The sequence below is a fragment of the Paenibacillus sp. FSL R10-2199 genome (assembly GCF_038000235.1).
In the GTDB taxonomy this organism is placed as follows: domain Bacteria; phylum Bacillota; class Bacilli; order Paenibacillales; family Paenibacillaceae; genus Paenibacillus_AQ; species Paenibacillus_AQ phytohabitans.
The window spans coordinates 6,339,433-6,397,103 of sequence record NZ_JBBOBO010000001.1 but is presented as its reverse complement, the minus strand read 5'-3'; the positions used below and the strand labels follow the sequence as shown (position 1 = coordinate 6,397,103).

The following is a 57,671-nucleotide window of genomic DNA, read 5'->3' as shown; positions in this document are numbered from 1 at the left end:
TCTGGCATGTCTCTCTGCCCGGAATCATCCCGGTTATCGTTATTTTACTGATTCTGGATATTGGGCAGTTCATGAACATCGGGTTCGAGAAGATATTGCTGATGCAGAATAATTTGAATCTTGAAGCAAGCGATGTAATTTCCACTTTTGTATACACTACCGGAATTCTAAAGGGCGAATACAGCTATACTGCGGCAATAGGGCTTTTCAACTCCCTGATTAACCTGACGCTGCTCCTGCTGGTGAACCGGTTTGCGCGCAAAACGTCGGATACGAGCCTGTGGTAATGGAGGAGGAGACGGGCAATGCCTAAGGATGTAATTATAAAAGCCCCAGCCGATGAGAAGCGGTTCGACGTTATCGTATACCTGCTCGCAGCAATAATCATTATTTTAGTGCTCTATCCATTACTATTTGTGGTCAGCGCTTCGTTCAGTGATCCCGCCAGGGTACTGAACGGGGAAGTATGGCTGCTGCCCAAAGGCGTGACACTGGAAGCCTACAGCAATATTTTGCACAACGATAAAATTTGGACCGGATACCGCAATACGCTGATCTACACAGTTGTTGGTACAAGTGTCAATATTATGATGACTCTGCTTGCCGCATACCCGCTGTCCAGACCGGATCTTCCCGGACGCAAGCTGCTGATGCTGATTGTGACCCTGACCATGTTCTTCAGCGGAGGATTGATCCCCAGTTATCTGCTGGTCAAAAATCTCGGGATGGTCGATACAATGTGGGCGCTCATTATTCCCGGGGCCATTTCTACGTACAATCTCATTGTTATGAGAACTTACTTTGAATCCAGTATCCCGTGGGAGCTGCAGGAGGCGGCGCACATCGACGGCTGCTCCAACTGGAGGCTGCTGATCACTATCATTCTGCCGTTGTCGAAGCCGATTATTGCCGTAATGGTTCTGTTCTATGCCGTGGGACACTGGAATTCATTCTTCAATGCGCTGATTTATATCCGCAGCGAGGACCGGTACCCGCTGCAGCTGGTGCTGCGCGAAATACTGATGATCAGCCAGGCTGCCTCTGTAGACGGGGGGAATGTCGGGCTGGAGGATAAAATCCTGCTCTCCGAGAGCATTAAATACGCGGTCATTATCGTATCCAGCCTGCCGGTGCTGCTGATGTATCCTTTTGTTCAGAAGCACTTCGTTAAAGGGGTAATGATTGGTTCAATAAAAGGTTAATCGGAAACGGAGGATTGAAATTGTCTAACCAAGCAACGATAACGATCGACTGCAGCCAGCCAAGCGGGCATACGGTCAACCCGTACCTGTTCGGACATTTCGTGGAGGATATCCGCGATCATATGGAAGCCATGCTGGCGTATCCGCTGAAGGATATGGATTTCGAAAGTGAGCCGGGGAGTACGGCAGGGGTGCCGGGAAGCTGGTATGCCTATACGAATGGACGGAATACCGGATATGCACTTGAAGCGTCTGCCCCTAAGCATTCGGGCCGCGCCCAGCGCATCCGGCTGCTGAGTGATGATGAGGCCTATGCCGGCATCGCCCAGAGGACCGCTCTCCAAGAAGGGCGGTATACGGTCAAGCTGGTGCTTAGAGCTTCCGTTGAACTGGACTACATTATTATAGAAGCGATAGACAGGATTACCCAGGCACGGCTGGGGCTTGAGCGTGTCGGACTGGCGGGCCATAATTGGCAGCAGTATGAAGCCAGGCTGTCTGTCAGCCGGGACAGCGCAGATGCAGAGTTTCGTGTGTATGTGCCGGCCGAACACCCCAGATGGAGGGATCATGTATCTACCGGCATGTTATGGATTGATCATGTCTCTCTGCTCCCGGAAGACCACATCGGCACCGTAAAACGTAAGGTGGTCGAAATGACGAAAGACCTGAACGCCGGGATGATGCGGCTGGCGGGCAACTATATCAGCGCCTATCATTTCGAGCACGGCGTCGGTCCGGTGCTGGAGCGTCCGGTCATGTTCAATGAGGCATGGGGAGGATGGACCAGCAAATATTTCGGTACGGATGAATTCATCCGGTTCTGCCGGGAGCTCGGCGTGGAACCGCTCATCTGTGTGAATGACGGCTCCGGCTCGCCGGAGGAGGCAGCGAGGTGGGTGGAATACTGCAATGGCGGGATCGAAACTCCCATGGGAGCGAAGCGCGCCGCCAACGGGTATGCGGAGCCCTATAATGTGAAGTATTGGGAGATTGGCAACGAGGTGTGGGGACCATGGCAGGTCGGAACAACTACGGCGGAGCAGTTCGCCAAGCGGACCGTGTCCTTCATTCAAGCCATGAAACAGGCAGATCCCTCCCTTGTTATTCTGGCCTGCGGACATACGGATCAGGAATGGAACCGGGCCGTACTGGATATCGCAGGTGAGCAGATCGATTATTTGACCCTGCATCTCTATCATGGCTACTACCGTTTTGCAATGGACCATGATACTCCGGATGAAGAACGCTATAAAGCCATAGCTTCATTCCCGGAATGGACCCGCTACAATATAGAACAGACGGCGGGACAGATCCGGTCCAATCCGAAGCATGGTCATGTGAAGCTGGCAATTACCGAATACAATACGATGTATTATCCCAACACGGTACGCAAAGGGCTGCCGGACGAGCACACGCTGGGCGCTGCGGTAGCCAATGCTGCCAATTTGAACGAGATGCTCCGTGCCAGTGAGATGGTACATATCGGCAGCTTCTCCGATCTGGTGAACGGATGGCTCGGCGGCTGTATCCGGGTGGGGGATTATTATGCCGATCAATACTGCGGCAAGCTGCCGGGCTGGAGCGGGCACCCGTTAACCGTCTATGGCACGCCAACCTATGAAGTCATGAAGCTCTATGCGGGCCGTGATATTTCCCGCCTGCTGCCCGTGGATACGGAGTGCGGCACTTTCTCCGTAAGCTCCGGCAAACCGGCGCCGATCAATCTGGACGCCCTGCCGGATCTGGATATCGCAGCGTTCACGAACGGGTCCGGCGATACTGTCACCGTGTTTGCCGTTAACCGGAGTCTGCAGGAAGTGAAGGCTTCCTTCACACTTCACGGATTCGAGGCTGACGGTACTGTAGTTGTATATGAAATAACGGGAGAATCTGAACGGGAGATCAATTCTGTCTTTGCGCCAAGCCGTATCTCCTGCAAGGTTAACGAGGTTTCCGCTGAAAGATGGGCGGAGGACTGTCTGCTGCGTCCGACATCGGTCTATGCACTGGAATTCAGAACCGGGTCTGACACACGGGACGGGGGAGCACCATGACAACCAAGGCGTATATCAAGGATTATCCCAGACCGCAGTTCGTCCGCAGGGAGTGGCAGTCTCTTAACGGTGAATGGGGCTTCCGGTTTGATGACCAGAATACCGGAGAAAGCGGGAGATGGCAGGAACAGTTGAACGCAACCCATACCATTACCGTTCCCTATACTTACGAGACGCAGGCAAGCGGAGTCGGTCTTCAGGAATTTCATCCCCGGGTGTGGTACAACAAATCCGTGTCCATTCCGGAGGCTGCTGCCGGGAGACGGGTGATCCTCCACTTTCAGGCGGTGGATTATCACGCCAAAGTATGGGTGAACGGCATCCTGGCAGGCAGTCATCAGGGAGGATATGCTGCTTTTTCCTTCGACATTACCCCCTATCTTGTATCCGGGAAGGATAATAACATTACGTTAAAGGCAGAAGACAGTAATGACTGTACCCAGCCCCGCGGGAAGCAGCGCTGGACGAAGGACAATTTTGAATGCTTTTATGTGCAGAGCACCGGAATCTGGCAGACCGTCTGGCTGGAATATGTGGAAGAGCAGAGGCTGGATTCTGTAAAAATCACTCCGGATATCGACCGCTCCAGCGTCTCGTTCGATGTTCAGGTACACGGACTGGAGACGGCGGCAGGAAAGATCCTTCTGGAGGCTGCAGTTACTTTAAAGGGAGTCCCGGTTAAGACCACAAGCCAGATTATAGACCGGCCCCGCCAGACGGTGGAAATCGATCTGCTGCATGAGGCAAGCGGTCCCTGGAAGCGGAGCTATTGGTCACCGGCACAGCCCAATCTGTATGATGTCGAGTTTATACTCTATGTGGACGGCAAAGTCGCGGACCGCGTGCATTCCTATTTCGGGATGCGGAAGGTATCGATCCGGAACGGCAAGGTGCTGCTTAATAATGCGCCAATCTATCAAAGGCTTATTCTGGATCAAGGCTACTGGACAGAGAGCCACCTGACACCGCCGAGCGAGGAAGCGATAGTTGCAGATATTGATTATATTCTGGCGCTGGGCTACAACAGCGTACGCAAGCATATGAAAATTGAAGATGCCCGTTTCCTGTACTGGTGCGATGTAAAGGGCCTGCTGGTATGGTCGGAAATGGCGGCAACATTCGAATTTCATGACCGCGCCGTTGAGAGATTTACGAATGAATGGCTGGAGATCGTCCAGCAGCAGTATAATCATCCAAGCATTATTACCTGGGTGCCGTTCAATGAGTCGTGGGGCGTCCCGAACATTCTGCACGACCAGAGGCAGCAGAAATTCACAGAAGGTATTTATCACTTAACCAAAGCGATTGACCCCTACCGCCCTGTGATTACGAATGACGGCTGGGAGCATACCGTGTCGGATATTCTGACCCTGCATGACTACGTTGAAATGGGTGAAGGCTTCTTAAGCAGATACGGTGACAATAAAGAAGCCATCGTGAATAAAGAGACCACCTGCAATCAATGGAAATATGCATTCGCGGAGGGATATGCGTACAGAGGCCAGCCCATCATTATATCGGAATTCGGCGGGATCGCCTTCCAGTCCGATAAGGGCTGGGGATACGGGCATCAGGTGGCATCGGAGGAAGAATTCCTGAACCGCTTCGCAAGCCTGACTCAGGCGATCAAGAGTGTGGATTATATCTGCGGATACTGCTACCCAGCTCACCGATGTGCAGCAGGAAATCAACGGTCTGCTGACAGAGGCACGCGAGCCGAAAATTCCGCTGGATAAGATTAAAGAGATCAATCTGAAGTAATCGAATGGAAAAGGACTGACCCGGAGCCAGGGAATGGCCGGGCCGGTCCTTTTTGCTGTCCGGCAGTAGACATATGGGCATTTGGGAAGAGATATCTGTAAACGGACCGACTCCAGGGAAGCCAAAGCTCAGGTTAGATAATGACAACAGCAGAGTCTGTAATGAATAACCGGGCGCCGCAAACCCAGCAGCAGCAAGGCTTCACACAGTGGTACTAAGATGACTATAGACGGCAATTCAAAGGCTCCTCTATATTGGTGGCAGAGCAAGCAGCTGCTGCCTGAACCTGCTGGACCGGAGAAGTATGTCTCTATCCAGCTGCGAAATGAATACGCTTTCGTTTAGATGTATACCGTTCTATTGAACCATTACCATCCTGAGGAGGCATGATTAATGAGATTCCCGACTAGCTTCAAATCTGCAATGATCTGGCCGGTCTGTGCCATTCTGTTGATTGCACTGCTGACCGGCGGAGCCAGTGCGAAGGCGGAGACATCGTCTGGAGCTGCCGTTTCCACTCCGTTGACGGCGGAGGAAATGGCCGGTCTTATGGGCAGGGGAACCAATCTGGGCAACACGTTTGAAGGGAACTGGAACAGCCAGAGTTACGATGAGGTGAAGGCGGCCGTGGACGCTTTTATTGCGGCGGGGTACACCAACATCCGGATTCCGGTCAACTGGGGCGGACGGGGTGATAAATATGCTTCGACTGCGGATGAAGCGGGGCATTTCTCCTTCAGCGCTCCGAATGTGGCGACAGTGAAGCGTCTGGTGGACTATGTCCTGAAGGATGTGAACGTTCAGCGGGCTTGCGCAGGCAAGCCGCCTGTCATTCTGATTGTGAATGCACATCACGAGGAATGGGCAATGAACGCGGTGCAGGGCGAGCCTGCCTTCGAAACGAACATGCAGCGGCTGGAGACCATCTGGACAGGAATCGCAGAGCTGTTCAAGGATGAACCGGACACGCTGGTGTTCGAATTGTTCAATGAACCGCATCTGAGCCTGAATACGGGGGCAGCTGCCAAAGCGAGCGTCATTGAGCTCAACAAGCGGGCGTATGCGGCGATCCGCGGTTATACCTTCGGCGGCATGCAGCCGCATGCCAAGCGGATTGTGATCTTCGGCGGGTACAACTACAACAGCGGCTGGGGGCTGTACGATACGTACCGCAATCCGCAGGACCTGCCGGGCGGGGGGACGGACCGCTATATTATGGGGACTTATCACTCGTATTTTCAGAATCTGGCGGATCATCTGAAGCGTGTGGACGATGTGAAGCGGGAATTCGCCGATGTGCATGACATTCCGGTGTATCTGGGCGAATTCGGGTACGAGCACCGGGGAGTCATTACGGACACACTTCTGGATTCGTACCGTCAAATTGCGAACAAGGCTATTGCTGGACAGTTTGCTTTCTCCGTATGGGATGACAATGGCTGGTATCAAATTTATAACCGGGCAACCGGGCAATTCAATGCACTGAAGGATCAGGTTCTAGATAAGCACTAAAGAAATAAACAAAAAGCAAAAGAAGCGGAGGGGAAATTTGGAACTGTAGGAGCGGTAGCGACCGCCTTTGTCACCGGATTTCTACCGCTAACAGCGGTTCAAAATTAAGAAATCTGGAGACAACAGCGGCCGGAAGTCCAAATGTTCACCGCAGTGACGATGAAGCTTCAAGTTCAAATCTTAAGTGCACTTATATAAACAAAAATAACTGATCCAAGGGTGCCGGAAATGGGGAAGGAACATGGGAAATCCATTAGCGGCTTCGAAGCCGTCAATGTCTGCTGTATTCCGCAGGCAGAAGCTGAAGCGTCTGGCCCGCAACCGCTGGCTGTATATCATGCTGCTGCCGGGACTGCTGTATTTTATCACTTTTAAATATGTACCGATGTATGGGATCCTGCTGGCCTTCAAGAACTATCAGCCCTTCCTGGGGTTTGTCGACAGCGAATGGGTGGGGATGAAGCATTTTGACCGCTTTTTCGGGGACCCGCTGTTCTGGAAGCTGCTGAAGAATACGTTCGTGCTGGCGGCCTACAATATTCTGTTCTTTTTTCCGCTGCCGATTGTGCTGGCACTGATGCTGAATGAATTAAGATCGCAGACGTACAAGAAGACAATTCAGACCCTGGTCTATATCCCCCACTTCATGTCCTGGGTGGTTATCGTCTCCATTGCCTACCTGTTCTTCACAACCGAGGGAGGGCTGGTCAATGAAGCGATTGCCTCTGTGGGCGGCGAGAAAATCCAGTTCCTGCTTAGTCCCGGCTGGTTCCGGACCTTCATCACCGGTGAAGTTATGTGGAAGGAAACGGGCTGGGGAACGATCATCTTCCTGGCCGCGCTGGCGGGTGTAGACACGCAGCTCTACGAGGCTGCCAAAATAGACGGAGCCGGGCGGATGCGCCAGCTATGGCATATTACACTTCCGGCGATCCGCTCGACCATTGTGATTCTGCTGATCCTGCGGCTGGGCAATTTCCTCGATACGGGGTTTGAACAGATTTTCCTGATGCTGAATCCGCTCAACCGGGAGGTTGGCGAAGTCTTCGATACCTATGTGTATACCACGGGGATCTCGCAGGGAGAGTACAGCTACAGTACTGCGGTCGGACTGTTCAAGTCAGTTGTCGGGCTGGTGCTGGTCTTCGGCTCCAACTTCCTGGCCAAACGGTTCGGTGAGGAAGGAATTCTCTAGGAAAAACAGCGAAAGGAGGTAGAATTGTGGTAAAAGAAACATCATGGCCGAGCCGCCTGTTTGATCTATTCAATATCATCGTGCTGGCAGTCATTGCGCTCATTACTATTGTTCCGTTCATTTATGTGGTTGCCGGTTCATTCGCAACGCAGCGGGAGCTGCTTGAAAAGGGGTTTATTCTCTTCCCTACAGAGTTTTCACTGGAGGCGTACAACTATATCTTCTCCACCAATACGCTGATGCGAAGCCTGGGAGTAACCATCTTCATCACAGTCGCAGGTACGCTGATCAACATTACACTGACCTGCCTGATGGCCTATCCGTTATCCCGCAGGGATATGGATTTCCGCTCTCCGATCCAGCTCATGGTCATCTTCACGATGCTGTTCAGCGGCGGGATGATCCCCACCTTCCTGGTGGTCAAAGAGCTGGGGATGCTGGATACGTACTGGTCGCTGCTGCTGCCGGGTGCCATCAGTGCCTTTAACCTGATTATTGTCCGCAGCTTCTTCCAGCAGCTTCCGCCGGATCTGGAGGAATCGGCCAAAATCGACGGTGCCAGCGATCCCGGCATTCTGGTGCGGATTGTCATACCTTTGTCCCTGCCGGTGCTGGCTACGTTCTCGCTGTTCTATGCCGTAGGCCACTGGAATACTTACTTCAGCTCCATTCTCTATATTAACGATTCAACCAAGTGGCCGATTCAGGTGCTGCTGCGGCAGATTGTCATGCTGTCCCAGGGCGGAAGTCTGGGAGATACGTCTTCGCTGGAGAGTAACTTTATCCCACCGGACCAGGCTGTCAAAATGGCGGTCATCGTAGTCTCCACGATTCCGATTCTGATCGTATACCCGTTCCTGCAGAAGCATTTCGCCAAAGGCGCTTTGCTGGGATCGGTGAAGGGCTGAGGTCTGAAGGTTCATGAAGGGCAGGAGTGCGGAGGGGGAGTTTGAAGCCGCCGGTGAGCTGGACAATAACAATACACGTTACCGGTCAGTCGCTGTGATACTGGCAGCACAGAAATTCAGTACACTTCGGAAATTTAGTACGCTTGATGCGTACCGGCTGATTTGAGTCCTCTTAGGAGGCAGCGTAGAGAGAAATGTTGTACGTTATACAACTTTGATTCACGGATAGCCAGGTGTTTGGGACGATTGTTGCACGAAATACAATAATATTCCGGCTAAGCCGCTTGGAAAAGGTGAAATCCTGTATTCTGTACAACAATTTTGGATTTTGACCGATTTGGTGAAGGAAATGTTGTATTATGTGCAAGATTTCCGGAGAGTTACCGGATCGCTACGGAAGCCTCATCAGTCTGCGGATTCCCACCGCGAAGAGCGGTGCAATTCAAGGAATCTGCAGACGGGCAGCGGCCGGAGGGCCAAACATTCCCCGTAGTCACGGCCCTGCACTTGAAATTGCTATCACACACCCAAATAAGGAGAACTTGAGAAAATAATAAAAGGCAGTAGTGCGGAGGGGAAGTTTGGAACTGTAGGAGCGGTAGCGTCCGCCTTTAGCTTTGGATTTCAACCGCAGCCAGCGGTAAAAATTCAGGAAATCCATACCTAACAGCGGCCGGAAGTCCAAACATTCCCCGCAGCCGCGACCAAGCCGAGTATTCCATTTCTCAAGTTCGATGCATTACACCACCCACCTCATATTAAGGAAGGAACATCAATCATGAAAACAACCAAAGGGGCAAAAGGCTTTAAAAGTCTGGCGCTGACGACATTCTCGGCAGCTCTGGTGCTGGGTGCATTAGCCGGCTGCGGCAGTAACAGCAATAAAGAAGAGAATGCCGTTCAAGGCGCAGACGGAACCGCATCACCTGCCGGGCCTTACAAAATGTCCATGATGCTGACCAGCTACAATCCGGAGCCGATGGACCCGGAAGGTGAAATCTACAAACAGCTGGAGGAACGGACGAATACTGATCTCAAAATCACCTGGGTCCCTTCGACCACCTATTCGGATAAACTCAGCGCCACCATCGCATCGGGCGAGCTGCCCAGCACCGTGCTTGTGCTCGACCAGAAGCTGCCCTACATTGTCAATTCGGTACGCTCCGGCATGTTCTGGGAGCTGGGTCCTTACCTGAAGGATTATCCCAACTTAAGCCGGATGAACGAAGTAGCCTTGAATGCTATTTCCATTGACGGAAAAGTGTACGGGATCTACCGCGAACGGGATCTGGCACGTGACGGCCTGATGCTGCGCAAGGACTGGCTGGAGAATCTCGGGCTGCAGGAGCCGAAGACGGTGGATGATTTCTATAAAGTGCTGCAGGCATTCGTGAAGGAGGATCCGGATCAGAACGGCAAAGCCGATACGATCGGCCTGGCCGAGCAGCAGGTGGCAGCGGGCTGGCGGGCTATGCTGACCTGGATGGGCGGTCCGGCGGACTGGGAGATCAAGGACGGGAAGGCGAGTCCGGCTCATCTGTCCCCTGCCTTTTTGGAAACGATGAAATTCTACAAAAAGCTGTATGATGAGAAGCTCATCAACCTGGATTTCGCTGTGGTGAAAGACGGCAAGCAGATGATTAACGCAGGCAAAGCAGGCTCGTGGATTGCGAATCTGAATGATGCCAACGGCATTGAAGAGAGTGTGAAGAAGGTTACGCCAGCCGGTACGATTACGATGGTCAACGCGCTGGAAGGTCCGGAAGGACTCCGCAGTCCCGGCGGTTCAGGCTCATACGGCATCTTCATGATTCCCAAGACTTCGGTGAAGACAGAGGAAGATCTCAAGGCCGTTCTGAACTTTTTTGACAAAGTGTCGGATGAGGATATGCAGAATATGCTGGTTAACGGGCTGGAGGGACGCCAGTTCACGCTGGATAACGGGAATTACGTCAAGACCACCGACTCCAAGCTGCTGGCTGAATACGGCATGGGCGATTCCTCCCAGCTGGCTGTCCTAAGGGATAAAGTGGTGACCTATGGTAATCCGCTGGTGCATTTACGTGATGAGATGTGGAAAAAGAATGCGGAAATCGCTGTGGTCAACCCGGTTCAGCCATTCATTTCCGATACCTACAGCGAACGGGGCTCGGAGCTTAGCAAAATAATTGATGATGCCCGGGTCCGCTTTATCATGGGGGATATGGACGAGAACGGGTGGAATCAGGCTGTCGCGAAATGGGAGAAGGACGGCGGCGCGAAGGTGATTGAAGAATATACGGCAGCCTACAACCAAGCGAATGCGCAATAAACGTGCCTGAGAATCCCCATATGCTAGAATAAAAGCAACATACGATTGCGGGGGTAGTGAGTCATGCGAATACGGATATCCAGCTATTTATTGAAACTAATCATTCTTACCTTGGTGATCGGTGCTTTTCCGGTGCTGATCTTAGGGTGGTATTCCTATCACTACTCCTCGCAGTCGGTGCTTCAGCAGGTTGAAGAACGTAACTCCCAGGTGCTCCGGCAGAGCCAGCTGCGGGTGGAGCAGACGCTTAAGATGATTGATTTCTCCACCACGCAGCTTCTGGGGCTGCCGACAGTGACCAATGCAATTGCGACTAAACTCGGCATTAAAGATATGGAAATGATCCATGAGCTGTATAAAAATCTCTCCTCGATCCAGACGTTCGAGCTGGGGATTAAGGATGTCTATTTGTTCAGTCTGGAACAGGACTGGCTGATTACCAATTCCGGCATGGATGCTTACAGCCAGCCGGGTCTGAAGGAGAAGCTGCGGCCGTTCGCCGGAATGCCTAACGGATCGGTGTGGATCAGCGGCAATTCAGCCAGCATCCAGGGGGCCGACGGCATGGTTGAACTGAACCACGCCGTCATTAATATCAAGAAATGGCCGATTAATTCGAGCAGACCCCGGGGCATGATCGCGGTGGTGCTGTCCTCCCAGCAGCTGAACGATCTGATCGCCAATGAGCCGGGCATGGGCAGCGTATTCATACTGGATGAGGATGGCCGGGCGATTAGCCATTCCAACCCTTCGCTGCTGGATAAGGATCTGTCAGCTGAAGCTTACATCGCTGCAATCCGGGACAAGGAAGATACCGCCGGAGTATTCAACGGCATAGCCGATGAGAGCAAGGCCTCCATCTCTTACCGGAAGTCAGCTTATAACGGCTGGACGTACGTATCGGTCGTTCCTACCCAGGCGGTTACCCGTCAGGCTACTGCCATTGGCAGGACCTCGATCCTGATCAGTCTCTGTGTGCTTGCTGCCACAGTGTTTACAGCTTTGATCGGCTCGCGCCGGATGTATAGTCCCGTGCGGCATATCTACTCGTCCTTGCTGCCTGATAAGGAGCAGAGACCCCGAAAGGATGAGTTCATCGCCATCTCCGACCGGATACAGGGCATTCTCTCGGATCAGACCAAGCTGCAGTTTGAGCTTGAAGGACAGCAGCAGCAGCTGGCGGAGTTTCTGGTCCGCAAAATGATGCTGGGTGAAGCGCGATCCCAGGGTATCCAGGAGCGGCTCATGGACTATGGTTACGGGCACACCAGCCAGTGGACAGTTATGCGGGTGCTGCTTGTACAGGTTGACCGGCTTGACAGCAGCCGGTTTACAGAGCAGGACCGGGATCTGCTGCTGTTTGCCATCAGCAATATCGCGCTGGAGGTGGTCCCGGAAGGAGACCGTCTTCCGCCGATTGTCATCCGGGAGTCCGTGGTGATCCTGACCGGCACAAGTACGCAGTCCGAAGAAGCCTTCAAGGAATCCGTGTATGCCAGGGCTGCTGAAGTACAGGCATCTGTTAAGCGTTATCTGGAGCTGCAGACCAGCATCGGCATTAGCCGCTCCTGTACAGCCTGGCCTGAAGTGGGCCGGGGGTATGAAGAAGGGGAGAATGCGCTGAAGTACCGGGCCCGTCTCGGAGAAGAGGTCATTCTGTTCATTGAAGATGTGCAGCCGGCAAGCCGTAAGGAAATTGTCTATCCTAAGAAAATTGCCGATGAGCTGTGCGAAGCGATTAAATCACATGACAGCGGCCGGGCAGAAGAACGCCTGTCCCAGGTGATGAATGCGCTCGCAAGCGAGGAATCCGACCATCAGGAATATCAGATGTCGCTGGTCCGGCTGCTGATGGATCTGATCCGCCTGCTGCAGGACGCAGGCATCTCCCACCACCTGCTGAGGGCAGGGGAGGATTCCCTGTTCGAGGAGCTGCTTGCCATGCATAGTCCCGGTGATATAGAAGCCTGGTTCGGAAAGGTCATTGTTTCGCCGGCTATCGGGCTGCTGAAAGAGCGGCAGGAGACGCAGTTCAACAGTATCTCGGAAGAGGTGAAGCAGCTGATTGCTGAAGCCTTCGACACAGATCTGACGCTGGAGAAATGCTCGGCCAGGCTGAATTATCATCCGCAGTATATCAGCCGTGTGTTCCGTCAGGAGACCGGGACCAGCTTCACCGATTATCTGGCGCAATACCGGCTTACCGTGGCCAAAAGATGGCTAAAGGATACCGATCTGACGATCACCGAGATCGCAATGAAACTGAAATACAATAATCCGGCGAACTTCATCCGTTATTTCCGCAAGATGGAAGGGATTACTCCGGGCCAGTACCGGACCAACCTGGTGGAATAGCAGCTTGTGTTGTGTAGGGCAGGGCAGCAGGAGCTTAAGGAGAACAGGAAAGGTGTGTAATTCATTTGAACAAAAGCGGTGCTTACGGGTATTTCCGGAATCAGGGGAGAGATTATGTCATTACCACTCCCCGGACACCGGCAAGATGGTTCAACTATTTGTTTAACGACACTTATTATATGGAGGTATCCCAGACGGGGCAGGGGGACAGTATTGCATTTCAGCCCCATAACCGGACGATCAGCAGAGGCTTCCGCTACTTTTATCTGAAGGATCAGGAAACGGGGAAAGCCTGGTCGCCGTTCTATCAGCCGCTGAAGACAGAGCCGGAGGCGTATGAGTGTATTCATAGCCTGGGGAGTACCGAGATCCGCTCCGTATCCCAGGAGATAACATCCTCTATTCATGTCTTTGTACCACGCACGGGCCAGCAGGAGATTTGGACAGTAACGCTCACGAATACGGGCGTTAAGCCGAGGAGCTTATCGCTGTTCACGGCGTTCTCGCTGGAGAACGGGGGCGTGATGGGCAGCAAATGCCGGTTCGATCAGGAATCGCAAATCCTGTCCTCCTATTCCTTCCCTTATCATGTCACGTATGAACAGAAGGCCGGATGCGATGACCATACCAACGTGGTGTACGTGTACTCAGATTATCCGGCGGATTCCTATGACTGCAGCCAGCGTGCATTCTTCGGGGGCGACGATATGTACGAGCTTCCGGCAGCCGTGCAGAAGGGGCACTGTTCGGGCCGGCAGGCAGAAGCGGAGAATCCGCTTGGAGCCCTCCAGCAGACCATGACTCTTCAGCCGGGTGAACAGGCAGTGCGTCATTTTGTAGCGGGCTGCGCCTCTTCCCTGGAAGAGATCCGCAGCAGCAAGGCGGAGCTGGCAGCCAAGGGGTATGCTGTTCTGCTCCAGGAAACTGAGGACTACTGGGAGGGGATCACCGGCATGTTCCGGGTGGAGACACCGGACGCGGATGTGAATGCATTCATGAATATCTGGCTCAAAAAACAGATCGTCATGCAGACCCGCACGAACCGCATGTCTAGCTATTGCCCGGTCCGCAATCAGCTTCAGGATGCCCTCGGCTATGCGCTGGTTGATCCTGCCGGGGCGGCAGAGTATATGATCTCTGTGCTTCAGGGCCAGGAGAGCAGCGGCTTCATCCAGCAGTGGATTATGACCGACGGCTCCCCGCCCAAGAATCTGTGCCTGCTGAAGCATACGGACGGCCCGGTCTGGCTGGTTATCTGCATGACGGCACTGCTGAACCAGTGCGGAGATCCGGAGCTGCTGCTGCGGCAGGTGGGCTTCAAGGGATCTTCTGATAGCGCTACCATCTATCGGCACCTGCTGCTGGCAGTGGATTATATGGCCGGTGAGACCGGAGCGCATGGACTGTGCCTGATGGGAGACGGGGACTGGAATGACCCGATTAACGGACCGGGGCGGCTGGGCCGCGGGGAATCAGCCTGGAATACCATGGCGCTGGTCTATGCCATTCAGGCGTTGCTCCCCTTCTGCGGGCGGCTTGGCGATAAGGAGAATACAGAGCATCTGAATACTCTCGCCGGGCAGCTGGCGGATGCCGTTAACCGCACCTGCTGGGATGGAGGCTGGTATGTGGCCGGATTCGATGATGACGGTATACCGTTCGGAACCGCGCAGGATGAAGAGGGCAAGCTGTTCCTGAACACCCAGACCTGGGCGATCATGAGCGGTATTGCCCGCGGGGAGCGGCTTGCGAAATGCCTAGCTGCGATTGACAGCTTAGATACACCGTTCGGACCCCGGCTGCTGGAGCCGCCGTTCAGCGGCTGGAATCCCAAATGGGGCCGGATCAGCCTTAAGCTGGCGGGCACTACCGAGAATGGCTCCGTCTATTGCCACGCGTCCATGTTCAAAGCGTTCGCCGACTGCATCGTAGGCCGGGGAAGCGAAGCCTGGCAGACGATCAGCCGGACGCTGCCGACGAACCCGGGCAATCCGCCCGGGCAGAACGGGCAGGTGCCGATTTTTGTGCCGAATTATTATTTCGGCCTGGCGGATTCCCCGAACTACGGCAAGTCCAGCCATCATGTCTCTACCGGAACGGTAGGCTGGATGCTCTGGACTACGCTTGAATATGCGCTCGGGATCAGAGCTACGGCTATTGGACTGGTTATCGACCCCTGCATTCCAGCGGAATGGCCGGAGTATACAGTGGAGCGGAAATACCGGTCCGCCTCGTACCGGATTCATGTGCTTAATCCCGCCCGGATTAGCCGGGGAACGGTGAAGGTAACGGTTGACGGAGAGGACTGGATGGATGCCGTGCTTCCTTATGAAGCAGGAAGAGAGTATCGGGTTACTGTTCGGCTTGAGCAGTGACGCCTGTTCTAGCATGGGCATGAGTCTGAGCATAAGTGAAAGTCAGAGATAATATATAGAAGATCGGAGTGGACAAACCATGCTGTTTCCAAAGGATACATTGACGCGCGAAATCAAGGATCTGTCCGGCATTTGGCGCTTTAAGGCAGATCCCGGCAACCGGGGGCGGGAAGAGAAGTGGCATAATCAGCCGCTTCAGGATACCATTCCTATGCCGGTTCCGGCCAGCTACAACGATATCACCCAGGATGCGGCGCTGCGCGACCACATCGGTGACGTGTGGTATGAGCAGACCTTCATCGTCCCCCGTTCCTGGTCCGGCGACCGGATGATGCTCTGGGTCGGCAGTGCCTGCCATCATGCGGTTGTCTGGGTCAACGGAGTGGAGGTGGCCTCCCACAAAGGAGGCTTCCTGCCTTTTGAAGCGGATATTACAGGGATTGCAGTGCCCGGGCGGGAGAACCGCGTAACGATCGTGGTCAACAATGTGCTTAACTGGCAGACACTGCCGCCGGGACGGATCAAGACCTTCGAGGATGAGAAGCATCCCGAGGGCTACCGGGTGCAGGAATATTTTCATGATTTCTTCAACTATGCGGGATTACACCGGCCTGTGAAGCTGTACCGGACTTCCGGATTGTTCATTCAGGATATCACGGTAACTACTGATGTGCAGGGGGAGTCAGGGCTTGTCAGATATTCGATGGATTGCTCGCAGCCGGAAGGAGAGGTAAGGGTCAGGCTGCTGGACGAGGACGGCAAGGAAGCTGCCGCCGGGAAGGGAAGCTCAGGCATCTTGCAGGTGGAGAGCGCCAGACTGTGGAAGCCGCTGGACGCGTATCTCTATACACTTCACGTAGAGCTCCTTCATCCTGACGGACAACTTGCTGACCATTATCAGCTCCAGACTGGCATACGCACGGTTAAGGTGGAAGGGACCCGGTTCCTGATCAACGGTGAGCCGTTCTATTTCAAGGGCTTCGGGAAGCATGAGGATAGTGATATCAGGGGCAAGGGGCTGGATCACGCGGTCAATGTGAAGGACTTCAATCTGCTCAAGTGGATTAATGCCAATTCCTTCCGCACCTCCCACTATCCGTATGCCGAAGAGCTGCTGGAGCTGGCAGACCGTGAAGGCATCGTGGTGATCGGCGAGGTGCCGGCTGTAGGCTTCACTTTCTTCAATTATAACGACAAGGTGTATACACCGGATCAGGCTAATGAGGAGACGCTGGCTCATCATCATGATGTTCTCCGCGATCTGATTGCCCGCGACAAGAACCATCCATCCGTAGTCATGTGGAGTCTTGCCAACGAAGCGGCCACCTTCCAGGACGAAGCGGTGCCGTATTTCCGCCAGCTGGCTGATACCGCCCGCAGGCTGGACCCGCAGCGTCCGATTACGATTGTCCAATGGCCGCTGCCGGATAAGTGCAAGGTGGCGCAGTTTTTTGACGTCATCTGTGTGAACCGTTACTACTCCTGGTACCAGGACCCGGGTGCCCTGGAGCTGGTGGAGCATCAGGTGGAATGGGAGCTGATGAACTGGTACCGGAATTTCGGCAAGCCGGTCATCATGACGGAATATGGCGCCGATGCCATCGCCGGATTTCATCAGGACCCTCCGGTGATGTTCACCGAGGAGTATCAGGAAGAGCTGCTCACCCGTTACCACAATGTGTTTGACCGGCTGAATTTCGTGATCGGGGAGCATGTCTGGGCTTTTGCCGATTTTGCCACCAAGCAGGGCATCACTAGAATTAACGGCAACAAAAAAGGCGTGTTCACCCGCCAGCGCCAGCCCAAAGCCGCCGCCCGTATGCTGCGCAGCCGCTGGGGGGAGATGGGGGGATATCCGGAGAAGCTGTAGGACTTATCTCAGCGGCTCGCCATGGCTGATATGCCAGTGCAGATGCTTCGAATCCTGATAGTCTCCAAGGTTCGTGCTCACTCTGCAAGCCCCATACTCCCCGGTTACCTGGGCGGCCACCTGCTTAATTACTCCGATAAGCTCAAGCAGCAGGTCATTATCACTGTCTTGAAGAGTTATAAGCGAGGAGATATGCCGCTTAGGGATAGCCACAATGTGGACAGGATAAAAGGGCCGGGTGTGGTGGTAGGCTAGCACATTGTCCGTTTCGAATACTTTTTGCACAACTGTTTTGCCGCTTAATACTTCATCACAGTAGAAATCTTCAGTCATATGTATCCTCCTTGGCAATGAGTGTCCTCTTGTATTTTACTGGAAATCTCTTAGAATTATATGTGTGAAATCATAGCACTTGCTGAGAGCCGGTTCATTACTATTTTGCCAAAAGGAGATTGTTCATGAAGCTGCTGCTGGAGGATTATGAGGTTATACGGCGATGGATGTACCGCAATGCCCGCCCGCTGGACCTGGCGAGATGGAATTTTCACTTTGAAAAGGGCGGAATACCGCCTGTGCTGGAAGCATTATCAGCCTATCAGAATGAAGACGGGGGCTTCGGACATGCCCTGGAAGCGGATGCCTGGAATCCGGATTCCACACCGGTCATGGCGGCAACGGCTGTGGAGAGACTGCTGGAATTGGAATTTGAAAATGGTGGCCATCCGGTGGTGCAGGGCATTCTGAAGTATCTGGACAGCGGCGCGGACATGGAAGACCGGACCTGGAGGAATGTGGTAGCCTCTAACAATGATTACCCGCATGCTCCTTGGTGGCACACGGATTCGAACAGTACCGCACGGAGTATCTATAATCCGACAGCCATATTGGCCGGATTCATCCTGAAGTATGCTGTCAGGAACAGTGCACTGTATGAACGGGGGATGGGCATCGCCCGTGAATTGACTGATTTATTCCTGCAAGATCCCGCGCTTGAGATGCATCCGCTGAGATGTGTTGCCACGCTGTTGGAATGTATCGCCTGGGCGGAGCTGCAGGAGCAGTTCCCCTACGTTTCCTTGAAGGAAGCGGTCAAGGTGCAGACCATTCAGCTCATCAGCCGCGATGAGGGGCAATGGAACGGATACAGCTGCAGACCGTCCTTTTTCCTGAAGTCGCCGCAAAGTCCGGGTTATGCAGAGCTTGCCGGGCTGATGCACCAGGAGCTGGATCATATCGTGGAGACCGGAAATCCCGAAGGGGTCTGGAACCTGACCTGGACCTGGGCCGGTTATGAGCGGGAGTTTGCCATCAGCGAGAACTGGTGGAAAGCACATATTGTTATAGAGAATATGCTGCTGCTGCGGGAGTTTGGACGGATAGCTGAGCATTAAGGGACCGAAAGAGCAGCTGATCCTGACGAAACTTCCGGAGGCTTTTTCCGCTTAAACAGCGGAGAGGACGGACTGATGGTGAAAAAGCGGAGCGTTCGCCTATGTGCTCACGTTGATCCTGCTTAAAAACAGAGGGCTGTCCCGAGCATCCGTTTTTATGGATTATGGGACAGACTCTTTGGTATGTGCAGCCTTCCCAATGAATCAGGAGCTGCTGCCGGCCGTGCGGAACTCCTGCTGATAAATGGTCTGGACATTCTTCAGAATAGTGCTGCTGTGCTCTGTGAATTTAAGCGGGGTCACCTGATTCTTGATCAGGAACACACCGGGCTTGCGGCTGTGCTCGCCGAGTGCGGCCTGATATAACAAGCCAGCTCCATGAGTGGGTTCAGGGAAGAACATACGGATAACCGGTCTCAGCCAAAAAGGAATTCCGGATTTCTTGCCTCCGCGAATCGTATTGTTGCCGCCTGGATCGGCACTGCGGATCAGGATGCCTTCCGCCGCAAGCGCCGGGGCGATCTCACTGGTCCACAAGGACAGGGCGAGCTTGGTGTCCGCATAAGGCCCGGTTAGCTTTTGGAACTTGGCAGGATGCTCCAGGGCGGCCGGATCGAATTTGCGCTTCATCATAAAAGCGTTGGAAGAAGTGTTAATCACTGTGCGCATTGTGCCTTTCAGGATCAGCGGCTTCAGCTCCATCGTGAGGATATACGGGACAACCGTCTGCAGCTCATAGTGCAGCTCACGTCCCTGCCTGGAGAAGCTTAACTCCGGGAAGCTGCCGCCGGCATTATTGAACAGCAGATCAATCTGCTTTTCATGGCTAGTAATATCCTGCAAGGCACGCTTCAACTGGGCGAAATCGGAGAGGTCTGCCTTGTACGTCCGCAGCTGTCTGCTGCTGAGCGCCTCACGGATAAGGGAATCGTCCTCTGGAAAAGCTGAACGGATGAGCGCGATAATCTCCCAGCCTTCGCTCAGCATTCGGTGGGTCAAGGCGAGTCCGATTCCATTATTCGCGCCGGTGATCAGCGCAGTGCGTTGTGCTTGTTGTATAGTCATAATAAGGGCTCCTTTGGAAATGTAATGGTGAATGGTGCCCATTGTATAACTTGGAGCCGACTCCAAGTCAAGGCCGGAAATTAACGATTGACTTGGAGCTGACTCCAAGTTATACAATAGAATAAACTGAAGACCATACAATTCAAATGAGGTGGGCCTATGAGTCTGGCTGATGCTAATATCATTCAGGGATATTCGATCAAAGAAACAGCCGAGCGGACCGGGATCCCGGAAGATACCATCCGGTATTACGAGAAGATCGGACTGCTGCCCCGGGCGCAGCGCAAGGGAAACAGCCACCGCATCTACAGCGATCAGGATCTGGAGATGATGAAGCTGATCAGTTGCCTTAAGAAGACGGGGATGTCGCTGGACGACATGCGTCCATATCTCAACCTGTCTCTTGATTCAGACCTGTCCGAATATCCGGAGCTGCATGAGATGATCCTGAATCATAAACAGAAGATACTGGAACAGATCGCTTCGCTGCAGCAGATTGTGGATTTTATTGACACTAAGATTGAGCATGGCAATCTTGGACAGCAGACATGTGAGCTGACCGGCGATACCCGCAAAATGCCTGAACGCCGCAAACGCTGACCTTATTACCGCACAGCCTCATTCCAAATCACTTTGGAGTGGGGCTTTTTGCTAATATTACGCAGGCATACAGCTGTTTCACGTGATAACTCACCTATCAGGAAATAATACAATGGAACAATGTGTATAACTCCTATGAAGCGGCTAAAGCGCCGGGAACAGCAGCATTAGTATGGACTTGCTAAGTCGGCAGCAGGAAATAGGTGGATTTTCAACACTTGCTCATGACCGGAAGAGCCCTTACCAGACAACAGTTGGAAAACCGGCACTTAAAATGCGGCAAATCGTTCAGCGTGGAGGGAATGCATGAGATTAAATGACGTTTATCCACTTACTTGCCTCAGATGGTCCAAAAGATCGAAATTAAGATACGTTTTTCCAATTGCTAATTTTGCAGCCCTGGACATTTTATATAACTGCTATTTATGTATCTGCAATTAACATAGGGATCAGCGGAGTTTGGTCATTGCCGGATTCCAGATTCTTCCTTAGAATGAAAAGAATTAGAACAGGAGGAATTCATCATGTCACAGATCATCTATTCACCGTCAAAATATATTCAGGGCAGCGGGGAGATTACGAGACTGGGGGTGTATTGCCTGCAGATGGGGGCGAGAGGAGCCTATGCCATTGTAGATCCCTATATTATCTCCTTGTACGGACAAGAGATCAGCAAGGGCTTCGCGTCGGAGCAGATTCCGCTGCTGCTGCGTGAATTTAAGGGCGAATGCAGTCTAGTACAGGTGGACCAGATTGTGGCGGAGCTGGGTAGCAGCGGTGTGGATGTCATCGTGGGTATTGGCGGGGGCAAGACACTGGATACGGCAAAAGCCGTCAGTCATTTCGCCGGGCTCCCGGTGATGCTTGTGCCGACCGTAGCGTCAACAGATGCGCCTTGCAGCGCCCTGTCGGTCCTCTACAGCGAATCGGGCGAATTCGACCGGTATCTGCCGCTGCGCCGCAGTCCGGATATCGTGGTCGCGGATGTGGAGATTATCGCCAAAGCTCCGGTAAGACTGCTTGCTGCCGGAATGGGCGATGCCTTGTCGACGTATTACGAAGCAAGAGCCTGCAGCAGATCCGGAGCAGTTACCAGCGCAGGAGGGACAGGCACTCTCGCGGCCCTGGCACTGGCCCGTACATGTCTGGATACGCTGCTCGCCGACGGCGCGCAGGCGCTGCAGGATGCAGCTGACGGACGCGCGACAGCCGCAGTTGAACATATTGTCGAAGCCAATATATATCTCAGCGGCATCGGCTTTGAGAGCGGCGGACTGGCAGCGGCCCATGCCATTCATAACGGGCTGACGCTGCTTGAGGAATGCCGGACCGTGCTTCACGGGGAGAAAGTGGCGTTCACCACACTGGTGCAGCTGATCCTTGAAGGAGCAGCGGAAGCCGAGATTACCGGGGCGGTGGATTTCTGCCGGGGGGCAGGTCTGCCTGTTACGCTGGCGGAGCTAAGGTTAGCGGGTGTTGCACAGGACCGGCTGCTCTATGCCGCTGAGGCGAGCTGCAGCGAGGGCAGTCCGATGGCCAACATGCCGTTTGCCGTGACACCGCAGCAGGTGCTGGAGGCGATTCTTGAAGCCGACCGCCGCGGGGCAAAGGTTTCTTAAAAGATAATTTATATGTTTTGGGGAGTTAGTTTAAGCCTTGTTAATTATTGCGTAACTTCAGCGTACATATTTATCCTCCGTGAGCCAAACAATGAGAACAATTGTTGAATCACGAAGGAGGTGTTCCATTTTGGAGAAAAGCAAGCACAGCGTAAAGCACATCATTCTCTATCCTTTGGCCGCCGTAGTTGTTCTGATGACCACGCTGATTCCGTCAGCGCCTCAGTCCGTATCTGCCGCATCGCAACCTGGTGGGCACTCTGCCCGTAACCTTGAAGCTGCAGTCTCCACGCTCCGTCCGGTAACTGATACGCATGCAGACAGCAGCGGAAACAGCGGTTCAGTTGACCGGCAGGTGGAGAATAAGAAGTTGCCCAACCGGGTGGCCATCATTGTCGATGATTTCGGCAACAACATGCGGGGCACGGAGGAGATGTTCAAGCTGCCGGTCAAGATTACCGTTGCGGTGATGCCATTCCTGCCCTCGAGCGAGCAGGATGCACGCCGTGCGCATGAGCTTGGCTTCGATGTCCTGGTTCATCTGCCGATGGAGCCGCGCCAGGGCAAGCCGGAATGGCTTGGACCGGGAGCGGTGCTGACCAGGATGAGTGATGCAGAAGTCCGCCAGAGGGTGGAGGCGGCGCTTGAGAATGTTCCTTATGCGATTGGCATTAACAACCATATGGGCTCCAAGGTGACCGGTGACGAGCGGGTGATGGGTATTGTGCTCGCGGTATGCAAGGAGCGCGGACTTTTCTTCGTAGACAGCCATACCAATTATCGCTCAGTTGCCGGTAAAATAGCCCGGGAGCTGGGGCTCCCGCCAGTGGAGAACCACATTTTCCTGGACGACGTGCATTCTGCGAGCCATGTGGTTAAGCAGATGAAGCTGGTCCAGGAGCGGGCCCTGAACCAGAGATACTGCGTGACGATTGGCCATGTCGGCATTCAAGGCAAAGAAACCGCAGCGGGCATCCGCAGCGGCATTGCCGGAATGAAGGACAGCGTTGAGTTTATCGGAATCTCCGAGCTTGTCCGGGAAGAGTGGAAATGGAATTCGCAGGTCACACTTCCATAAGGTACGCCGCAATTCCGTTGGCAACCGCCTCGGCAATCTCTTCCTGACCCTTCGGGGTGCACAGCTTCTCGCGGTCCGCCGGACTGCTTACAAATCCCGCCTCGACGATAACCGTTGTGGCGGTTATTTTGTTGAGCAGGTAGAAGGGTTTGCCTTGTCTGGGGTCATTCTTCATTCCATACAGCCCGTTCAGCTGATCCTGAATCAATCTGGCCAGCAGGAAGCTGCGCCCTTCCTGGCGGTACAAGACAAGCGGACCATGCTTGGAGGGTGACTTTGCCCAATTGATATGAATGCTGACCACGACATTCGCCGGCAGCGTTTCGGCCAGTTCCTTGCGCTGGGCCAGATCACGCAGGTGCCGGGATTTACTGCGCAGCCAGAGATTCTCATCGCTCGGCGCATAATCGCCGGTCCGGTTCAATATGGCATCGAAGCCGTCACTGCGCAGCAGGAGAAACAGCCGGCGTGAGATCGCCAGGGTAATATCCTTCTCCAGGATGGTGCCGTGTGAGGTTCCGCCGTCAATCCCTCCGTGTCCGGCATCAATCAGAATGATCCGCTGGTCATGACCGAGCATATGCTGGCGGTCTGACGGGTTGTCGGTTAAGTGGTTTACTCCCGGTGTGGCGGCCAGGATGGTCCCTGCATGTCCAGCTGTCAGCAGAGTCAGCACCGCTATCGAAGCCAGTATCCTCCGCAGCCTTCGCCCTAGCCGGAAATGTTGCCCAGGACGGCAGGCCCCTCCTGCATGATCTTCTTGTAAATGTTCCGAAATTCTCAAGTGAATAACCTCCCTGCCGGAATCATCATCAGTATCTTAGGTGGAATCTCTGTTAGATTGTGCCTTAACAGCCAAACCTATACGAAGGTTAGCGGTTCCGGTTTAGAGAGCGGGGATTTGGAGCACACTAAAGTCATGGAGAAAAGGCAGGGCAGCAGGCGGCGACCCGCCAGCGCCTGCATGGGAGGGATAGTAATGGCATCCAGCGGAGATGATCTGGTCAAATACATTACGGAGAAAGTAGTCATATATATGGAGGACCCGCGCGCCGTACATGCAAGACGGAAGGCAGAGAAGCAGCCCTGGGCCGAGAAATGGTTCGGCACGCTGCCGCTCGCCTGGTCCGTCTGGCGCAGCAAATGGAGCCGCAAGGATCGGGAGTAGCCAGCCTAGCAGCGCCGCAGCTCACCCGAATTCCGAAACAGCCTTCCCTTAAAGCCGCTTGACACGGCTGAAGGGAAGGCTGTTTGGCATGTACAGCTGTATATAGGATTATCGCTGAAACCTTCAATATTAATGCGGCGCCGCGCCGAGCGCCGTTCCTCCTGATAGCGGCAGCGGCGGCTTGTGGAAGGTTCCGTACTTCTGGAGGGCCGTGAGCGGAAGGTACCGCTTCGCTCCTGGACCGGCAGCGGCGTATATAACTGCTGGTTCAGCACCCGCCTTACTTCCGGCGGAGGCCGTAAGCCAGCTCTGGCAGCCTGTAATCATGAACGGAGCACCCAAGGCATCATTGCGTCCTGTCGACTGGAAGGCAAGGCTGCCCCGGTTTTTAAGCAAAGTATTTAAGCTGGCTTCGCTGATATTCTTCAGTTCAGGAGCGGTCAGCCACTGTAAATCTGCATACGGGTCATCCTGACCGCTGCTAAGCAGAGCGGGCAAGGGAGCGCGGACTTGTTGTCCAGACCCGGTGTACACCACCAGGGCATTAGCATCAAGCTGGCCGTCCAGGATACGGTTTGCCTGGCTAAGGCTCCAAGGCAGTACCTGCAGTACTGAGGCATTGAGATACAGCGTCTTGTCCGCAAGCGTGAGCTTCCAGACCGGCAGCAGCGGAGCGTACAGCGCCGATAGTTCTATTTTACCTGAATAAGAGGAGGTAATCAGTCCTTCCTGCACCAGATACTGGCGCAGATCACTCATACTATAAGGGAGACCATAGGTACCGGCTCCGTATTCACTCAGCAGATATTTGCCCCCGTCCGCAGCAGAAATAATGAGATATCCGATCCGCTGCTCCCCGTTCATCACATTGACCAGCCAGCTGCGTGTGCCCGGCCCGAGTGGATAGACCTCAGTTCCGGCATTCTTCCATTCCTTAAACGGAGCATCCGCCGACAATTGGCTAATTGTGAGACGGGTGAAATCCTGCAAGCTTTCAGATGCGGGCGCCTGTGTCATCACAAGTCCGGGCAGCAGCTCCTGCAGGACGGCTTGTGTGACAGTGGCCCGGCTGCCTATAGACGCGAGCGCCGGAGGCGGGGAGGCGCTCGCGGCGAACAGAGTCAGCCCGAGAGTCAGACAGAGGAGCAGGCGGGTACGCCGCCCTAGCGGCCCCTTCTGCTTCGCTTTGATTTTCATGTTATCGTTCACCTTTCCTGTTCCAAAGGTTAATCGCAAGAATTACCGGGTCCGGCAAGCCGGAGCCCGGGAGGTTCTGCTTCATACTTTTAATTGTAGGGGACAAGCCTTGAAAAGGCTGTTGCTTACTGTCGCGGCAGCCTGCAGGAATTCCGCTGTTTTTTTGTTTGCTTTTAGCGAGCCGGGTCGCATTCTATGTGCTGCGCAGGTGAAACAGCCCGTACGTTACGGCAGAAACTGCAATCTGCGGCTCATACTGCCAGGTGGTCTCTTTGCGGCGGCGGTTGTATTGCTCCTCTATGCCGAGGCGTTTCTCCTCATCCTGCTCCTTCAGCAGCTCCTCATAATAGATATCCACGATGCTCAGCTCTAGACGCAGGCGTTCGCGGGCTTCCTCGGCCCAGGTGTAATCCAGCAGAGCCAGCTTCGAGGTCAGATATCCCTCCAGCCTGTCGGCTCCGGCAGTAACGGACAGCTCGGAAGGCTGGATGTGGATATTCTCCGGCAGCCTTGGCGTAAGCTCCCGCGAAGCCAGCCGGGCCTCGAAGTCCGGAACAATCAGCCCGGAGGTCAGTGACACCGCGATGAAATGCAGCTCTTCACGCTTAAGATCACAGGTCATCTCCACCTTATAGCAGACGGCAAGCCAAGGCTCGTAGGCGGCTGAGAACAGCGTGGTCCGCTGCCGGAGTCCCGGGTCCTCGAACAGCTGCAGGCATTTGCCCTCATCCCGTGCCGCTGACCAGATCTGCCGCAGGCGCTTGCTGCCGTAGGTCACATCCTCGCGGCGGATCATGCCCGGCCCGATGCGCGGCAGCTGCGGGACGATGCCGAAGTACCGGGCGAGGATGCTGTCCTCCGGATCAGCGGAGACCCCGGGCGGCACCACGCCTCCGGGTGCAGCTGCCGGTGCGGCGCCAGGCTCCGCGCCTGCCTCAGCATCCGCAGCACCCGCCGCGCCGATGCCGCCCGTCAGAGGTCCTGCCGCCGGGCGGACCGCCCCGCCGCGCGGACGGGCCGCAGGCGCAGCTGCCTGCGCGGCCAGTTCATCGTACTTCTCCGGATCGAAGACGAAGCTGAAGGACAGGGTCTCCGGATCTACGCCGGTGCGCTCCACGAATCCCCAATAATAAGGGCGGTCCGTCAGCATCCGGTCCGCGCGCGGCGAGAGCTTCACCGTCACATGCAGCGGAGAGGATTCGAGAATCGTACACTCTGTCGCTTCCAGGTAATCCATGACCTGTTTACGTACTTCCACAGGGGTCAGCATTAAGGAGCCACCTCGCTTTCATCCAGATTGGCATGGGTCAGCTCGCTGAGTGAATCGCCGATCTGATCCAGCTCGCTGCGCAGCTCCTCGTCGCTGCGGGCTTCGAGGACGATTTTATATAAGCTTTTCTCAAGCGACTCCTTCTTCTCGAAGCGTTCCAGGATAACATCCAGCCCGCCGATGACCATCTCGAACATATTGATTTTTTCGTGCAGCAGGTGAAGAATATGCTCCTCGATCGTGCCTTCGGTAGAGAGATTGTAGATAACTACATCGTTCTCCTGGCCAAGCCGGTGTACCCGGCCGATCCGCTGCTCTACGCGCATGGGGTTCCAGGGGAGGTCGAAGTTGATCATATGGTGGCAGAACTGCAGATTGATCCCTTCGCCGCCTGCTTCCGTAGCAATCATTACCTGGGCGCGCCCGCGGAAGAGGTCCATCATCCAGTCCTTTTTGCCGCGGTTCATCCCGCCGGAGTAAGTGACACACTGCAGTCCATGCTCACGGAAATATTGCAGCAGATATTCCTGGGTCGCGCGGTATTCGGTGAAGACGATGACCTTCTCGTTCATTTGGCGGATCAGCTCCATCGTCTTCTCCGCTTTGGTATTCGTCTTAACAGTACGAATCGTCTGGAGCAGCCCCATCATGCGCTCACGTTTCGGTGAATCCGCCGGAAGCTTCTTGATCAGATTCACAAGCGTGACGAACACCGCATCCCGGCTGCTGCATACCTCGCGCTGGAGCGTAACCAGGGAGAGCATGCTGCTGAGATTGCCGCCCGCTTCCTGATATTGGTCTTTGACAAAGGCGGTGACGCCGTCATATAATTCTTTCTCCTCTAAAGAGAGGGTAAGCGGGATATTGCGCACTTTGCGCTTCGTGAAGTTCACGGGACCCTCGCCGCGGCGGTTGCGGATCATCACCTTGGAGAGCTCGCCCCTCAGCTGGACTTCGTTCTTAGGCTGGCGTTTATCGACCACGAAATTGGTGGCAAAATCCCCCTGATTCCCGAGCTGTCCCGGCTTCAGTAATGTGATCAGATTGAACAGCTCGCCGAGATCATTCTGCACGGGAGTGGCGGTGAGCAGCAGGCAGTACTTTTTGCGCAGCTGCTGTACGAACAGATAGTTTGTTGATTTCTTATTCTTCAGCTTATGGGCCTCGTCGATAATCAGCATGTCGAATTCATGGCTCAGCAGCATCTCCTTGTGCGGATCACGCTTCGCCGTATCCATGGAGGCGACAACAATGTCGTTGCCCCAGGAGTAAGCTTTCTTCTGTGCCACGGCTGAAATACCGAATTTACTGTTCAGCTCGCGCACCCACTGCAGGACAAGAGACGCAGGGACAAGGATCAGAACTTTACTTACGAGCCCGCGCACCAGATACTCCTTGAGGATCAGTCCGGCTTCTATCGTCTTGCCTAGCCCTACTTCGTCTGCCAGAATGGCCCGGCCTGACATTTCAAACAGCACCTTATGGGCGGTATCCAGCTGGTGGGGAAGCGGGGATAACCCGGACAGATGCTTCAGACACTGCAGCTCATCGAAGCTCGTAACGAGGCCCGATTGCTCTCCTTGTATGGCCAGCCGGGATAATCTCCAGTCTCCCCAGGGTCCGCCTTTATCGAGCTTCGACTCCAGGTCCTGCAGCCAGTTACGCTCAAAGGACAGAGGAACAGGCAGCAGCGGGGCAGGCGTACTTCCCCCTTGCGGCAAGGAATTGCGGAATAATTGCGTCATGTTGCAGCCTCCTCCGGCGCGGTTTCATATCGAAATGCGTAGCAGTAGTATGCGCGTAAAAGAGAGATTTCATAACCTGCTATCCTCCGGCTGCTGCCGTGGAGTAATATTGCGGAGCCTTGCAGCGGTACTGCTGCTGGTGCTGCGGCGGCTTCCGCGGATCTTGAATATCCGTGGCGGAATCTGTCTTCCGGGCCCGGAAGCTTATCAATCTGGAACCTGTAAAAAAGCGAGAAAGAGGGAGAAAATCCACTATCTTTTACCGTTTTTCCGAAATTCCCGCCATGGGCCGCTTTTTTGGAAAAAGAACTCTGATACAATATGTGGTATAGTTGAAAAGCTGATGTATACAATATATTGTTACAAAAGCTTGAAAATTTGATTATTCGCGGGTTTTTGCGGTTATTTGTTATTGACAAGAGGAACTTCCGCTGTACATGCAGGCTGCGGCTACCCTGCCGCTGGAAGTTCTTGTTGTGGGTTACAAAAAGTCTAAGCCCACACCAAGGAACGGAAGTATTACCTATCAATCATCCGGGAGGTTTTTCTATTGAGTACAGTGGAACGCAAGCAGCGTCTTGAGGGGCTGAGTGAGAAAATATTTTTGGACCGTTATGCCTGGAAGGACGCGGACAGCAATAATGCCAAGGTAGGCGATGTGGTGCTTGTCCTGACGAAGGATGATCCGAAATTTCCAACCAAGGAGGTTGGCGAGATTGTTGAGCGCACAGGCCGGATTGTTACGGTGAAGACCCGCAGCGGTGAACTCGTGCAATCGGATGTGGAGAAGCTGACACTGAATATTGAGAAGACCCCGGAGGAAATGTGGGACCGTCTTGCGGCAGCCATGGCTTCCGTAGAGCAGACTCCCGAGCTTCAGGAAGAGTGGACAGGCAAGTTCCGCTCTATTCTTGATGACTGGAAGCTGGTACCGGGCGGTCGGATTGCGGCAGGTGCCGGAGCAAGCGAGGAGCTTACGCTGTTCAACTGTTATGTTGTTCCTTCCCCGAAAGACAGCCGCGGGGGCATCATGCAGACGCTCTCCGAAATGACCGAGATTATGGCCCGCGGCGGCGGTGTAGGTATTAACTTATCCTCGCTGCGCCCGCGCCGCGCGATTGTAAGAGGCGTGAACGGATCATCCAGCGGCTCAGTGTCCTGGGGCGGTCTTTTCAGCTATACGACCGGACTGATTGAGCAAGGCGGAAGCCGCCGCGGCGCGCTGATGCTGATGATTAATGACTGGCATCCGGATGTGGTGGACTTCATTACCGTGAAGCAGACGATGGGTCAGGTAACCAATGCCAACCTGTCGGTATGCGTGAGCAATGCCTTCATGAAAGCCGTCAAGGAGGATCTGGACTGGGAGCTGGTCTTCCCGGATACCACCGATCCGGATTACGATACAATCTGGGACGGCGATCTGGATAAATGGAAAGCAGACGGCCGCCGCGTCATTCCTTACCGTACCGTAAGAGCACGCGATGTGTGGCATACGATTATCGAATCGGCCTGGAAGTCGGCTGAGCCGGGCGTAGTGTTCATGGAATATTACAACCAGATGTCCAACAGCTGGTATTTCAACCCGATTATCTGCACCAATCCATGCGGTGAGCAGGGTCTGCCGGGCTGGGGCGTGTGCAATCTGTCGGCCGTCAACCTCTCCAAGTTCTACGATGCGGAGAATCACGACGTGGACTGGGCAGATCTGGCGACAACGACCCGCTATTCCGTGCGTTTCCTGGACAATGTCATCGACAAGACACCTTATCATTTCCCGGAAAATGAAGCCAACCAGAAGCTCGAACGCCGCGTAGGACTTGGCACAATGGGATTGGCTGAGCTGATGATCAAGCTGAATATCCGTTACGGCAGCCCGGAATCCCTGGAGTTCCTGGACAAGCTCTACGGCTTCATGGCCCGCGAAGCTTATTTGGCCTCTGCTGAGATCGCTGGCGTGAAGGGATCTTTCCAGGCTTTTGATACCGATAAATATCTGCAGAGCGGCTTCATGCGTAATATCACCGAGGTCTATCCGGAAGTCGGCGAATCCATCCGTAAGCACGGCATGCGCAACGTTACAGTGATTACCCAGGCACCTACAGGTAGTACTGGAACCATGGTCGGCACTTCGACCGGTATCGAGCCTTATTTCGCATTCAAATATTACCGCCAGAGCCGTCTGGGCTATGACGAGCAGTTCGTGCCGATTGCCCAGGAATGGCTGGAAGCCCATCCGGGTGAAGAGCTCCCTGAATACTTCGTTACTTCGATGGATCTGTCCGCTAAGGATCATATCCGTGCACAGGCTGCCATTCAGCGCTGGGTGGATAGCTCAATCTCCAAGACGGCGAACTGCCCGTCCGACTTCACCGTAGAAGAGACTGCCGAGCTGTACGAAATGGCCTTCGACCTGGGCTGCAAAGGTGTAACGATCTACCGTGACGGCAGCCGTGACATACAGGTATTGGAAACGACTAAGAAGGAAGAAAAGAAAGACGCTCCGGCGGCAGTTGAGACTGCTGAAGCTGAGCCAGTGGAAGCTGAAGCTGCTCCGGCTCCGGTCACAGTTGCAGCAGCACCTGCACCGCAGCCTGCGGCTAATGTAGTGGACAAACAATACAAGAAACGCCCGCAGGTGCTGCGCGGCGCTACTTATAAGATCAACACGCCATTCGGTATGGCGTATATCACCATCAATGATCTCGACCGCACGCCGGCCGAAATCTTCCTGAACGTCGGCAAAGCCGGCTCCGACGTGTTCGCTATGGCGGAAGCACTGGGCCGCGTCTGCTCGCTGTTCCTGCGTTACGGCGACCACGGCGAGAAGGTCGAGCTGCTGATTAAGCATCTCAAAGGCATCGGCGGCTCCGGCGCCATCGGCTTCGGTGCGAACCGCGTCGAGTCCATCGCCGACGCTGTAGCCAAGGCGCTGGAAACCCATGTGCTGAACAACGCCCATGACGATCACGTGCCTGCACCTATCGCAGCTACACTGGAGCTTGATTTCAATGAAGCGATGAACGCCGAGCTGAAATCAAGTGTTCCAGCTACGGCTACTGATGATGGGCACGGGGGCCATGGTGCGCATAGCCATGCGACTGCTTCGCGGGATCTCTGCCCTTCCTGCGGAAGTGCATCGCTGATTAATATTGAGGGATGTAAGACTTGCGGGAATTGCGGGTATAGCCGGTGCGGGTGAGTAGATTATTGGCATGATGATAAGACTGACTCATTAAAATGAGTACTTTCGCAACGGATTCTGCCAAGTGCTTTAAATAGGAGAAATATTTAATGATTCCCGGTGAGGCAATTCCCTCATCGGGAATTTTTGTGTGGAGCAGCTCTCTGGAAATACTAATAGTGGTTGTGAGTAGCTTTAGTCTCACATCAAAAAGCACCGCTTCTTATTAGAAACGATGCTTTGATCTGCTGGATTTTATTTATTGAATCAATTACTAATTTTAGTGATTTTCTTGGCAGTTACTTGTGCCGGATAAGAATCATCGCTCGCGGTATAGGTTATTTCAATCTCATCACCTTGTTTGAATCTAGAGGGGGAAACTTTACTTACCCAAATGACCTTAGTGTACTCATTAGAATTGAGAAGTTCTTTGGAACTCTTCTTCGAATCCTCTTCTTTTAAGCCAGATATAACTAGCAGTCTTTTATTTTCTATATCTATTGTGTGTACAGTTCCAATAAATACTTCAGCATCCTTACTGCAAGAAGTAAGCAAGAACAAACAAATGAAAATTAAGATAGGAATTTTATTAAGGATAGTATTTTTAAAGATAGTGTTTTTTTGGACCATTGATTTCTCCTTTTAATTTATGACATTTGATGAGGGATATATACTGGATTTCTGTTAACATCAGAATGTTCAGAAGCAAATGCTGCAAATAAATGAAGAATTAGAAATAGCGCAATGATTCTAGTAACTGATCGTTGAAGACTCCTAACCTTTGGTATATAATGAGTAAAATAGCAATTATATAATTTCTTTTCTAATATGTTGATTATAACAAGTTTGGGCATTCATTCACCGGAAAGTCCGCCTGTCTCTAATCTTTTACTATTGGGGGATATTATGAGCTGGTACGTATTATTCGTTCGAAACGGCTGCGAAGACCGTGTGAAGTCATCTCTGCAGCGGCTATTTTCCGGAGAGATGCTCCGCTGCGTCGTTCCCAAGAAGCAAATTTCGGAAAGAAGAGCCGGTCAATATGATTTAATTGAAAGACTGTTATTTCCGGGCTATGTGTTCATCCAGACTCAAATGAATTACTCTACCTATTATATCCTTCAGAAGAACCCCCATGTCTACCGGTTATTAAACTACTGCAGCCGCAAGGATCTTATCTATAAGCACCAAGCTATGAATGATTTGGAGAACTCTGAGGAGCAGTATTTTAAGCAAATACCGGAAGAGGAGATTAGTCCTATATTGGGGCTGCTCGATCATGACGATGTGGCGGAGAATTCTAGGGTGTATTTTGAGAACTCCCGTATGAACGTCGTGTCGGGCCCCTTAACTGGAAAAGAGGAGCTCGTCACCAAAGTTGACAAACGCAAAAGGCGCGCGAAGGTCAGTCTTCAGTTGTTGGGCGGTGGGAGAACGATCGATTTAGGAATTATCCTTTTGGAGCCGGAAACGAATCTTGTACAGGAATAACTTTAGCTAATGAAACCGGAAGCTGTATAACCGATGTTTCGGCACGTTATATGGCAACCGATGGACATAGGATAGAAATGGTAGTGCCTTCCGGAAGGAAGCATGAAAGGGCGAAGCTGTCGACATTATGAATTCCAAATTTCAATACATATATGTAAAGACTAGACACACCTGTGTCCGGTCTTTTTATTTTGTCCGGGAAAGGGGAATGCGGCAGTATCGTTCCGGCAGTGAACCCTAAGGGGGCCCTGCCAAAGGAAAGGAGGCGAGCAGCTCTGTCACCATAAGTATGATTTGGAAGCGTAAGGCGTTACGGATGGGGCTCGTCATGCGCTGCTGCCCGACCGGGCTCTAGCGGAATGAATACGGCTATATGTCTTAGCAGATAGGAAGAAACTTAAAGCAGAGAGGGCGAGGAATAGAATGCCTGTCGGAATTGAAGCGTTGAATATCTATGGAGGCTCCGCCTTTCTGGACGTGCTGCAGCTGGCCAAGCATCGCGGATTGGATACAACCCGGTTCGACAATTTGATGATGAAAGAGAAGGCTGTCGCGCTGCCGTTCGAAGATCCGGTCACCTTCGGCGTGAATGCGGCGAAGCCGCTAGTTGATGCGTTGCCGCCGGAAGCAAAGGATCGGATTGAACTGCTTATCACCTGTACGGAATCAGGCATCGACTTCGGCAAGTCGATTAGCACCTATATACATCATTATTTGGGTCTGAACCGGAACTGCCGGTTATTCGAGATCAAGCAGGCCTGCTACTCAGGCATCGCGGGCCTGCAGACGGCCATCAGCTTCGTGCTGTCCCAAGCATCACCGGGTGCGAAGGCGCTCGTTGTCGCGACGGATATCTCCCGCTTCATGACTGTGGAGCCGGGGGAGGTGCTGACGGCTGATTGGTCGTTCGCCGAACCGAGTGCCGGGGCCGGCGCTGTTGCTGTGCTGGTCAGCTCCCGTCCGTATGTATTTCAGATCGACGTAGGGGCGAGCGGATATTACGGCTATGAAGTAATGGACAGCTGCCGCCCGGTTCCCGACAGCGAAGCCGGCGATGCCGACTTATCCTTGATGTCTTATCTGGACTGCTGCGAGCAGACATTCCGGGAGTACAAAAAAAGGGTGCCGGAAGCCGATTACAGGGAGACCTTTCAATATCTCGCTTTCCATACCCCTTTCGGGGGAATGGTGAAGGGCGCCCACCGTTCGATGATGCGGAAGCTGGCCCAGGCGAAGCCGCCTGAAATTGAAGCGGACTTCCAAAGGCGGGTTAGGCCCGGTATGGTGTATTGCCAGCGGGTAGGCAATATTATGGGCGCGACTGCACTGCTCTCGCTGGCGAGTACGATCGATCATGCAAGTCTCGATACGCCGGGCCGAATCGGCTGCTTCTCTTACGGCTCCGGCTGCTGCTCCGAATTTTTTAGCGGAGTTGCTTCAGCTAAGGGACAGGAGCTTCAGCGCGGTTTCATGATCGGCCAACAGCTCGATGAGCGTTATCCGCTATCGATTGACGAATATGAATCGTTGTTCCAGCCTGCGAACGCGCTTCGGTTCGGCACACGCAATCTGAAGATTGATCCGGAAGTACTGCCCGGCGCACTGAAGTCTGCAAGCGGGAGTGCACGCCTTGTTCTGGAGGAAATCCGTGAATATCACCGGGAATACAGGTGGACCTCATGAACTATGACACGATTAAGGTCCGGGTTGAGGGGCAGGTCTGTTATCTTCAGCTGTACCGTCCGGAAGCCGGCAATACGATAAACGACCGGTTGGTCGAAGAATGCTCACACGCGCTGGCGCAATGTGAGGAAAGTGCGTCGGTCATTGTACTGGAAGGCATGGACGGTATTTTCTGCACAGGTGCTGACTTCAAGGGTATACATGCGAAGCTGACGGCGGGGGAGCCGCTGGGGAATCGTCCGGAGCCTTTGTATGCCCTGTGGCAGAAGCTGGCGACAGGTCCATTCATTACGATTGCCCATGTCAGAGGCAAAGCGAACGCCGGAGGGGTAGGCTTCGCAGCCGCTTGCGATATCGTGCTGGCAGACGAGAAGGCGGAGTTCAGCTTGTCCGAGCTTCTGTTCGGGCTTTTTCCTGCTTGCGTATTACCGTTTCTCATTCGGCGGACGGGCTTTCAGAAGGCTCATTACATGACCCTCACAACGAAGCCGATTCCGGTACAGGAAGCGCATGCGTGGGGGATTGTGGACGGGTACGGCCCGGACAGCGAAATGCTGCTCCGCAGGCATTTACTCCGGCTCAAGAAGCTGCCGAAACCCGCGATTGCGCATTACAAAACCTATATGAACGAGCTGCGCGGGATATTGACGACATCCAAACCGTTAGCTTTGGCGGCTAACGAGAAGATTTTCGCGGACCCCCGGAATCTGGAGAAGATTTACCGCTATGTGGAGAAGGGACAATTTCCTTGGGAGGACGAATAATCTATGCTGACGATATTGAACGATTATAGCAATGGCTATGTAGCCATTCCCGTCATTGCAGCATGCAGCAAGCAGGGACTTTTCGCGGAGCTGTCCTTGACGGACCCGGTTTCTTTTCAGGAGCTTTCCGGGAAACTGAACGCCAACAAGGGTTTTTTACGCATCGCGCTGAACATGCTTGAATCGATGCATTGGGTGGAGAGAAGCGAAGGGGATGCTTATATCCGCACGGCTTCGGCCGATGTTCATGAACAGATGCGGGAGGAAGGCGTGCCGCTGTTGTCATTTCCGATGAAATCATATTTAAAAAGAAACCCATCCAAGCTCACACTGGAGCATTGGATCGAACGGTCGGAGCGGCAGTGGGATATGCAGAACCCGGTCATGGCCCGGTTTATGGACGGCTTGCTAGTGATTCCGCTCCTCCTGGCACTGAAAGAAAACGGCCAGCTAAGCTACGGGCAAGACGGAAGCAACACGCTGCTGCTGAAGAACATGGGGGCGCGCACCCGTAAGGAGATTAAGCGTTACTTTTCACATCACGGCTGGCTGGCGCAAGTTAAGGAAGAGGATTGCCTGACTGATACGGGCCGCTTTATGGTGGACCGTATTTTCATTACCGCGGCGATGGCCGCCTACCGGCCGATGCTCATGAGTATGGACGAGATTCTGTTCGGGGATTCCAGGGCAGTCTTCGGACATGACGGGGAAGGGCATGAGCTGCATATCGACCGGACGTTGAATGTCGTGGGCAGCGGATTTCAGCATGAGAAATATTTCTCCGATATGGAGGAAATTGTCCTGGCGATATTCAACCGTGAGCCGCTCACGGAGCAGCCGAAATATATTGCCGACATGGGATGCGGGGACGGCTCCCTGCTGAAGAAGATGCATGCCATCATCCGGGACAAAACGGTCCGGGGCCGGCATTTGCAGGAATATCCGCTTAAGCTGATCGGCATCGATTATAACGGGAAGGCGCTGGACGCGACAAGCCTGACCCTGCAGGGGACGGAGCATCTGGTGCTTAAGGGCAATATTGGCGATCCGGCCCAGGTGATCCGGGATTTGAGGGAGCTGGGGATCGGGGACCCGGAGCATATTCTGCATGTCCGTTCGTTTCTCGATCATGACCGCCCCTACCTGCCGCCGGCAGATCAGGTGTCGGCCGCTGCCCGCTCGCGGGTCCGTTTCGACCAGCCGTATACCGATTCGGAAGGGAATGAGATTCCGGGAACCGACGTGTTTCAAAGCCTGGTGGAGCATCTGGAACGCTGGGCATCCGTCATGGGTAAGGACGGTATAATCATTCTGGAGGTACACGGCCTGGAGACGCGGACTGTACGCGATTATATAAGCAAATGCGAAAGCTTGCATTTCGATGCCTACCACGCTTTCTCCCAGCAGCTTCTTGTAAGTGCAGAGCAGTTTCTAATGGCCGCATCCGAGGCGGGCTTGTTTCCGGATTCTAATTATTTCCGCAAATACCCAAAGACGATGCCCTTCGGCCGTATTACCTTGAACCGGTTCGAACGGAGAGACTATAGAATCCGGTATGCCCGTCTGGACGATATGCCGGCTCTAGAGGAGCTGGAGGAGGCATGCTGGGAGCCGGATCTTCGGACACCGCCCTCCTCCATCCGGAGCAGATGGGAGCAGGACCCGGCGGGTCAGCTTGTCCTTGAAGTGGATGGAAGAATAGCCGGAGCGGTGTACTCCCAGAGAATTGGAGCATCCGGGCATCTGAGGCAGGCTTCCTTCGGCCGGTTGGAAGAGCTGCAAGAGGAGAATGGACCGGTAGTCCAGCTGCTTGGACTGAACATTCTGCCCGGGATGCAGCACCGGAATTTGGGGGACCAGCTGCTGGAATTTATGCTGCTGCGATGCAGCCTGATTAGCGGAGTACATATCGTAGCAGGCATTACCCGGTGCAAGAATTACTCGCGGAATTCCGGGGTCCCGCTGGAGGATTATATCCGGCTGCGCAACGAGCATGGCAGCCCGGCGGACCCGAATTTAAGATTTCACGAATGGCATGGGGCGGAGATTAAGCAATTGATACCGGGCTACCGGCCGCTCGATACCGCGAACGAGGGTCAAGGCGTCTGGATCGAATACGATTTGCAGCACCGGCATCAGAAGCTTAAGCATGCAGCATCGCCTTCGCCTGAAGTAGTGAAAGCGTTACCCGCAGTGCAGATGCCGCAGCCGGCCAGAAATGTCCCATCCCGAAACGGCTTGATCCGCGACTACGTGACGAAGGTTATCGGTCTCGTCCTGGGGGGCGGTCAAGAATTCTCCATGGACCAGCCTTTGATGGAGATGGGACTGGATTCGGCGGATCTGCTGGAGCTGAACGAACGGATCAGCCACGAGTTTTCTGTCCGATTGGAGCCGGCCTTTTTCTTTCAATATAATACGCCGCAGCTCATCGTTGCTTACTTGGAGGATCAGGCTGCCCCTCAGGAGCCGCAAGCCGAAGAGGAGGTTGCCGCTGTGAAGCCCGTTGATGCTCCGGATTGCACGGATAGCGGGAACCTGCGTCAAGCTGCTGCCAGGATTGGCGAAGCGGCACCGGATAACGGTATCGCTATCGTTGCCGCCGCCTGCCGGTTTCCCGGAGGCGTGTCCAATCTGGATGAACTGTGGGAGCTGCTGCAGGAAGGAAGAAACGCCGTCGGGCGTATGCCGGACGGCAGATGGGAGTGGCCGGATTCCGTCGATACGGCTCAATCCCATAGGGGGATCGATAGGGGCGGTTTTTTGGACGATATTTCGGGCTTCGATCCTTCGTTTTTCCGGATATCCCCGAAGGAAGCCGAATGGATTGACCCGCAGCAGCGTCTGCTGCTTGAGCTTGCCTGGGAATGCTTTGAACACGCAGGTTATCCGGCCAAGGAGCTGGCCGGAAGCGATACAGGCGTGTTTATCGGGGCCAGCGGCTCTGATTATCAGAGGCTGCTGGATAAGCACGAGGTTTACTACGGTCCCGGCGCTTCTATGGCGGCCCTGCCGAACCGCCTTTCGTATTATTTTAATCTGCATGGCCCGAGTCTGTTGATCGATACGGCCTGCTCCAGCTCGCTTGTAGCCATACATGAGGCCGTACGTTCCATGACCGACGGGGAATGCGGGCAGGCGCTTGTGGGCGGCATCCATCTGATGTGCCACCCGGCCAACAGCATCACCTATTACCAGGCGGGGATGCTGTCGAAGGACGGCGCCTGCCGCACGTTCGATGCCGAAGCGAACGGATACGTGCGCGGGGAAGGAGCCGGCATGGTGCTGCTGAAGCCGCTTGATCAAGCGCTGCGGGATCAGGATACCATCCTTGCCGTTATCAAAGGCACGGCCGTTAACCATGGCGGCCAGGCCGGCGGACTTACGGTTCCGAATCCGGCCAAGCAGGCCGATCTGGTAGCCGCCGCTCTTCTTAAGGCTGGCTTTGCTCCCGAAACGGTCGGCTATATCGAAGCGCACGGAACGGGCACTTCGCTCGGTGATCCGGTGGAGATCGGCGGCTTGAAGGAGGCGTTCACCAGGCTGTCCGGCGGTAAAACGGAGGATTCCCCGCAGCCTTACTGCGGTTTAGGCTCGATTAAGACGAATATCGGACATCTCGAGGGAGCTGCGGGGATCGCCGGGCTGCTTAAGCTTGTGGTCAGCATGCGGAACCGGAGTATTCCGGCTTCACTGCATTTTCATGTGCTGAATCCGCATTGCTCGCTGGACCAGTCCCCCTTCTTTGTTGCCTCGGAGCAGCAGTCCTGGCCTTTGCCGGATGGTCATCCGCTGCGCAGGGGAGGCGTCAGCAGCTTCGGGTCCGGAGGTACGAATGCCCATGTGCTGGTGGAAGAAGCGCCGGAGCGGAAGATTCTGTCCCCGCTGGACCGTACGCACGAACTGCTGTGCGTATCCGCTAAATCGGAGCAAGCGTTGCAGAACCGGGCGAGAGATTTACTGCTATGGCTCGAACGGAATGGAGGATCGTACCGGATCGCCGAAGTATGCGCCGCATTGCTGAACGGCAGGGAGCATTTCGCAGGGGCACGGGCCGCCTTCGTCGTTCAGAGCCGGGAAGACATGAAGGATAAGCTCGAGGCGCTGCTTGAAGGACGCGATTCGGGCGGGTATTTCAGTGCCGGGCACCTTGGTGTGAATGGGAAATTCCGCCGTCAACCGCTCTTCGAAGAGCTGGGACAGGGCATTATCAGGGAAATAGAATCGGTACGGGGCGCGGCCCTGGAGAACGGACTGCACGCGTTGGCGGAGCTGTACGCGGCAGGCTACGATCTTGATTGGCAGGCGATGTACGCCGGCGTTCCCGTTCCCCGGATTGGACTGCCGACCTACCCGTTCCAGCGGGAGCGGTATTGGATTGGTGACAGAAGGGGCAAAGTGGCTTCGGAGCAGCCGAAAGCGCCGGACACTGCGCCGGTTGGGTACGAGTCCGGTTCATACCCGGCGGTCTCCGCTCCGGCCGCGGCAAAGCCGCATGTAGAGCCGCAGACGGCTTCAACGGCTGACGCCCGCACGCAGGAAGTTTCGGAGCTGCGGGGGATAACAGCGTTGCGGCCGGTAACCGAATACGGGTCCAAGATCACCGTACAAGCGGCAGACCGTTCCAGACCGTTCATCTCGCTCAAGTTTTCCTCCGAATTGCTGCCCCCTACCGCCGGAGCGTCCAGCAGCAGGGAACCGCAGCGCAGGACGGACCTGAGCGAAGCCGGTAACGAGCACGTGTTACAGGAAGAACTGGCACTTAGCTTGGCTGAGGCGCTCTACATGAAGCGCAGCGAGATCGACCCGGTCGGGAAGTTCGTTGATTTCGGGCTGGATTCCATTATCGGGGTCGAATGGATTCAGACCCTTAACAAACGGTACGGCACGAAAATTCCGGCAACGAAAGTGTACGAGTATCCGACACTACGGGATTTTTCCGGGTATTTGGTTCAGCTGATATCCGCATCATCCGAGGGGCATATTGCTGATCTGCCGAAGGAGGAAGCCGTCCTTCACCCGCCGGTGTCCGCCCCATCCGCAGGGCCGTCGGTTCTGCTGAAGCAGCTGGCTTTAAGCTTGGCGGAAGCTTTGTATATGAAGCCTGAAGAGATTGATCCTTCCCGGAAATTTGTTGATTTGGGGCTGGATTCGGTCATCGGCGTGGAATGGATTCAGACGGTTAACCGCCTATTCGGTACAGCAATAACGGCAACCCAAATCTACGCCTATCCGACACTGTATGATTTTGCGGAATACGTACAGGAAACGCAGGCAGAAAAGGAAGGTCCGCCTAACGCGGGCACGGCTGAGGCCGAGCTGTCGGTCGACGAGATATTGGAAAAGGTATACACGGGGACGCTCGACAGCGGCCAAGCCGGTCATTACTTGCAGCAGCTTCGCTATACGGAAGCTTCAAAATAAACGATGGGAGTGCGATACGATGGTCTCGGTTGGAATCGAAGCGATGAATGTGTACGGCGGGTCAGCCAGCCTGGATGTTCTCGAGCTGGCCAAATTCCGCAGCCTGAACACCTCCCGGTTCGAGAATTTGCTGGTGAAGGAAAAAACGGTGGCGATGCCCTACGAGGATGCAGTTACGTTCGGCGTCAACGCCGCCAAACCGCTCCTCGATGATATGACACCGGAGGAGATCGGGCGGATAGAGCTGCTTGTGACTTGCACGGAATCGGGCATCGATTTCGGCAAATCGCTCAGCACCTACATCCATCATTATTTGGGCTTAAGCCGGAACTGCCGGCTATTCGAAATCAAACAGGCCTGTTATTCCGGTACAGCAGGATTCCAGATGGCCGTCAATTTCGTATTGTCGCAAACCTCGCCCGGAGCCAAGGCGCTGGTGATCGCGACGGACATCTCCCGGTTCTCGGCAGCTGACGCCGCCGAGGCCGAAGGGGCGGACTGGTCGTTCGCTGAACCGAGCGGAGGCTCCGGTGCAGCAGCGGTGCTGGTCGGCGAGAATCCGGCTGTATTCGAAGCCGATATCGGAGCGAACGGTTATTACGGATATGAAGTGATGGATACCTGCCGCCCCGTTCCGGATACGGAGGCGGGCGATGTGGATCTATCCTTGCTCTCCTACCTGGATTGCTGCCAGCAAACGTTCCAGGAATACAAAAAGCGGGTAATCGGTGCGGATTACCGGAGTACGTTCCAATATCTGGCCAGCCATACGCCATTCGGCGGAATGGTCAAAGGTGCCCACCGCACCATGATGCGAAAGGAAGCAAAGGCGGGGCAAGCTGAAATCGAGGAGGATTTCCTCCGGCGTGTTATGCCGGGAATCAGCTATTGCCAGCGGGTAGGCAATATTATGGGGGCGACCCTGTTCCTGTCTCTCGCCGGCACCATCGACCAGGGCAGCTTCGAGACGCCGGGGCGAATCGGCTGTTTCTCTTACGGCTCGGGATGCTGCTCCGAGTTTTATAGCGGTGTCGTGACGGCGGAAGGCCAGCGGCGGCAGCGGCGTTTCGGCATCGAACGGGCGCTTGGCGAACGTTATCCGCTGTCAATGGCGGAATACGATGAGCTATTGCGGGATACGCAGGCGATCAAATTCGGAACCCGTAATGCGAAACCCCATTCACAGCTGATCCCGGAGGCTTGGCAGGCGCTGCGGGGTAAAGGCCGGCTGGAGCTTGTACAGGTCCGGGATTATCACCGTGAATACAGCTGGGGGGGCTGATGGCAATGTTCTCTTCGGTCGTTCGGCTGGATGAAGCGGAAGCAGGCATTTTCCAAATTACGATGGAGGACCGTGCTAACCGGAATATGTTCTCAGGAGAGCTGATCGCCGGGCTGCGGTCGGCCTTTGCGGAGATCGATGCCAATCCGGACGGCAAAGCGGTCATTCTGACCGGATACGACAGCTACTTTGCCTCCGGCGGTACCCGTGAGTCACTGCTAAGCCTTCATGAAGGCCGCGTCCGGTTCACCGATCTCGATGTGTACAGCCTGGCCTTAAATTGCAAAATTCCGGTGATATCCGCCATGCAGGGTCACGGAATTGGCGGCGGATTCGTGCTCGGGTTATTTTCAGATATAGTCATTCTTAGTTTGGAAAGCGTATACAATACGAATTTTATGAAATACGGCTTTACGCCCGGCTTCGGCTCCACGCTGATCGTACCCCGTAAGCTGGGCATGAGCCTGGCGCAGGAAATGCTCCTCAGCGCAGGCAGCTATCGGGGCGCGGAGCTGCAGAGAAGAGGTATTCCGTTCCCTGTACTGCCAAGGAATGAAGTGCTGGAGCATGCGTACAGCGTGGCCAGACAGTTAGCGGAGAAACCAAGAATATCCTTAATAACGCTCAAAGACCATTTGACCGCTTCTTTGCGCAGGGAGCTTCCGGAAGTTGTGCAGCAGGAGCTTGACATGCACACCAAGACGTTCTTTCAGGATGAAGTGAGGGACCGGATAATGAACTTGTTCGGGAATTGAATTTATGGCAAAAGAGGGAATGCCGATGAATGCGGAACATATATTGCAGGCGCTGATGCGAAAGGAAATCCGGCCGGATGAAGCCAAGGCGCTTCTGACATCCGGCAAAGGACAGACAGCCGCAGCCGAATCGTATACGAACATAGACGGGCGGCGGAATAAGCCTGCGGACCGGACGGTTGCCGGCCGGGAAGCCATCGCGATTGTCGGAATGTCCGGCAAATATCCGGAGGCTGACGATTTGCCGCAGTATTGGGACAATTTGTCGGCGGGAAGGAATTCCGTCAAGGAGATTCCCCCGTCGCGCTGGAATACCGGCAACTACTACAATCCGCATCCTCAAAAAGGGAAAATTTATGCCAAATGGCTGGGAATGCTCGAAGATTTTGCGGATTTCGATCCGCTCTTTTTTCATATATCGCCGACGGAAGCGGAATGGATGGATCCGCAGCACCGGTTGTTTTTGCAGGAAGGGTACAAGGCGTTTGAAGACGCCGGATATAGCCCGCAGCGGCTGGACGGCATGAAGTGCGGTCTATATCTCGGCATCATGAGCAGCGAATACGGGGCGCTGTGCAGGGAGAGAGGAAAGGCGGACATGTCTTCCGGCTTTGGCTTTGCCCATACGACAGGAAGCAGCTACGCCATAGCTGCCGCCCGCTTGGCCTATTACCTGAACCTGAAGGGGCCGGCAATTCCGATTGATACGGCTTGCTCCTCCTCGCTTGTTGCCGTTCATCTGGCCTGCCAGGCGTTATTGAACCGGGAAATCGACATGGCACTGGCCGGCGGCGTTAGCTTATATTTGACCCCGGAAACGTACGTTTCGATGTGCGATGCGGGCATGCTCTCACCTGACGGGCAGTGCAAAGCCTTCGATAACAGTGCCAACGGGTTCGTACCCGGCGAAGGAGTCGGCGCCATCGTCCTGAAACGGCTGGGAGACGCAGAGGCGGACGGTGACTCCATTCATGGTGTCATTCTCGGATCGGGCGTCAATCAGGACGGGAGAACGAACGGCATCACCGCGCCGAGCTTGAGCAGCCAGATGGAGCTTGTGCGGGATATCTATGAGAAGTACGGCATTGATCCGGAGAGCATCGGTTATGTGGAGATGCACGGAACCGGCACCAAGCTGGGCGATCCGATCGAGCTTGAGGCGATATCGGCCGTATTTAAGGAACGAACGAGCCGTAAAGGCTATTGCGCTATCGGCTCCGTGAAAAGCAATATTGGCCATACATCCGGGGCAGCCGGCATCGCCGGCATCCAGAAGGCCGTGCTGCTTATGCGTCATAAGAAGCTCGTCCCGACGCTGCACTACCGGGTGCCGAATGAGCATTATTCCTGCGAAGATTCGCCGTTCTATGTGAATACGGAGACGAAGGACTGGGAGAGCCGCGAAGGTGCGCCGCGCCGTACTGCGGTCAGTTCGTTTGGCTTCAGCGGAACCAATGCCCATCTTGTCCTTGAGGAATATACCGAGAAGAGACCTTCCGCCGGGACGGGCGTTCAGCCGTTGTTCGTGCTGTCGGCCAAAAGCGGTGAGCAGCTGGCGGACTACGCCCGAAGCCTGGCTGTTGTGATCGCTTCCCGGGAGCAGATCGATTTGGCCGATGTTGCCTATACGCTGCAGACTGGCCGTGATGCAATGGACGTACGGCTTGCTTTTCAGGCGGATTCCAGAAAAGCGGTTATTGATGCATTGAACAGTTACCTGTCTGCTGGCGGGGGAGACGATATGATTACAGGCTGCGCACTCACCGACCGGCGCCTGCTGGAGCAGGAGCTGACACCCCTGATGAACCGCTGTATCCGGCAAAAGAAGGCAAAGCCGGCGCTTGAGCTGTGGGTGCAAGGGGCGGCGGCGGACTGGGACGCATGGTATGGGGACCGCAAGCCCCGGCGGATCAGCCTGCCGACGTATCCGTTCCTGAAGGAACGGTACTGGCTGCCTACTGTACAAGGTGCCGGGGACATCGCGGCGGCGGAACAGCACCGGCAGGAGGCGGAGCGTAATGGCGAAGACGAGCCTGCCGGGCGCAGTCTGCGGATGCTGAGGAAGGAATGGGAGCCTTGCCCTCTCCGGGCAGAGCCGGGCAGCAACCGCGGAACGGTCGCCATTCTGGCGTCGGAGGAGACGAAGCCGTTAGCGCTGCTGCTGTCGCATAAGCTTGCTCCGGCCCGGATCATCGGCCCCGAGCAGCTGTGCGGCGAGCTGGACAAGCCCGCACCGGAGCAAGCGGCCTATTCGGGTCTCATTGATTTAATCGGCTGCGGGAAGCAGCGGAGCGGTGAGGCGGAAGACTGGATAACCTGGCTTCAGCGGCTGGTCGAATTCGGGAGCCGGGACGGTCTGACGCTGATCTGCGTAACCCGGGGGCTGGAGGCGGAGAATGGCCCGGCCAATCTGCCGGGTGCTGTGCGGGCCGGCTTGTACCGGATGCTGCAGAGCGAATACAGTCATCTTCGTTCAAGGCATGTCGACTTCGGGCCGGATTGCGGTGAGCCTTTTATGGCGGAGACGATTGCCGCTGAGCTGCTGGCGGATAGTGAGGAGGCCGAGGTGCGCTACCTAAGCGGGACGCGGTACCGCGCCTGCTTGGGTGAGCTGCCTATGGATAGCGGAGAAGCTACGCCCGCCTCGTTTCCGGAAGGGCAAACGCTGTGGATTACCGGGGGCACCCGCGGCATAGGGGCGCTCTGTGCGAAGCACTTCGTCAACCGCCGGGGTGTTAGGCGGCTGGTGCTGACGGGGCGGGAAGCATTTCCGCCCCGTCAGCAGTGGGAGGCATATGAGGCGGACGCAGACAGCGCGATCGGGCGGAAAATCCGGGCCATAAAAGAGCTCGAGGCACTGGGGGCCGAGGTGAAAGTGCTTTCCCTTGATCTGACCGATGAGGAGGCGGTACGCCGCTGCTTCGATGAAGTCAGAGCCGCCTGGGGCCGGATCGGCGGCGTGCTTCATTGCGCCGGGATCGTCGATCAGGAGACGCCGGCGTTTATCCGGAAATCAGGCAGCGGCATCCGGGAGGTGCTGGCTCCAAAAACAGCGGGGCTGGATGTATTGCTCCGCTGCATGAAAAGCGAGCCGCTGCAGTTCTTCATGCTGTTCTCGTCCGTGTCGTCCATTGTGCCGGCGCTTGCATCCGGACAGAGTGATTATGCAATGGCGAATGCTTATATGGATTACGCGGCACAGGCATGGCGCGGGGAAATCCCGGTTGTCAGCGTCCAGTGGCCCAATTGGAAGGAAACGGGCATAGGCGAAGTGAAGAGCCGGATCTATCGGCAAAGTGGTCTGCTGTCGCATACGAATGACGAAGGCTTAAGGCTGCTGGATCGTATTCTAGCCCGGGGCCTTGGACCGGTCGTGCTGCCGGCCGTCATCGATCCGCAGCGCTGGAAGCCGGAACAGCTGCTGCTGCGCAGCCTGGGGAGCGGGCAGGGGGAACCGCAGTCTCAGCCTGTGCGGCAGGGGACGGCCCATAATAACGGACAAGACGGGAGAGAAGGCCTTCTGTATTCCGCGTCGGCACTCTTGACCGGCATCTTTGCGAAGGAACTGAAGCTTGCACAGTCGCGGCTTGATCCCGATACGCCGTTCACCGAATACGGCGTCGATTCCATAATGCTTGCCCAGGTGCTGCGGACCGTACGGCAGTCGGCCGGCATTGATCTGGACCCGTCGGTACTATATGAATATCCGACTATCCGCCTGCTGTCGGAATGGCTGGCGGATAAACACGGCGCATCGTTCTCCCTGGGGGCAGCAACGAATCCGGAAGAAGAAGCTTCGGATAAGGACAAGGGTATTCTCGGAGCGACGCTAAACGGCCGGGAGAAGCAGCCGGTTCAACCGACTCTCGCACCAAAGGCAGACCCCGTTCCTGCCACGGCAGTGAGGACAGGAACGGGGCCGGCCGATATCGCGGTCATCGGCCTGTCCTGCCGTTTCCCGGGAGCGGAGACACCGGACGGCTACTGGCGGCTATTGTCAGAAGGAAGGTCGGCGATCCGAACGGTAACCCGGGATAACTGGACGGGTGGAGCAGCTGATTATGCAGGGCTGCTTGACTGTTCGCGCACGATGCCTGCCTCACATTTCCGCCTGTCCGAGGAAGACGCGAACGCGATGGACCCTCAAGCGCTGCTGCTGCTCGAGGAGAGCCTGAAGGCATGGCATCATGCAGGCTATGTGCCGGAAGAGATCAAGGAGCGCAGCATAGGAGTCTATATCGGCGCGCGGAGCCGGCACGAGCCGGACGAAGCCAGCCTGCTCCAGGCCCGGAATCCGATTTGGGCGGTCGGAACGAACTATTTGGCGGCTAACATTTCGCAATATTTTGACCTTCGGGGTCCGAGTGTGGTCTTGGATACGGCCTGCTCGTCGGCGCTCGTCGGCTTGAACGTGGCGGTACAGGCACTGCTTGCCGGCGAGATCGAATGCGCGCTTGTCGGCGGTGTCAGTCTGCTCGTATCCGATAAATCGCACCGGCTGTTCCGGCAGCGCGGCATCCTGAGTCCTGAGCCGCAATTCCATATCTTCGACGGGAAAGCGAGTGGCGTGGTGCTGTCGGAAGGAGCAGGAATCGTACTGCTTAAGCCTGTAGCGCAAGCGCTGATAGACGGAGACCGGATTTATGCGGTCATTAAGGGCGTTGCCGTGAACAATGACGGACGGACGGCGGGACCGGCCGCGCCGAATTATACGGCGCAGACAGAAGTGATGCGCCAGGCACTGGCCCGGAGCGGCAAGCAGCCGGAGGAGATCGGCTACATCGAAGCGAACGGGTCAGGATCGGAGGTGAACGATCTGCTGGAGCTGAAGGCGACCCAAGCCGTGTACCGCAAGGCAGGCGGACCGCCTCTTTGCATCGGGTCTGCCAAGCCCAACATTGGACATCCGCTGTGTGCAGAAGGCATCGCCGGCTTGATTAAGCTTGTCTTGATGCTGGACCGCCGGGGGTATGTTCCGTTCCTGTCCGGCCATACGCCGATGAAGCATTTCGATATCGGCGCTTCGCCTTTTTATTTCAGCAGGGAGCATCAGGAGTGGACGGGTCCCCGTACCGCAGCGCTGAACTGTTTTGCGGATGGAGGCACGAACGCGCATATCATCCTCGAAGGCTGGGAGGAGCTTCGCGGGCCGGATGCGCTCCGCCGTCCGCTGCCGCTGCCGGCTATGGAGCCGGATGGAGGGCCGGGCGGTATCACTGGGCTTGAGGGGACTGACGATTCGCAGCCGGGTGAAGCGGAGAGCGAACCGATCATCTGGGAATCGTACGCCTAAAGGAGGATCACGAATGAAGCAGCAGCTGGTCTTTAATCAAAATAATCCGATGATTCGGCATCATCAGGTCTGCGGACAATCGCTTCTGCCAGGCCAGGCCTATATCGATATACTGTATCAAATCTTCCGGAAGTACAAATACCGGTTCAACGAGCTTGAACTGCGGAATCTGTCCATCCATCAGCCATTGACAGCCCGGCCCGGCGAGGATATTGTACTCACCATCCAGGTGACGGAAACCGCGGAAGGCCGCTGGACGGTACGCTTCGGGGGCGAGAGCCGGCGCAGCGGAATATGCTCCGGTGAGGAAATTTTATATGCAGCGGCAGAAATGCACCGGATCGGGCCGGTACTGTTCGATGAACAGCTCTATCCGGACGAATACAAGTCGTCCCCGGCACGTTCCCGGGATCTGGGCAGGATGTACGAGGAGTGGACGCAGCGCGGCGTCTTGCATACCGGTTTCATGAAAGCTGCGGGAACGTTATGGGCAACAGACAAAGCCTATATCATGGAAACGGCTGTCAGCGGGGAGGCGCTACTGACGGCGGACAAATTTATGTTCCATCCCGTACTCCTGGACGGAAGCGGGGCCGGGATTCTCGGAGGCTTGTTCTCGGATGGATTACAGACCGGGAAAGGTCTGCTGCTGCCGTTATTTTACGAATCGTTCCGCGCTTCGGGACTGCTGCAGACCGGCTGTTCCGCCAAGGTACTCTCCTCGTCCGTCCAACAAAGGGGAGAGCTGCTGTCGATGACGATCAGTTATTACGATAATCAAGGGAGTAAAGTAGCTGAGCTGACGAACTTCACAATGAAGCTGATTCGCCAAGACAATACAGGAGCGGAAATTATTATCGGGGAGTCTCGCCCGGACGGACAACAGCAGCAGAGCCATGCGGCGGGGGCTGCGGCAGCGCTGAAGCTCGTGCGGAAGCTTCTGGCGGAACAGCTGCAGAAGACGGAAGAGGAGCTGAATCCCCATGCCGGCTATTACGAGCTGGGTCTGGATTCGGCAGGCCTGCTTGCCATTGCGAATGCCATCGAAAATGAGATCGGAGACGCTGTGCCGCCAACGCTGCTGTTCGAGCATACGACGGCCGTGCAGCTGGCCGACTATTTGGCATCGGCCTATTCTGGTCGTTTTGGCAGAAAGGATACGTACGGAAAGGAGGCGTACGAGAAGGAAACGTACGAGAAGGATTCGTATGGGAACATCCCGTCCTTCAGGTCCGCCGGCGAGCCGCAAGGCCGGGAACAAGCGGCAGCGAACGCCCTGCCGTCGCCAGATGCCGGTGCAGACGGCGACATTGCTATTATCGGGATGGCCGGAAGGTATCCCGATGCGGACGGGCTAGCCGCCTTTTGGGACAATTTGAAGTCGGGCAAGGATAGTATCCGCCAGGTTCCGTCCACCCGCTGGCAATGGGAAAGCTATAAGGATATTGTTTCGCCTTCGGGCAAGCCGGTGTCCCGCTGGGGCGGCTTTATCGACGATCCGGATTGCTTTGACCCGCAATTTTTCCGGATCTCCCCAAGGGAAGCGGAGACTATGGATCCTCAGGAACGTTTGTTTTTAACGGTCTGCTGGGAAACGGTTGAGGATGCGGGATATACACCGGGTACGCTCGTTCAACCCCGGGGCCGCCATAAGCGGCAGCCGGTCGGTGTATTTGCCGGTGTGATGCATAAGGACTATGCAATGCTTGGAGCGGAAGAGGCGGCGAAGGGCAATAGGTTTCCTTTGTCGCTCAATTATGCGCCGATTGCTAACCGGGTCTCTTATTTTTGCAATTTCCACGGTCCCAGCATGACCATCGATACAGTATGCTCCTCTTCACTGACGGCGGTTCATCTGGCGGCTGAGAGCATCCGGCACGGAGAGTGTGAGGTTGCATTGGCAGGGGGCGTGAATCTGTCCCTGCATCCGAATAAATACGTATCCTACGGCCTGATGGATATGCATGCCAGCGACGGCCGGTGCCGTACATTCGGCGAGGGCGGGGACGGCTACGTGTCCAGTGAAGGCGTCGGCGCCGTGCTGCTCAAGCCTCTTCGGAAGGCGGTCCGGGACGGAGACTCTATTTATGCTGTTATTAAAGGCAGCGTCATCAATCATGTAGGTACGGTCAGCGGAATTACGGTGCCCAGTCCGGTCGGCCAGGCTGAATTGATCAGCGAATGCCTGGACAAAACGGGCATCGACGCGCGGACTATCTCTTATATCGAGGCGCACGGGACGGGGACGTCACTTGGCGATCCGATTGAAATGCAAGGGCTTGTCAAGGCGTTCAGGGATTACACATCCGACACCGGGTTTTGCTCAATCGGTTCGGTCAAGTCCAATATCGGCCATGCGGAATCGGCAGCCGGCATCGGCGGGCTGCACAAAGTAATTTTGCAGCTGTACCACGAGAAGCTGGTGCCCTCACTCCATGCGGAGGAGCCGAATCCGTACATTGATTTTGCCGGCTCACCTTTTTATATTCAGCGGACATTGAAGCATTGGGATCGGCCGAAGGCCGTTATCGGCGGCAAGGAGACGGTCTTCCCGCGGCGCGCTGGTATCAGCTCGTTCGGGGCGACCGGATCGAATGCCCATATCATCCTTGAAGAATACATGCCGGAACCGGACATGGTCAAGCCAGTAAACGCAGCAGGCCTTGAGCCGGGAGAACGGCTATACCTGATACCGCTGTCAGCCAAAAATAAGGAGCGTCTGCAAGCTTACGCCGCCAAGCTGGCTGCTTTTCTGCAAGCCTCCTTGCCTGAACAGAAGGCGGCAGCAGTCGGGAAGCAGCATGGCGCCGCTATTCTGGAAACGGCTGAGCACCGGGTATGCAGCATCGTCTCGGACATCATTCAGATGAAGGACGGAATCATCGATGCGGAGCAGGACTGGTCCGAATACGGACTGGAGCCGGTCCATTTCATCCAGCTTCACGATAAATTAAAGACTGCCTTCGGCATAGAGCTCGGCAGCGAGACGATCCTGGCGCTTCGTTCGGCTGCCGCCGTGGCGAAACGGATTGCCGAAGGGACGGCGGGTATAGAAGAGGAAGACGCTTCACCCGCCGTTGAAAAGTCCGGAGGTTCAGGCCGGCTGGATGCAGAGAACCTTGAAGCTATAGCCTATACACTGCAAGTGGGACGCGAGCCGATGAACGATCGCGTGATTTGCGTTGCCCGCAGCAGCCGGGAGCTGATCCTTCAGCTCGAACAAATTGCGCAGGGGAAAGAGAATATTGCATCGGTGTTCCGGGGGGCGGTCAAGCCAAGCAGCGAGCTGGCTTCCGTATTCCGGGCGGATGTAGATTTCGGCGAGCTGCTGCAGCGGTGGCTGAGCAAAGGACAGCTGGAAAAAATCGCGCAGCTTTGGGTAAACGGCGTCGGTATTGAATGGAAACAGTTGTATGGGAGCAATGTTCCGAAACGGCTCAGCTTGCCGTCTTATCCGTTCGCGAAGGAACGGTACTGGCTGCCTTCAATGGCTGTTCCAGACGATCATGCAGTTGGACAACAGGGATGGCCGCCTATGTCTGCCCGCCGTGATGGCGGGGCTCTACCGGCCGAGCGGAGCATGCGGATGCTGCAAAAGCAGTGGGAGCTGTGTCCGCCGCAGGTATCTATCCGCAGCCTGTCCGGAGCTGTGGCTATTCTCACGACGGAGGAGACAAGACCGCTTGCTCTCCGGCTTGCCCGGCAGTTGCCAGCTGCCCGGATACTGGGCTCCGAAGAGCTTCGCTCTGAGCTGGATGAGCATGTCTACTCATACGTCGTCGACTTGACCGGCTGTGGGAAAGAACAGACTGACGAGCCGGATGGCTGGATTCCCTGGCTTCAGCGGCTGATAGAGCAAGGGACGCGTGACGGCATGATGCTTCTGGGCGTGACCACGGGTCTGGAAGCAACGCATGGGCAGAAGCAGGGCCCGGTCAATCTGGCCGGGGCTATGCGGGCGGGCTTATACCGGATGCTGCAGAGTGAATACAGCCACCTGCGTTCGCGCCACGTCGACTTCGCGCCGGATTGCGGCGGGCACGTTATGGCGGAGACGATTGCGGCTGAGCTGCTGACAGACAGCGAAGATGCCGAGGTGCGCTATCTACAAGGGATGCGGTACCGCGCCTGCCTGGCTGAGCTGCCTAAGGATTGCGGAGAAGAGGCGCCCGGCCCGTTTCCGGAGGGGCAAACGCTATGGATTACAGGAGGCACCCGCGGAATTGGGGCCTTATGCGCGAAGCATTTTGTCAGAAGCCGGGGTATACGCAGGCTGGTGCTGACGGGACGCGAAGCCATTCCGCCCCGCGAACAGTGGGATGACTATACGGCGGACGAGGCCAGCCCGACCGGGCAGAAAATACGGATGGTCCGCGAACTGGAGTCGCTCGGGGCTCAGGTGAAGGTGCTGGCCCTTGATTTGACCGACGAGGCGGCCGTACGCCGCTGCATAAGCGAGGTGAAGGCGGCCTGGGGCGGGGTCGGCGGCGTGCTTCATTGCGCCGGACTGGGCAATTTGAACACACCGGCATTTATCCGCAAATCAGGCGGCAGGATGGAAGAGGTGTGGGCGCCGAAAGTGAAGGGCCTTAATGTCTTATACCGCTGCATGAGAGAGGAGCCCCTGCAGTTTTTTGTGCTGTTCTCGTCGGTGTCAGCGATCGTACCGACACTGGCGGCGGGGCAGAGCGATTATGCGATGGCTAATGCGTATATGGATTACGCCGCACAGGCATGGAGCGGGGAATGCCCGGTGGTCAGCATCCAGTGGCCGAGCTGGAAGGAGACGGGCCTCGGCGAGGTTAAGAGCCGTGCTTATGAACAGACGGGAATGCTTACGCATACGGATTCCGAGGGCTTACTGATGCTGGACCGTATTTTGTCCGGCGGCCTGGGACCGGTTGTGCTGCCGGCCGTGGTCGATCCCCGGCGCTGGAAGCCGGAGAGGCTGCTGCTGCGCAGCCTGCGTGAGCTGGGGGACGCCCGGATTGAGGCAAGGAAGCCTGTGCCGCAAGAAGAGCGGGATGCAGAAAGTGTGCTGCCGGCGGTAGGGGCATTCGTAACAGGCGTATTCGCGAAAGAGCTGAAGCTTGATCCGCTGCGGCTTGATCCCGACCTGCCTTTTGCCGAATATGGCGTGGATTCCATTATGCTGGCGCAGGTGCTGCGAATCATTAAGCAGGAGGCCGGCACTGAGCTGGACCCGTCAATCCTGTATGAACACCCGAGCATCCATTCCTTATCGGCGTGGCTTGCAGACAATCACGGTGATTCGTTCACTGCTCACAGCGGGGAAGCGATGGAGCTCCCGGGCCAAGGGGACACCCGCCCGGTTCAACCGGCTGCCGCTCTGAAGCGGCAGCCGGTACCGTTATCAGGACCGCTGCCGCAGACTGCTGCCGCAGGCCGAATGATAGATTCGGGCACGGATGCGCCGAATATCGCGGTTATCGGCTTGTCCTGCCGCTTTCCCGGAGCGGAGACGCTGGACGACTACTGGCGCCTGCTGTCAGAGGGAAGCTCCGCCATCCGCCTTGTTCCGGCGGGGCGCTGGCCGGGGCCGGAGCTGTATTATGCCGGTCTGCTCGGCCGGCCGCGGGCGATGCCGGCTTCTGTATTCCGCTTATCGAATGAAGATGCGCAAGCGATGGACCCGCAGGCACTGCTGCTGCTCGAAGAAAGCCTCAAGGCATGGCATCATGCAGGCTATACGCCGGAGGAGATCAAAGAGCGTTCAGTTGGCGTATACATCGGTGCGCGCAGCAAGCATGATCCTGATGAAGCAAGTCTGCTTCAAGCCCGGAATCCGATTCTGGCGGTCGGGTCGAATTATTTGGCCGCCAACATTTCGCAGTATTTCGATCTCCACGGCCCGAGTCTCGTCCTGGATACCGCCTGCTCTTCGGCGCTTGTCGGCCTCAATCTGGCGGTCCAGGCCTTGCGCAGCGGAGAAATCGAATGTGCGCTTGTCGGCGGAGTCAGCCTGCTGACCTCCAGTAAGATACACCGGCTGTTTCAGCAGCGGGGCATCTTAAGCCCGGAGCCGAACTTTCACGTGTTTGACAGCCGCGCGCAGGGCGTGGTGTTGTCGGAAGGAGCGGGAGTCGTGCTGCTCAAGCCTGTAGAGCAGGCGGTTAAGGACGGGGACCGGATCTACGCGGTCATTAAAGGAACCGCCGTGAACAATGACGGGAGGACGGCAGGTCCTGCCGTACCGAACCTGCAGGCACAGAAGGAAGTGATGCGCCAGGCGCTGGCCAGAAGCGGCAAGCGGCCGGAGGAGATCGGTTACATCGAGGCGAACGGCTCCGGATCGGTAGTGACCGATCTGCTGGAGCTGAAGGCAATTCAGGCCGTGTACCGCAAGGACGGCGGAGTGCCGCTTGGCATCGGGTCGGTCAAGCCGAATATCGGTCATCCTTTATGTGCAGAAGGAATTGCCGGATTGATCAAGGTGGTGCTGATGCTGAATCATGGAGAGCAAGTTCCGTATTTGTCCGGCCAAAGGCCGATGAAGCACTTTGATATCGAAGCGTCACCTTTCTATTTCAGCAGGGATTGCGCCGAATGGCCGGGCCGCAGAACCGCTGCGCTGAACAGTTTTGCAGACGGAGGCACGAACGCGCATGTCATCATGGAGAGCTGGGAGGAGCTGCGCGCACCGAGTGCCGTCCGCCGTCCGCTTCCGTTGCCGGAGGAGGCCATTGAACAGCATGCCGGCGCAGGCGCGGTTAAGCCGAACTGGTGGCTGAAGCAGACCAAAGCGGCTGATGAGATTCGAGGATGAGCAGAGAGATTAAGACTGGAGGGTTAAGCGGGATGACAACAACAGAATTCCGGTTTCAAAGCGATCATCCGATCTTGGCCCATCATCAGGTGATGGGCAGCGGCATCCTGCCGGGATTGGCTTACATTGATATCTGTTACCAATGGTTCAGGGAGCAGGGATATGATTGCGCAGAGCTGGAGCTGCGCCAGGTTACCCTCTTCCGCCCCGTAACCGTCCGGGAGAACGAGGAGATCCGGCTGCAGCTTCATTGTGTGGAAGCGCAGAAGGGACAATGGCAAATCCGGGTGGAAGGCGAAATTACCGGGACGGAGGAAGAGTCCGCCGGGCCTTTCATGACCGCCGAGATGCACCGCTGCCCGCCGGTGCGGTTCGAGCATTCGGTCGATGCGGACCGTATCCGTTCTTTGGCTGGCAGCAGGACAGATATGGCGCTGCTCTATGAGCAGTGCCGGGCTCTCGGACTTGTACATTCCGGATTCATGAAGGCGGAAGGAAGGCTGTTTGACGAGGCCGATTCGCTCTTGCTGGACCTGGATCTCCCGCAGGATAGCCTCGGGGAAGCAGATAGCTTCATGTTCCACCCGGCACTGCTCGACGGAAGCTGCGTCGGGGCCGGGGCACACTTCACGCAATTGGCGGAGGACCGGCGGCTGTTTCTGCCTGTCTGCATCGAATCATTTTGTGCTGCGGAGCTGATTCAAGCGAACTGTATGGCCGTAGTCAAGCATTCATCGGTAATTCAACGGGATGGACTATTGTCGTTTACGCTGGCGTTTTTTAACCGGGATGGCCGGCAAATCGGCGAGCTGAAGAATATTACGAACAAGCTGGTCCGCGGCGGGGAGGCAGAGGGCCCTGGTCAGCTCCTTCCCCGGCAGCCGCAAGAAGCTTTGCCGGACGTAACGGAAGCGGCTCAGAGCGCGGCTGCCGCCGCACGCCGTTTTCTCGTCAGCCTGATTGCGGAGCGGATGGACCGGGACGAGAAACAGATTGATGTGCGGGCGGGCTATTTTGAAATGGGGCTTGATTCGGCCTCCATGCTTACACTGGCCCAGGCTGTGGAGAACCGTCTCGGGACGGCCATCTCCCCGACGCTTCTATTCGAGTACCCGACGGTTGAACGCTTAGCGCAGTATTTGGGAGCTGCCTATCCGGAGCAGCTTCGTCCGGAGGAGCCGGAGCTGAGCACGAATCTGCCGGCTGCAGACGGCGGCGTATGGCCTGTGAATTCCGGTGCGGCTGAACCGGCAGCGCACGCGTCTGCTCGCGGTGATGACATCGCGGTCATCGGCATGGCCGGGCGATATCCGTCCGCTGCGAACCTGGAACAATTCTGGGCGAATCTGACGGCCGGCAAAGATTGTATCCGCGAGGTTCCGTCTTCCCGCTGGAAGTCAGAGCGGCTGGCGGGCCTTCGTTCCGCCTCGGGGAAGCCGATGTCCCGCTGGGGCGGATTCATCGACGATCCGGATTGCTTCGATCCGCAATTTTTTAGAATTACGCCGAGAGAGGCGGAGACGCTCGACCCTCAGGAGCGGCTGTTTCTGGAAACCTGCTGGGAGACCATCGAGGACGCGGGCTATACGCCGGATTCATTGGCAGTACCGGCAGGGCCGCATCAGCGCCGCCGCGTCGGGGTATTTGTCGGTGTGATGCATAAGGATTACGCGCTGCTCGGGGCGGAAGCGGCGGCGCAGGGGCACCCGTTTCCGCTATCGCTGAACTATGCCCCCATAGCGAACCGCGTGTCGTATGTTTGCAATTTTCATGGACCCAGCATGGCCGTCGATACGGTATGCTCCTCCTCGCTGACTGCGGTTCATCTGGCCATGGAGAGCATTCGGAGCGGAGACTGCGAAGCCGCATTGGCAGGCGGCGTCAATCTGTCGCTCCATCCGGCCAAATATGCCACTTACGGCATGATGGACATGCAGGCCAGCGACGGGCGCTGCCGCACGTTCGGCAGCGGCGGAGACGGCTACGTGTCGGGAGAAGGAGTCGGCGCCGTTCTGCTCAAGCCGCTCAGCAAGGCGATTGCGGACGGTGATCATATTTATGCTGTTCTGAAAGGAAGCATGATCAATCACGGCGGCTCGGCGAGCGGCATTACTGTGCCTAACCCTGTGGCCCATGCCGATTTGATCGGTGAATGTCTCCAGAAGGCCGGTATCGGCGCGCGGTCGGTTTCGTATATCGAGGCTCACGGGACCGGGACGCCGCTGGGCGACCCGATAGAGATGGAGGGACTCGTTAGAGCATTCCGCTCCCATACGGACGATACCCAGTTCTGTTCGGTCGGCTCCGTAAAATCGAATATCGGCCATGC

The 57,671-nt window shown here is 55.6% G+C and carries 33 protein-coding genes and 1 pseudogene (2 of these 34 only partly in view); 27 read left to right on the top strand and 7 right to left on the bottom strand.

The window, feature by feature from the left end:
• The 12 genes and pseudogenes from NYE33_RS28015 to uidA all read left to right on the top strand — a co-directional run.
• A protein-coding gene (locus NYE33_RS28015) for an ABC transporter permease (RefSeq protein WP_445669795.1) crosses the window boundary here: on the top strand, positions 1-287 show its final stretch. It extends 673 nt beyond the left edge of the window; 287 of the gene's 960 nt are visible here — the last part of the coding sequence; its start codon lies off the left edge, out of view; the stop codon is at positions 285-287.
• 18 nt (positions 288-305) lie between these two features.
• Entirely contained in the window at positions 306-1,202 is an 897-nt protein-coding gene (locus NYE33_RS28010; RefSeq protein ID WP_336101915.1) for a carbohydrate ABC transporter permease, read from the top strand.
• Between the two features lie 20 nt (positions 1,203-1,222).
• The gene (locus NYE33_RS28005) at positions 1,223-3,259 is read left to right on the top strand and encodes an alpha-L-arabinofuranosidase C-terminal domain-containing protein (RefSeq protein WP_341068513.1); all 2,037 of its coding nucleotides are present in this window, start codon (positions 1,223-1,225) and stop codon (positions 3,257-3,259) included.
• Positions 3,256-5,020, top strand: a pseudogene (locus NYE33_RS28000) (glycoside hydrolase family 2 protein). Before NYE33_RS28005 ends, NYE33_RS28000 begins: the two are co-directional and overlap by 4 nt.
• A gap of 393 nt (positions 5,021-5,413) precedes the next feature.
• Positions 5,414-6,532, top strand: coding sequence for a glycoside hydrolase family 5 protein (locus NYE33_RS27995; protein ID WP_341068510.1), 1,119 nt, complete (start codon positions 5,414-5,416; stop codon positions 6,530-6,532).
• A 274-nt stretch (positions 6,533-6,806) separates the two neighbouring features.
• Positions 6,807-7,727: an ABC transporter permease gene (locus tag NYE33_RS27990; protein ID WP_269323272.1), complete on the top strand. Its 921-nt coding sequence runs from the start codon at positions 6,807-6,809 to the stop codon at positions 7,725-7,727.
• 26 nt (positions 7,728-7,753) lie between these two features.
• Positions 7,754-8,635, top strand: coding sequence for a carbohydrate ABC transporter permease (locus NYE33_RS27985; protein ID WP_042135835.1), 882 nt, complete (start codon positions 7,754-7,756; stop codon positions 8,633-8,635).
• A 13-nt stretch (positions 8,636-8,648) separates the two neighbouring features.
• Positions 8,649-8,801 (top strand): hypothetical protein, encoded by a 153-nt coding sequence (locus NYE33_RS27980; RefSeq protein ID WP_156118595.1) that lies wholly within the window; start codon positions 8,649-8,651, stop codon positions 8,799-8,801.
• Between the two features lie 612 nt (positions 8,802-9,413).
• On the top strand, positions 9,414-10,946 hold the full coding sequence (locus NYE33_RS27975; RefSeq protein ID WP_341068508.1) for an extracellular solute-binding protein: 1,533 nt from the start codon (positions 9,414-9,416) through the stop codon (positions 10,944-10,946).
• A gap of 63 nt (positions 10,947-11,009) precedes the next feature.
• The gene (locus NYE33_RS27970; protein ID WP_336101920.1) at positions 11,010-13,301 is read left to right on the top strand and encodes an AraC family transcriptional regulator; all 2,292 of its coding nucleotides are present in this window, start codon (positions 11,010-11,012) and stop codon (positions 13,299-13,301) included.
• Between the two features lie 65 nt (positions 13,302-13,366).
• The gene (locus tag NYE33_RS27965; RefSeq protein ID WP_341068506.1) at positions 13,367-15,676 is read left to right on the top strand and encodes a 3-O-beta-D-glucopyranosyl-beta-D-glucuronide phosphorylase; all 2,310 of its coding nucleotides are present in this window, start codon (positions 13,367-13,369) and stop codon (positions 15,674-15,676) included.
• Positions 15,677-15,755: 79 nt separating this feature from the next.
• Positions 15,756-17,546: a beta-glucuronidase gene (gene uidA, locus NYE33_RS27960; protein ID WP_341068503.1), complete on the top strand. Its 1,791-nt coding sequence runs from the start codon at positions 15,756-15,758 to the stop codon at positions 17,544-17,546.
• A gap of 3 nt (positions 17,547-17,549) precedes the next feature.
• On the opposite strand, the gene NYE33_RS27955 is transcribed toward uidA, so the two are convergent.
• Positions 17,550-17,879, bottom strand: a complete 330-nt coding sequence (locus tag NYE33_RS27955; protein WP_341068502.1) for an HIT domain-containing protein — start codon at positions 17,877-17,879, stop codon at positions 17,550-17,552.
• 125 nt (positions 17,880-18,004) lie between these two features.
• On the opposite strand from NYE33_RS27955, the gene NYE33_RS27950 reads away from it, so the two are divergent.
• Positions 18,005-18,937, top strand: a complete 933-nt coding sequence (locus NYE33_RS27950) for a hypothetical protein (protein WP_341068500.1) — start codon at positions 18,005-18,007, stop codon at positions 18,935-18,937.
• Between the two features lie 204 nt (positions 18,938-19,141).
• Here the strand turns inward: NYE33_RS27950 and NYE33_RS27945 are convergent, their stop codons facing one another.
• Positions 19,142-20,002 (bottom strand): SDR family NAD(P)-dependent oxidoreductase, encoded by an 861-nt coding sequence (locus NYE33_RS27945; protein ID WP_341068496.1) that lies wholly within the window; start codon positions 20,000-20,002, stop codon positions 19,142-19,144.
• Between the two features lie 159 nt (positions 20,003-20,161).
• Between NYE33_RS27945 and NYE33_RS27940 the strand changes: the two genes are divergently transcribed.
• From NYE33_RS27940 to NYE33_RS27930, 3 genes are all read left to right on the top strand, one after another.
• Positions 20,162-20,602: a MerR family transcriptional regulator gene (locus tag NYE33_RS27940; protein ID WP_341068494.1), complete on the top strand. Its 441-nt coding sequence runs from the start codon at positions 20,162-20,164 to the stop codon at positions 20,600-20,602.
• A 524-nt stretch (positions 20,603-21,126) separates the two neighbouring features.
• Entirely contained in the window at positions 21,127-22,221 is a 1,095-nt protein-coding gene (locus NYE33_RS27935) for a glycerol dehydrogenase (protein WP_341068492.1), read from the top strand.
• Between the two features lie 130 nt (positions 22,222-22,351).
• Positions 22,352-23,299: a divergent polysaccharide deacetylase family protein gene (locus tag NYE33_RS27930; protein ID WP_341068490.1), complete on the top strand. Its 948-nt coding sequence runs from the start codon at positions 22,352-22,354 to the stop codon at positions 23,297-23,299.
• Here NYE33_RS27930 and NYE33_RS27925 read toward each other — a convergent pair.
• Complete coding sequence (locus tag NYE33_RS27925) at positions 23,286-24,083, bottom strand: N-acetylmuramoyl-L-alanine amidase family protein (protein WP_340946775.1); 798 nt, start codon at positions 24,081-24,083, stop codon at positions 23,286-23,288. The genes NYE33_RS27930 and NYE33_RS27925 overlap by 14 nt on opposite strands.
• Before the next feature lie 195 nt (positions 24,084-24,278).
• Here NYE33_RS27925 and NYE33_RS27920 point away from each other — a divergent pair, with 195 nt between their 5' ends.
• Positions 24,279-24,467: a YqzE family protein gene (locus tag NYE33_RS27920; protein WP_042135853.1), complete on the top strand. Its 189-nt coding sequence runs from the start codon at positions 24,279-24,281 to the stop codon at positions 24,465-24,467.
• Between the two features lie 129 nt (positions 24,468-24,596).
• On the opposite strand, the gene NYE33_RS27915 is transcribed toward NYE33_RS27920, so the two are convergent.
• The 3 genes from NYE33_RS27915 to NYE33_RS27905 all read right to left on the bottom strand — a co-directional run bounded on the left by NYE33_RS27915 (position 24,597) and on the right by NYE33_RS27905 (position 28,679).
• Entirely contained in the window at positions 24,597-25,664 is a 1,068-nt protein-coding gene (locus NYE33_RS27915; RefSeq protein ID WP_341068488.1) for a hypothetical protein, read from the bottom strand.
• Positions 25,665-25,857: 193 nt separating this feature from the next.
• Positions 25,858-26,934: a YqhG family protein gene (locus NYE33_RS27910; RefSeq protein ID WP_042135856.1), complete on the bottom strand. Its 1,077-nt coding sequence runs from the start codon at positions 26,932-26,934 to the stop codon at positions 25,858-25,860.
• Positions 26,934-28,679: a DEAD/DEAH box helicase gene (locus NYE33_RS27905; protein ID WP_341068486.1), complete on the bottom strand. Its 1,746-nt coding sequence runs from the start codon at positions 28,677-28,679 to the stop codon at positions 26,934-26,936. The genes NYE33_RS27910 and NYE33_RS27905 overlap by 1 nt, the downstream gene beginning before the upstream one ends.
• A gap of 550 nt (positions 28,680-29,229) precedes the next feature.
• On the opposite strand from NYE33_RS27905, the gene NYE33_RS27900 reads away from it, so the two are divergent.
• Positions 29,230-31,881 carry an adenosylcobalamin-dependent ribonucleoside-diphosphate reductase gene (locus NYE33_RS27900; RefSeq protein WP_341068484.1) on the top strand — a complete coding sequence of 884 codons (2,652 nt, stop codon included), beginning with the start codon at positions 29,230-29,232 and terminating at the stop codon, positions 31,879-31,881.
• Positions 31,882-32,130: 249 nt separating this feature from the next.
• Here the strand turns inward: NYE33_RS27900 and NYE33_RS27895 are convergent, their stop codons facing one another.
• Entirely contained in the window at positions 32,131-32,493 is a 363-nt protein-coding gene (locus NYE33_RS27895) for a DUF3221 domain-containing protein (RefSeq protein ID WP_341068483.1), read from the bottom strand.
• Between the two features lie 198 nt (positions 32,494-32,691).
• Here NYE33_RS27895 and loaP point away from each other — a divergent pair, with 198 nt between their 5' ends.
• The 9 genes from loaP to NYE33_RS27850 all read left to right on the top strand — a co-directional run.
• Positions 32,692-33,354 carry an antiterminator LoaP gene (loaP, locus tag NYE33_RS27890; RefSeq protein ID WP_341068482.1) on the top strand — a complete coding sequence of 221 codons (663 nt, stop codon included), beginning with the start codon at positions 32,692-32,694 and terminating at the stop codon, positions 33,352-33,354.
• A gap of 423 nt (positions 33,355-33,777) precedes the next feature.
• Positions 33,778-35,037, top strand: a complete 1,260-nt coding sequence (locus tag NYE33_RS27885; RefSeq protein ID WP_042135866.1) for a hydroxymethylglutaryl-CoA synthase family protein — start codon at positions 33,778-33,780, stop codon at positions 35,035-35,037.
• Entirely contained in the window at positions 35,034-35,801 is a 768-nt protein-coding gene (locus NYE33_RS27880; RefSeq protein WP_042135868.1) for an enoyl-CoA hydratase/isomerase, read from the top strand. Before NYE33_RS27885 ends, NYE33_RS27880 begins: the two co-directional genes overlap by 4 nt.
• A gap of 3 nt (positions 35,802-35,804) precedes the next feature.
• Positions 35,805-41,225, top strand: coding sequence for an AprA-related methyltransferase (locus tag NYE33_RS27875; protein WP_341068480.1), 5,421 nt, complete (start codon positions 35,805-35,807; stop codon positions 41,223-41,225).
• A gap of 19 nt (positions 41,226-41,244) precedes the next feature.
• Positions 41,245-42,507, top strand: a complete 1,263-nt coding sequence (locus NYE33_RS27870) for a hydroxymethylglutaryl-CoA synthase family protein (protein ID WP_341068478.1) — start codon at positions 41,245-41,247, stop codon at positions 42,505-42,507.
• Between the two features lie 5 nt (positions 42,508-42,512).
• Positions 42,513-43,262, top strand: a complete 750-nt coding sequence (locus tag NYE33_RS27865) for a polyketide synthase (RefSeq protein WP_341068759.1) — start codon at positions 42,513-42,515, stop codon at positions 43,260-43,262.
• Between the two features lie 25 nt (positions 43,263-43,287).
• Positions 43,288-48,555 (top strand): type I polyketide synthase, encoded by a 5,268-nt coding sequence (locus NYE33_RS27860; protein ID WP_341068475.1) that lies wholly within the window; start codon positions 43,288-43,290, stop codon positions 48,553-48,555.
• A 13-nt stretch (positions 48,556-48,568) separates the two neighbouring features.
• Positions 48,569-55,342 (top strand): beta-ketoacyl synthase N-terminal-like domain-containing protein, encoded by a 6,774-nt coding sequence (locus NYE33_RS27855; RefSeq protein WP_341068472.1) that lies wholly within the window; start codon positions 48,569-48,571, stop codon positions 55,340-55,342.
• 32 nt (positions 55,343-55,374) lie between these two features.
• Positions 55,375-57,671, top strand: the 5' portion of a protein-coding gene (locus NYE33_RS27850) for an SDR family NAD(P)-dependent oxidoreductase (protein WP_341068470.1). 16,072 nt of this gene lie beyond the right edge of the window; the window shows 2,297 of its 18,369 coding nt (coding positions 1-2,297); the start codon lies at positions 55,375-55,377; its stop codon lies off the right edge, out of view.

Excerpts from the sequence above, each read along its gene's own strand:
- NYE33_RS27860 (WP_341068475.1), top strand. The coding sequence starts at position 43,288 with ATGAATGCGGAACATATATTGCAGGCGCTGATGCGAAAGGAAATCCGG.
- NYE33_RS27875 (WP_341068480.1), top strand. The coding sequence starts at position 35,805 with ATGCTGACGATATTGAACGATTATAGCAATGGCTATGTAGCCATTCCC.
- NYE33_RS27950 (WP_341068500.1), top strand. The coding sequence starts at position 18,005 with ATGAAGCTGCTGCTGGAGGATTATGAGGTTATACGGCGATGGATGTAC.
- NYE33_RS27855 (WP_341068472.1), top strand. The coding sequence starts at position 48,569 with ATGAAGCAGCAGCTGGTCTTTAATCAAAATAATCCGATGATTCGGCAT.
- NYE33_RS27940 (WP_341068494.1), top strand. The coding sequence starts at position 20,162 with ATGAGTCTGGCTGATGCTAATATCATTCAGGGATATTCGATCAAAGAA.
- NYE33_RS28010 (WP_336101915.1), top strand. The coding sequence starts at position 306 with ATGCCTAAGGATGTAATTATAAAAGCCCCAGCCGATGAGAAGCGGTTC.
- uidA (WP_341068503.1), top strand. The coding sequence starts at position 15,756 with ATGCTGTTTCCAAAGGATACATTGACGCGCGAAATCAAGGATCTGTCC.
- NYE33_RS27920 (WP_042135853.1), top strand. The coding sequence starts at position 24,279 with ATGGCATCCAGCGGAGATGATCTGGTCAAATACATTACGGAGAAAGTA.
- NYE33_RS27945 (WP_341068496.1), bottom strand. The coding sequence starts at position 20,002 with ATGACTATACAACAAGCACAACGCACTGCGCTGATCACCGGCGCGAAT.
- NYE33_RS27915 (WP_341068488.1), bottom strand. The coding sequence starts at position 25,664 with ATGAAAATCAAAGCGAAGCAGAAGGGGCCGCTAGGGCGGCGTACCCGC.
- NYE33_RS27880 (WP_042135868.1), top strand. The coding sequence starts at position 35,034 with ATGAACTATGACACGATTAAGGTCCGGGTTGAGGGGCAGGTCTGTTAT.
- NYE33_RS27975 (WP_341068508.1), top strand. The coding sequence starts at position 9,414 with ATGAAAACAACCAAAGGGGCAAAAGGCTTTAAAAGTCTGGCGCTGACG.
- NYE33_RS27895 (WP_341068483.1), bottom strand. The coding sequence starts at position 32,493 with ATGGTCCAAAAAAACACTATCTTTAAAAATACTATCCTTAATAAAATT.
- NYE33_RS27935 (WP_341068492.1), top strand. The coding sequence starts at position 21,127 with ATGTCACAGATCATCTATTCACCGTCAAAATATATTCAGGGCAGCGGG.
- NYE33_RS27980 (WP_156118595.1), top strand. The coding sequence starts at position 8,649 with ATGAAGGGCAGGAGTGCGGAGGGGGAGTTTGAAGCCGCCGGTGAGCTG.
- NYE33_RS27885 (WP_042135866.1), top strand. The coding sequence starts at position 33,778 with ATGCCTGTCGGAATTGAAGCGTTGAATATCTATGGAGGCTCCGCCTTT.
- NYE33_RS27990 (WP_269323272.1), top strand. The coding sequence starts at position 6,807 with ATGTCTGCTGTATTCCGCAGGCAGAAGCTGAAGCGTCTGGCCCGCAAC.
- NYE33_RS27910 (WP_042135856.1), bottom strand. The coding sequence starts at position 26,934 with ATGCTGACCCCTGTGGAAGTACGTAAACAGGTCATGGATTACCTGGAA.
- NYE33_RS27865 (WP_341068759.1), top strand. The coding sequence starts at position 42,513 with ATGTTCTCTTCGGTCGTTCGGCTGGATGAAGCGGAAGCAGGCATTTTC.
- loaP (WP_341068482.1), top strand. The coding sequence starts at position 32,692 with ATGTTGATTATAACAAGTTTGGGCATTCATTCACCGGAAAGTCCGCCT.
- NYE33_RS27995 (WP_341068510.1), top strand. The coding sequence starts at position 5,414 with ATGAGATTCCCGACTAGCTTCAAATCTGCAATGATCTGGCCGGTCTGT.
- NYE33_RS27905 (WP_341068486.1), bottom strand. The coding sequence starts at position 28,679 with ATGACGCAATTATTCCGCAATTCCTTGCCGCAAGGGGGAAGTACGCCT.
- NYE33_RS27970 (WP_336101920.1), top strand. The coding sequence starts at position 11,010 with ATGCGAATACGGATATCCAGCTATTTATTGAAACTAATCATTCTTACC.
- NYE33_RS27870 (WP_341068478.1), top strand. The coding sequence starts at position 41,245 with ATGGTCTCGGTTGGAATCGAAGCGATGAATGTGTACGGCGGGTCAGCC.
- NYE33_RS27955 (WP_341068502.1), bottom strand. The coding sequence starts at position 17,879 with ATGACTGAAGATTTCTACTGTGATGAAGTATTAAGCGGCAAAACAGTT.